Annotated in this window: 43 protein-coding genes and 2 pseudogenes (1 of these 45 cut by a window edge); 17 read left to right on the forward strand and 28 right to left on the reverse strand. The window is 71.3% G+C overall.

What is annotated here, in order from left to right:
• Nucleotides 1-370, forward strand: the end of a protein-coding gene (locus ACZ4WH_RS20025) for a LacI family DNA-binding transcriptional regulator (protein ID WP_468182168.1). The gene continues 644 nt to the left of window position 1, outside the view; the window shows 370 of its 1,014 coding nt (coding positions 645-1,014); the start codon falls outside the window, past its left edge; the stop codon is at nt 368-370.
• Nucleotides 371-409: 39 nt separating this feature from the next.
• On the opposite strand, the gene trxA is transcribed toward ACZ4WH_RS20025, so the two are convergent.
• A complete protein-coding gene (trxA, locus tag ACZ4WH_RS20030; protein ID WP_468182170.1) occupies nt 410-817 on the reverse strand; it encodes a thioredoxin in 408 nt (135 codons plus the stop codon).
• 140 nt (nt 818-957) lie between these two features.
• Here trxA and ACZ4WH_RS20035 point away from each other — a divergent pair, with 140 nt between their 5' ends.
• Complete coding sequence (locus ACZ4WH_RS20035) at nt 958-2,388, forward strand: dihydrolipoyl dehydrogenase family protein (protein ID WP_468182172.1); 1,431 nt, start codon at nt 958-960, stop codon at nt 2,386-2,388.
• Nucleotides 2,389-2,396: 8 nt separating this feature from the next.
• Here ACZ4WH_RS20035 and ACZ4WH_RS20040 read toward each other — a convergent pair whose 3' ends face one another.
• Nucleotides 2,397-3,041, reverse strand: a complete 645-nt coding sequence (locus tag ACZ4WH_RS20040; RefSeq protein ID WP_468182174.1) for a peptide deformylase — start codon at nt 3,039-3,041, stop codon at nt 2,397-2,399.
• Nucleotides 3,042-3,174: 133 nt separating this feature from the next.
• Between ACZ4WH_RS20040 and ACZ4WH_RS20045 the strand changes: the two are divergent.
• A pseudogene (locus tag ACZ4WH_RS20045) lies at nt 3,175-4,576 on the forward strand (PepSY-associated TM helix domain-containing protein).
• Nucleotides 4,577-4,624: 48 nt separating this feature from the next.
• On the forward strand, nt 4,625-5,023 hold the full coding sequence (locus ACZ4WH_RS20050; protein ID WP_468182176.1) for a BlaI/MecI/CopY family transcriptional regulator: 399 nt from the start codon (nt 4,625-4,627) through the stop codon (nt 5,021-5,023).
• Nucleotides 5,024-5,161: 138 nt separating this feature from the next.
• On the opposite strand, the gene ACZ4WH_RS20055 is transcribed toward ACZ4WH_RS20050, so the two are convergent.
• The 4 genes from ACZ4WH_RS20055 to ACZ4WH_RS20070 all read right to left on the reverse strand — a co-directional run bounded on the left by ACZ4WH_RS20055 (nt 5,162) and on the right by ACZ4WH_RS20070 (nt 7,564).
• The gene (locus ACZ4WH_RS20055; protein WP_468182178.1) at nt 5,162-5,611 is read right to left on the reverse strand and encodes a MarR family transcriptional regulator; all 450 of its coding nucleotides are present in this window, start codon (nt 5,609-5,611) and stop codon (nt 5,162-5,164) included.
• Nucleotides 5,608-6,096 (reverse strand): MarR family winged helix-turn-helix transcriptional regulator, encoded by a 489-nt coding sequence (locus tag ACZ4WH_RS20060; protein ID WP_468182180.1) that lies wholly within the window; start codon nt 6,094-6,096, stop codon nt 5,608-5,610. The genes ACZ4WH_RS20055 and ACZ4WH_RS20060 overlap by 4 nt, the downstream gene beginning before the upstream one ends.
• An 80-nt stretch (nt 6,097-6,176) precedes the next feature.
• The gene (locus ACZ4WH_RS20065) at nt 6,177-7,004 is read right to left on the reverse strand and encodes a cytochrome c oxidase assembly protein (protein WP_468182182.1); all 828 of its coding nucleotides are present in this window, start codon (nt 7,002-7,004) and stop codon (nt 6,177-6,179) included.
• Nucleotides 7,004-7,564 (reverse strand): DUF2243 domain-containing protein, encoded by a 561-nt coding sequence (locus tag ACZ4WH_RS20070; RefSeq protein ID WP_468182184.1) that lies wholly within the window; start codon nt 7,562-7,564, stop codon nt 7,004-7,006. The genes ACZ4WH_RS20065 and ACZ4WH_RS20070 overlap by 1 nt, the downstream gene beginning before the upstream one ends.
• A gap of 275 nt (nt 7,565-7,839) precedes the next feature.
• Here ACZ4WH_RS20070 and ACZ4WH_RS20075 point away from each other — a divergent pair, with 275 nt between their 5' ends.
• Nucleotides 7,840-8,697, forward strand: coding sequence for an MBL fold metallo-hydrolase (locus ACZ4WH_RS20075; protein ID WP_468182186.1), 858 nt, complete (start codon nt 7,840-7,842; stop codon nt 8,695-8,697).
• Between the two features lie 30 nt (nt 8,698-8,727).
• Here ACZ4WH_RS20075 and ACZ4WH_RS20080 read toward each other — a convergent pair whose 3' ends face one another.
• A complete protein-coding gene (locus tag ACZ4WH_RS20080) occupies nt 8,728-10,386 on the reverse strand; it encodes a catalase (RefSeq protein WP_468182188.1) in 1,659 nt (552 codons plus the stop codon).
• 252 nt (nt 10,387-10,638) lie between these two features.
• Here ACZ4WH_RS20080 and ACZ4WH_RS20085 point away from each other — a divergent pair, with 252 nt between their 5' ends.
• Nucleotides 10,639-11,373, forward strand: coding sequence for a chaplin (locus ACZ4WH_RS20085; RefSeq protein ID WP_468182190.1), 735 nt, complete (start codon nt 10,639-10,641; stop codon nt 11,371-11,373).
• A 681-nt stretch (nt 11,374-12,054) separates the two neighbouring features.
• Here ACZ4WH_RS20085 and ACZ4WH_RS20090 read toward each other — a convergent pair.
• Nucleotides 12,055-13,410 (reverse strand): hypothetical protein, encoded by a 1,356-nt coding sequence (locus tag ACZ4WH_RS20090; protein WP_468182192.1) that lies wholly within the window; start codon nt 13,408-13,410, stop codon nt 12,055-12,057.
• Nucleotides 13,411-13,523: 113 nt separating this feature from the next.
• Between ACZ4WH_RS20090 and ACZ4WH_RS20095 the strand changes: the two genes are divergently transcribed.
• The gene (locus ACZ4WH_RS20095) at nt 13,524-14,810 is read left to right on the forward strand and encodes a molybdopterin-dependent oxidoreductase (RefSeq protein ID WP_468182194.1); all 1,287 of its coding nucleotides are present in this window, start codon (nt 13,524-13,526) and stop codon (nt 14,808-14,810) included.
• Nucleotides 14,811-15,123: 313 nt separating this feature from the next.
• Here ACZ4WH_RS20095 and ACZ4WH_RS20100 read toward each other — a convergent pair whose 3' ends face one another.
• From ACZ4WH_RS20100 to ACZ4WH_RS20110, 3 genes are read right to left on the reverse strand one after another with little or no spacing between them, the layout of a single operon-like run.
• Entirely contained in the window at nt 15,124-15,918 is a 795-nt protein-coding gene (locus ACZ4WH_RS20100) for a class I SAM-dependent methyltransferase (RefSeq protein WP_468182196.1), read from the reverse strand.
• A complete protein-coding gene (locus ACZ4WH_RS20105) occupies nt 15,915-16,556 on the reverse strand; it encodes a TIGR04282 family arsenosugar biosynthesis glycosyltransferase (RefSeq protein WP_468182197.1) in 642 nt (213 codons plus the stop codon). The genes ACZ4WH_RS20100 and ACZ4WH_RS20105 overlap by 4 nt, the downstream gene beginning before the upstream one ends.
• Entirely contained in the window at nt 16,553-17,224 is a 672-nt protein-coding gene (locus tag ACZ4WH_RS20110) for a glycosyltransferase family 2 protein (protein WP_468182255.1), read from the reverse strand. The genes ACZ4WH_RS20105 and ACZ4WH_RS20110 overlap by 4 nt, the downstream gene beginning before the upstream one ends.
• A gap of 193 nt (nt 17,225-17,417) precedes the next feature.
• Between ACZ4WH_RS20110 and ACZ4WH_RS20115 the strand changes: the two genes are divergently transcribed.
• Both ACZ4WH_RS20115 and ACZ4WH_RS20120 read left to right on the forward strand, forming a co-directional pair.
• On the forward strand, nt 17,418-18,164 hold the full coding sequence (locus ACZ4WH_RS20115; RefSeq protein WP_468182199.1) for a response regulator transcription factor: 747 nt from the start codon (nt 17,418-17,420) through the stop codon (nt 18,162-18,164).
• A gap of 1 nt (nt 18,165) precedes the next feature.
• Nucleotides 18,166-19,275: a sensor histidine kinase gene (locus ACZ4WH_RS20120; protein ID WP_468182201.1), complete on the forward strand. Its 1,110-nt coding sequence runs from the start codon at nt 18,166-18,168 to the stop codon at nt 19,273-19,275.
• Between the two features lie 332 nt (nt 19,276-19,607).
• On the opposite strand, the gene ACZ4WH_RS20125 is transcribed toward ACZ4WH_RS20120, so the two are convergent.
• From ACZ4WH_RS20125 to ACZ4WH_RS20145, 5 genes are all read right to left on the reverse strand, one after another.
• A complete protein-coding gene (locus ACZ4WH_RS20125; protein ID WP_468182203.1) occupies nt 19,608-20,597 on the reverse strand; it encodes an NAD-dependent epimerase/dehydratase family protein in 990 nt (329 codons plus the stop codon).
• Between the two features lie 184 nt (nt 20,598-20,781).
• The gene (locus ACZ4WH_RS20130; RefSeq protein ID WP_468182205.1) at nt 20,782-22,179 is read right to left on the reverse strand and encodes a GH1 family beta-glucosidase; all 1,398 of its coding nucleotides are present in this window, start codon (nt 22,177-22,179) and stop codon (nt 20,782-20,784) included.
• A gap of 36 nt (nt 22,180-22,215) precedes the next feature.
• Entirely contained in the window at nt 22,216-23,043 is an 828-nt protein-coding gene (locus ACZ4WH_RS20135; RefSeq protein ID WP_468182207.1) for a carbohydrate ABC transporter permease, read from the reverse strand.
• Nucleotides 23,044-23,048: 5 nt separating this feature from the next.
• A complete protein-coding gene (locus ACZ4WH_RS20140; RefSeq protein ID WP_468182209.1) occupies nt 23,049-24,002 on the reverse strand; it encodes a carbohydrate ABC transporter permease in 954 nt (317 codons plus the stop codon).
• Between the two features lie 11 nt (nt 24,003-24,013).
• On the reverse strand, nt 24,014-25,288 hold the full coding sequence (locus ACZ4WH_RS20145) for an ABC transporter substrate-binding protein (protein WP_468182211.1): 1,275 nt from the start codon (nt 25,286-25,288) through the stop codon (nt 24,014-24,016).
• Nucleotides 25,289-25,569: 281 nt separating this feature from the next.
• On the opposite strand from ACZ4WH_RS20145, the gene yicI reads away from it, so the two are divergent.
• Nucleotides 25,570-27,840, forward strand: a complete 2,271-nt coding sequence (yicI, locus tag ACZ4WH_RS20150) for an alpha-xylosidase (RefSeq protein WP_468182213.1) — start codon at nt 25,570-25,572, stop codon at nt 27,838-27,840.
• Nucleotides 27,841-27,991: 151 nt separating this feature from the next.
• Here the strand turns inward: yicI and ACZ4WH_RS20155 are convergent, their stop codons facing one another.
• The 8 genes and pseudogenes from ACZ4WH_RS20155 to ACZ4WH_RS20190 form a co-directional block, all read right to left on the reverse strand.
• Complete coding sequence (locus ACZ4WH_RS20155) at nt 27,992-30,412, reverse strand: SpoIIE family protein phosphatase (protein ID WP_468182215.1); 2,421 nt, start codon at nt 30,410-30,412, stop codon at nt 27,992-27,994.
• Nucleotides 30,413-30,515: 103 nt separating this feature from the next.
• A pseudogene (locus tag ACZ4WH_RS20160) lies at nt 30,516-31,215 on the reverse strand (SDR family NAD(P)-dependent oxidoreductase).
• 237 nt (nt 31,216-31,452) lie between these two features.
• A complete protein-coding gene (locus tag ACZ4WH_RS20165; protein WP_468182217.1) occupies nt 31,453-33,663 on the reverse strand; it encodes a xanthine dehydrogenase family protein molybdopterin-binding subunit in 2,211 nt (736 codons plus the stop codon).
• Nucleotides 33,660-34,649 (reverse strand): FAD binding domain-containing protein, encoded by a 990-nt coding sequence (locus ACZ4WH_RS20170; protein ID WP_468182219.1) that lies wholly within the window; start codon nt 34,647-34,649, stop codon nt 33,660-33,662. Before ACZ4WH_RS20170 ends, ACZ4WH_RS20165 begins: the two co-directional genes overlap by 4 nt.
• Before the next feature lie 2 nt (nt 34,650-34,651).
• On the reverse strand, nt 34,652-35,119 hold the full coding sequence (locus tag ACZ4WH_RS20175; protein WP_468182221.1) for a (2Fe-2S)-binding protein: 468 nt from the start codon (nt 35,117-35,119) through the stop codon (nt 34,652-34,654).
• Nucleotides 35,120-35,332: 213 nt separating this feature from the next.
• Nucleotides 35,333-36,226, reverse strand: a complete 894-nt coding sequence (locus ACZ4WH_RS20180) for a helix-turn-helix domain-containing protein (protein WP_468182223.1) — start codon at nt 36,224-36,226, stop codon at nt 35,333-35,335.
• Nucleotides 36,227-36,270: 44 nt separating this feature from the next.
• Complete coding sequence (locus ACZ4WH_RS20185; protein WP_468182225.1) at nt 36,271-37,119, reverse strand: oxidoreductase; 849 nt, start codon at nt 37,117-37,119, stop codon at nt 36,271-36,273.
• Nucleotides 37,120-37,158: 39 nt separating this feature from the next.
• Entirely contained in the window at nt 37,159-38,826 is a 1,668-nt protein-coding gene (locus tag ACZ4WH_RS20190; protein ID WP_468182227.1) for an MFS transporter, read from the reverse strand.
• Nucleotides 38,827-39,120: 294 nt separating this feature from the next.
• Between ACZ4WH_RS20190 and ACZ4WH_RS20195 the strand changes: the two genes are divergently transcribed.
• Nucleotides 39,121-39,900, forward strand: a complete 780-nt coding sequence (locus ACZ4WH_RS20195) for an oxidoreductase (RefSeq protein ID WP_468182229.1) — start codon at nt 39,121-39,123, stop codon at nt 39,898-39,900.
• A 29-nt stretch (nt 39,901-39,929) separates the two neighbouring features.
• Here ACZ4WH_RS20195 and ACZ4WH_RS20200 read toward each other — a convergent pair whose 3' ends face one another.
• The gene (locus ACZ4WH_RS20200; protein ID WP_468182231.1) at nt 39,930-40,706 is read right to left on the reverse strand and encodes an MIP/aquaporin family protein; all 777 of its coding nucleotides are present in this window, start codon (nt 40,704-40,706) and stop codon (nt 39,930-39,932) included.
• A gap of 314 nt (nt 40,707-41,020) precedes the next feature.
• On the opposite strand from ACZ4WH_RS20200, the gene ACZ4WH_RS20205 reads away from it, so the two are divergent.
• On the forward strand, nt 41,021-41,770 hold the full coding sequence (locus tag ACZ4WH_RS20205) for an SDR family oxidoreductase (protein WP_468182233.1): 750 nt from the start codon (nt 41,021-41,023) through the stop codon (nt 41,768-41,770).
• 64 nt (nt 41,771-41,834) lie between these two features.
• Here the strand turns inward: ACZ4WH_RS20205 and ACZ4WH_RS20210 are convergent, their stop codons facing one another.
• Complete coding sequence (locus tag ACZ4WH_RS20210) at nt 41,835-43,577, reverse strand: MOSC domain-containing protein (protein WP_468182235.1); 1,743 nt, start codon at nt 43,575-43,577, stop codon at nt 41,835-41,837.
• Between the two features lie 110 nt (nt 43,578-43,687).
• Nucleotides 43,688-44,554 (reverse strand): alpha/beta fold hydrolase, encoded by an 867-nt coding sequence (locus tag ACZ4WH_RS20215; protein ID WP_468182237.1) that lies wholly within the window; start codon nt 44,552-44,554, stop codon nt 43,688-43,690.
• Nucleotides 44,555-45,476: 922 nt separating this feature from the next.
• On the opposite strand from ACZ4WH_RS20215, the gene ACZ4WH_RS20220 reads away from it, so the two are divergent.
• Together ACZ4WH_RS20220 and ACZ4WH_RS20225 are read left to right on the forward strand one after the other, a co-directional pair.
• Nucleotides 45,477-45,944, forward strand: coding sequence for a nuclear transport factor 2 family protein (locus tag ACZ4WH_RS20220; protein ID WP_468182239.1), 468 nt, complete (start codon nt 45,477-45,479; stop codon nt 45,942-45,944).
• Nucleotides 45,945-46,066: 122 nt separating this feature from the next.
• Nucleotides 46,067-46,654 (forward strand): TetR/AcrR family transcriptional regulator, encoded by a 588-nt coding sequence (locus ACZ4WH_RS20225; protein WP_468182241.1) that lies wholly within the window; start codon nt 46,067-46,069, stop codon nt 46,652-46,654.
• Nucleotides 46,655-47,545: 891 nt separating this feature from the next.
• On the opposite strand, the gene ACZ4WH_RS20230 is transcribed toward ACZ4WH_RS20225, so the two are convergent.
• Nucleotides 47,546-49,435: an ATP-binding cassette domain-containing protein gene (locus ACZ4WH_RS20230; protein WP_468182243.1), complete on the reverse strand. Its 1,890-nt coding sequence runs from the start codon at nt 49,433-49,435 to the stop codon at nt 47,546-47,548.
• A gap of 371 nt (nt 49,436-49,806) precedes the next feature.
• On the opposite strand from ACZ4WH_RS20230, the gene ACZ4WH_RS20235 reads away from it, so the two are divergent.
• From ACZ4WH_RS20235 to ACZ4WH_RS20245, 3 genes are all read left to right on the forward strand, one after another.
• Complete coding sequence (locus ACZ4WH_RS20235) at nt 49,807-49,992, forward strand: hypothetical protein (protein ID WP_468182245.1); 186 nt, start codon at nt 49,807-49,809, stop codon at nt 49,990-49,992.
• Between the two features lie 142 nt (nt 49,993-50,134).
• On the forward strand, nt 50,135-52,561 hold the full coding sequence (locus ACZ4WH_RS20240; protein ID WP_468182247.1) for a winged helix-turn-helix domain-containing protein: 2,427 nt from the start codon (nt 50,135-50,137) through the stop codon (nt 52,559-52,561).
• Nucleotides 52,562-52,691: 130 nt separating this feature from the next.
• Nucleotides 52,692-54,212: a 4-hydroxyphenylacetate 3-hydroxylase family protein gene (locus tag ACZ4WH_RS20245; protein ID WP_468182249.1), complete on the forward strand. Its 1,521-nt coding sequence runs from the start codon at nt 52,692-52,694 to the stop codon at nt 54,210-54,212.
• The last annotated feature ends 114 nt before the right edge of the window (nt 54,213-54,326 follow it).

A 54,326-nucleotide genomic window follows, 5' to 3' on the forward strand; every position in this document is an offset into this window, starting at 1 on the left:
GCGGGGCACGGACGCCACCGTGACGGAGCTGCCGCTCGCCTACACCGAGGAAGCCGCCGCCGAACTCGCCGCCCGCTGGTCCGAGTCCGGCCTGGACGCGGTGTTCGCCTACAACGACGAGTACGCGATGCTGCTCATGCGCGCCCTCCAGGACGAGGGCGTACGCATCCCCGAGGACGTCGCCGTGATGGGCGCCGACGACCTGATGCTGGGCCGGCTGCTGCGGCCCCGGCTCAGCACGGTCCACATCGAACTGCCCTCCGGGGAGGACCTCGCCGAACTGGTCGACCGTGCCGTGCGCGACCCCGGCGGCGAGCCCGAGGTGCACACCGTGCTGGGGGCCTCGGTGATCCGGCGCGAGTCCAGCTGACCCGGCCCCGCACGCGGTGTCACCGCGGCCCCGCACGCGTTACTGCTGTGCCTGCCCCTCCTGGGCCTGGCCCTGCTGCTCCTGCCCCTGCTGGGCGGCGATGTCCTTGCGGACCTCGTCCATGTCGAGCTTGCGGGCCTGCCCGATGAGGTCGGTGAGCATGGGCGCGGGCAGGGCGCCCGGCTGGGCGTAGACCGCGACCTGGTCGCGGACGATCATCAGCGTCGGGATCGACTGGATGTCGAAGGCGGCGGCCAGCTCCGGCTGCGCCTCGGTGTCCACCTTGGCGAAGACCAGGTCGGGGTTCTCCTCGGCGGCCTTCTCGTAGACGGGCGCGAACGACCGGCAGGGCCCGCACCAGGACGCCCAGAAGTCGATGAGAACGAACTCGTTCTCGCTGACCATCTGGTCGAAGTTCTCCTTGGTCAGCTCCACAGTGCTGCTCATGGCGTGATTCCCTCTTCCTGGTGTGGGGTGTGCCGACGGCGGAAACACGGCCGCCGGGCCGCCTATTCCACCCGTGCACGCCTGTGTTCCGCGCGCGTACCCATGTGGCCACGGCGCACACCACCCACCAGACTGACCCCATGACGGAAACGGAATCCATCGCGTACGACGTCGTGGTGATCGGGGGCGGGCCCGTGGGGGAGAACGTCGCCGACCGAGCCCGCGCGGCCGGCCTCACCACGGCGGTCGTGGAGAGCGAACTGCTCGGCGGCGAATGCTCCTACTGGGCGTGCATGCCCAGCAAGGCCCTGCTCAGGCCGGTCATCGCGCAGGCCGACGCCCGCCACCTGCCCGGCCTCGCCCAGGCGGTCCAGGGCCCGCTCGACGCCCCGGCCGTCCTGGCCCGCCGCGACTACTTCACCGCCGACTGGAAGGACGACGGCCAGGTCACCTGGCTGAAGGGCACCGGCGCCGACCTGTACCGCGGCCAGGGCCGGCTGGCCGGGCCCCGCAGGGTCACGGTCACCGGCCCCGACGGCACGGTCACCACCCTCACCGCCCGGCACGCCGTCGCCGTGTCCACCGGCACCCGGGCTCAGCTGCCCGACCTGCCCGGACTCGCCGAGGTCAAGCCGTGGACCAGCCGTGAGGCGACCAGCGCGCAGGCGGTCCCCGGCCGGCTGATCGTCGTCGGCGGCGGTGTCGTCGCCACCGAGATGGCCACCGCCTGGCAGGCGCTCGGCTCCCGGGTCACCCTGCTGGTGCGCGGCAAGGGCCTGCTGAACCGCATGGAGCCGTTCGCCGGGGAACTGGTCGCCGAGTCCCTCACCGAGGCCGGTGTCGACCTGCGCACCGGCACCTCCGTGGAGTCCGTCGGCCGCGAGAACGGCACGGTCGTGGCCGTCACCTCCGCCGGCGACCGGATCGAGGGCGACGAGATCCTCTTCGCCACCGGCCGCGTCCCGCACACCGACGACATCGGCCTGGAGACCATCGGCCTGGAACCCGGCTCCTGGCTGGACGTCGACGACAGCCTGCGGGTCACCGGCACCGACTGGCTGTACGCGGTCGGCGACGTCAACCGCCGCGCCCTCCTCACCCACCAGGGCAAGTACCAGGCCCGCATAGCCGGTGCCGCCATCGCCGCCCGGGCCACCGGCAGCACGGTCGCGGAGGAGCCCTGGGGCGCCCACGCCGCCACCGCCGACCACCACGCCGTGCCCCAGGTCGTCTTCACCGAGCCGGAGGCCGCCGCGGTCGGGCTTTCCCTCGTCGAGGCCGAACAGGCCGGCCACCGCGTCCGCGCCGTCGACGTGGAGTTCTCCTCCGTCGCGGGCGCCGGTCTCTACGGCGACGGTTACAAGGGCCGCGCCCGCATGGTCGTGGACCTGGAGGACGAGATCCTGCGCGGGGTCACCTTCGTCGGCCCCGGCGTCGGTGAACTCATCCACTCGGCCACCGTCGCGGTCGCGGGGCGTGTCCCGGTCAGCCGGCTGTGGCACGCGGTCCCGTCGTACCCGACGCTGAGCGAGGTGTGGCTGCGCCTGCTGGAGGCCTACCGGGACAACTGACCAGCGGACTACGGCAGTTCGAAGCCCAGGGCCTCGGCCGCCGCCTCCGGCGTCGGCTGGGCCCACAGGGCCGCCACCGCCTCGTTGGTGGACAGCGAGCGCGGCTCCGCGCGGTCCAGGTACAGCGTGCCGTCGAGGTGGTCCGTCTCGTGCTGGACGATCCGGGCCGGCCAGCCGGTGAACACCTCGTCCAGCGCGCGGCCGTGCTCGTCCGCGCCGCGCAGCCGCACCTCGGCGTGCCGGGCCACCACCGCCTGCCAGCCCGGCACGCTCAGGCAGCCCTCGAAGAACGCGGCCCTGGCGGTGCCGACGGGCTCGTACGAGGGGTTGACCAGGACCCGGAAGGGCTGCGGCACCCGGCCCCGGGCGACCGCCACCTCCTCGGGCACCGGCGCCGGGTCCTCGATGACCGCGATCCGTAGCGGCACACCGACCTGCGGGGCGGCGAGGCCCACACCGGGGGCCGCGTGCATGGTGACGCGCAGGGCCTCGACGAACCGGGCCAGCAGCGCGGGGCCGAGCTGACCGTCGTACGGCTCGGTGCCGCGCCGCAGCACCGGCTGTCCGGCCGCGACGATGGGCAAGGGGCCGCCGGCGGCGAGGAGTTCCTCGACCCGCTCGGCGAGCGGTGCGTGATCACGGGGAGGTGCCATCGCGTCAGGATGCCACGCCCGCCCGCCGCCCCCTGTGGCACAGCTCACCAACACCCCGGGGAACTCGGCTCTTTCGCGGTCCGACCACTGGACCGCCCTCGCTTTTCGCACCGAGCCCCGGAGAAGCCCACCGATGACCACCGCCCCCTCGACCACCCCGGCCGAGGCGTCCCTCCCCGCCACCCACGGCCGCTGGGCAGCCCTGCGCCCCCTCGTGCTGCGCCTGCACTTCTACGCCGGCGTGCTCGTCGCGCCCTTCCTGCTGATCGCCGCCGTCACCGGCCCTGCTGTACGCGGGCTCCTTCCAGGCCGAGAAACTCGTCTACGGCCATGAGCTGACCGTTCCGGTCGGCGAGCGCGAGCTGCCCGTCACCGGCCAGGTGGCCGCCGCCCGCATGGCCCACCCGGAGGGCAGCGTCGCGGCCGTCCGCCCCGCGCCCCAGGCCGGTGCCACCACCCGGGTGCTGCTCTCCGGCGTGCGGGGCGTCGAACCGGAGCACACCCTCGCCGTGTTCGTGGACCCGTACACCGGCACGGTCCGTGGCGCCCTCGAACAGTACGGCGCGACGGGAGCGCTGCCCCTGCGCACCTGGATCGACGAGTTGCACCGCGATCTGCACCTGGGGGAGACCGGCCGGCTCTACAGCGAGCTGGCCGCCAGCTGGCTGTGGGGGATCGCGGGCGGCGGCCTGGTGCTGTGGTTCGCCCGGCGCCGCGCCCTGCGCAGGGTGCGCGGGACCAGCGGCCGGCGCCGCACCCTGGGCCTGCACGGCACCGTCGGCGTCTGGACCGCGGCAGGGTTCCTGTTCCTGTCCGCGACCGGCCTGACCTGGTCGGCGTACGCCGGCGCGAACATCGACGAGCGGCGCACCTCGCTCGGCCAGGCCACCCCGTCCGTCTCGGCGACCGCGGCCGGCGGCGACCACGCGGGCCACGGCCCGGCGGCCGGCCCCGGCGGGACGGCCGGGCACGGCGTGGGCCTGGACCAGGTGCTCGCCGCGGCCCGCGCGAAGGGCCTCGGCGACCCCGTGGAGATCGTGCCGCCCGCGGACGCGGACAGCGCCTATGTCGTCGAGCAGATCCAGCGGAGCTGGCCCGAGAAGCAGGACTCCGTCGCCGTCGACCCGGCCACCGGCCAGGTCACCGACGAACTGCGGTTCGCCGACCACCCGGTGCTCGCCAAGCTCACCCGCTGGGGCATCGACCTGCACACCGGCGTCCTCATCGGGATCGTCAACCAGATCGCCCTCGCTCTGCTCGCGCTCGCCCTGATCCTGCTCGTCGTCTGGGGCTACCGCATGTGGTGGCAGCGCGGCCGGGGCGCCGCCTTCGGCCGCCCGGTCCCGTGCGGCGCCTGGGCGGAGGTGCCGCCGTACCTCCTCGTGCCCGCGCTCTCGGCCGTCGCCGTGCTCGGCTGGTTCGTGCCGCTGCTCGGCATCCCGCTGGCCTGCTTCCTCGCCGTCGACATCGTCCTGGGTGAGATCGCGCACCGGCGCGGGCGCCGCGGCTGCGGGAGTGTCAGTGGCGTGAAGTAGCGTGGAACGGCGGGTGAGCGAGCGAGGGATGACGGGGGAGGACCGGAGATGACGAGGGACGGCGGCCGGGCCCGGCGGCGCCGCCAGGGGGAACTGGAGGGCCAGGTCCTCGGCGCGCTGCGCGAGGCGGACGGACCGGTCACCGCGGCCTGGGTGCGGCAGCACCTCGGCGGCGACCTCGCCCACACCACCGTCGTCACCATCCTGACCCGGCTGCTCGCCAAGGACGTCGTCTCCCGCGAACGGTACGGCCGGTCCTTCCTGTGGAAGCCGACGGCCGACGTGGCCCGGCTGGCCGCGCTGCGCATGCGCCGCCTGCTCGACGGCGAACGGGACCGCGAGGCGGTCCTGACCAGCTTCGTCACCGCCCTGCCGCCCGGCGACGAAAAGGTCCTGCGGGCCCTGCTCGGCATCCCGGCCCCGGACGCCGGCGGCAGGCAGGACTGACCGCTCCTGGAGGTCTTCGTACAGGTGCCGTACCGCGCCGGGTGGCCGCGCTGCTGGGGTCGGCGATGTCGTCGGCGAACTCCGCGGTCGCCCTGTTCCTGATCCCGCAGGCGTCGACACCGCTGTGGCGGCAGGGGCCTACCGCTGTCGCGGCCCGGCCAGTTCGGCGTCGGCCCGCTCGGTGAGCAGGGTGAGCACACGGCCGGCCACCAACCGGTCCTCCTCGGAGATGCCCGCGTACAGCCGGGCGGAGACCGTCGCGGCCTCGGCGGAACTGGTGGCGTACACCGCTCGCCCCGCGTCCGTCAGGCGCACGGCCGAGGGCCCGTCGGGGGCGAGCAGGCCGGCGGCTGTCAGGTCCTCGATCGCGCGCTGGGCGTCCCGCTCGTCGACCTTCACCGTGCCGACGACGCCGTCCACCAGGGCGGTCCGCTGGACCGGTCCGTCCGCGAGGGTCGTGAGCCGGAGGGTGACGGACTGGAGGAAGGAGATGCCGTGGGGGGCGAGGACGCGCTCCAGGACGGCGCGCAGGGCGTAGTGGGTGAGGCCGATGACCCGGCTGTCGACGCGGGGTGCGGCGGTGGTCATGACTGCTCCGTCTCGTGATCGCTGGTGCCGAACGGGTCAAGCGGTGCGTCGAGCAGGGTCGTCAGATCCCGGGTGAACTCCTGGGCGCGCGGGCTGTCGGGCCCGCCGAGGGGCGCCAGCAGCTGGCGCAGCAGTCCCTGGACGACGTCGATCGCCCTCCGGGTGGTCTCGCGGCCCTGCTCGGTGAGCGCGAGCTGGACCGCCCGCGGGTCGGCCGGGTCCCGGCTGCGTTCGAGGAGGCCGGCCGACTCCAGGCCACGGGCCAGCTTGGAGACGTACAGCGCCTCCAGGCCGGTGTGGTCGGCCAGGCGGCGCTGGCTGGGACGCAGCCCGGAGCGCTGCATGCCGTACAGCGACGCCACCAGCGAGTACTGCGCGTGGGTCAGGCCGAGCGGTGCCACCGCACGGTCCACCGCGACCCGCCAATTCGTCGACAGCCGCCACACCAGGAAACCGGGCGTGGCTCCTTCGGACACCTTGCTCATGGCAAGTACAGTACATGGCTACTATGTCCATGGCTACTAAATTGCGGGGACACACCTCCGGGCCATGTCGACCGGCATGTCTACCGCGCCGGGCGCACCGCGCGCCTCGCGACCGCGCCGCGTTCGGGGCGCCAGGTGGTGACCAGGGCCGCCGCCAGCAGGAGTTCGGCGATGTCACCGCCGTAGTACATGATCTCGGCACCGCCCTGGACCTGGGGGACGGGAGCGTCGACGGCCACCCGGAAACCGCCGTACATCAGCTGCGCGACGCTCGCGTGCACGGCGATGGCGCAGCCCAGGCAGACCAGCCGGGTGCGCACACCGGGGCGGCCCGGCGCGGGGTCTGGCCCGGCGACGGCGTGCGCGAACAGGCAGCCCGCCAGCAGGAAGTGCGCGTGCAGCAGCCAGTGCCCGGCCGGGCGGGCCGTGGCCGCGTCGTAGAGCGGGGTGAAATACAGCAGTGCGAGGCTGCCGGTGGACAGCAGCAGGCCGGTCACCGGGTGGGCGAGCAGGCGGGCCGGGCCGCTGCGCAGTAACGCGGTGAGGCGGCGGGCGCGCGGTGCGGACAGGGTGCGCAGCGCGAGGGTCATCGGGGCGCCGAGCACCAGGGCGAGCGGCGCGTACATGCCGAGGAGCATGTGCTGGGCCATGTGGCCGCGGAAGTCACGGTGGGCGAAGGCGGCGACGGGCGGCAGCAGCGCCGCCGCCACCAGGAGGAGGCCCGCGCAGAAGCCGGACGTGCGCCAGGGGCTCCAGCCCCGTACGGGATTGCGGCGGCGCGCCCGGCGCGCGAGCAGCAGATAGCCGCCCGCGCACACCAGCAGGGCCAGGACCGGCAGCAGCTCCAGCGGGCCGCCGCCCTCCGCATGATGCGTGTGCGTGTGCGTGTGCGGGGCCTCGTGGCCCATCAGACGGCGTGTCCCGGCCGTCCGGCGCGGGGAACCGCCGGATCGAAGGGCCGTGCGCCCCGCCGCAGCAGCTGGCCGCCCGCCAGCAGCACCGCTCCGAGCACCAGGAAGCCGATGTCCCACCACACCTGGTACGGGCCGCCGTGGACGTGGTGGATGCCCAGGACGTGATGGTCGAGGACGCCCTCCACGAGGTTGAACAGGCCCCAGCCGGACAGCACCCAGCCCCACAGCACCCGTGAGGCCCACACCTGGCGCCGGCCGGTGGTCACGCGGGCGTACAGGACGGCGAGGCCGCCGAGGACGGCGAGCCAGCACACGGTGTGGAAGACGCCGTCCCACACGGTGTTCATCTCCAGCCCGGAGACCGTGTGGGGGTCGTAGTACTTCACACCGATGTGGTCGTGGTCGGTGCCGGTGAGCATGTGGTGCCACCGCAGGAGCTGGTGCAGCAGGATTCCGTCGACGAATCCGCCGAGCCCCACTCCCAGGAGAAGGCCGGGCAGTCGGAGACCGGGCGGCGCGGTCTCGGCTGTGGTCTCGCGCACGGTGGTCGTCATCGCTCCTCGTCTCGGTCGGTTCCGCGGTCGGTTCCTCGGTCGAGCGGGTACGGCAGCGGCTGCCCTACGACAGCTACCAGCTCCCCGGCTCCAGCGCTGCGGCACGCTCGGCCATCTGTGCGGAGGCGGGCCGTACGCCGACGGAACCGGCCGGCCGTAACAGGTCCTCTCATGCGGTCCGCCCGCCAGGGGTACCCGCCCGGCACGGCAGGAGCCCGGCACGCCGCGAGGGCGCGGGCGCCTGCGACGGCTCGGACGGAAGGGCGACGGAACCCATGCCCGGTACCACGGACGCACCCACCGACGACACGGTCGACCTGCACTTCCTCGGCAACGCGACCGTCCTGCTGCGCTACGGGCCGCTGACCCTGCTCACCGACCCGAACTTCCTGCACCTCGGCCAGTACGCCTACCTCGGCAACGGCCTGCTGAGCCGGCGCCTGACCGAGCCCGTGCTGGAACCGGAGGACCTGCCCCGCCTCGACGGGATCGTGCTGTCCCATCTGCACGGGGACCACTGGGACCGCCGGTCCCGACGGCACCTGGACCGCTCGGTTCCGGTGCTGAGCACACCGCACGCCGCACGCCGCCTGAAGGTCCTGCACGGACGCGAGCGGGTGGCCGGACTGCGCACCTGGCAGGGACTCACCCTCCGGCAGGGCCCGGTCCAGGCCACGGTCACGGCGCTGCCCGGACGGCACGCCGGACATCCGGTCCTGCGGGGCCTGCTGCCCCCGGTGATGGGCAGCATGATCGAGTTCGGCACGGCGGGCGGACCGCCGCGGCTGCGGCTGTACGTCTCCGGCGACACGCTGCCGTACGACGGCCTCGACGAGATCACCCGCCGCTTCCCGGCCGCCGACCTGGCCGTCCTGCACCTGGGCGGCACCACGCTCCCCGGCGGCTTCGTGGTCACCATGGACGGCCGGCAGGGCGCGGAACTGGCCCGGCGCCTCGGTCCCCGCGCCGTCCTGCCCGTGCACTACGAGGAGTACACGGTGATGCGCTCGCCCCTGTCCGCCTTCCTGACCGAGGCCGACCGGCTCGGCCTCGGCGACCGGATCGTGCACTGCCCGCGCGGGCGCCACGCCCGGCTCGCGGCCGAGCCGGGGGCGGCGCCCGTCGTGAGCTGACCGGCCTTCCGGGCCGTCAGCGGTGCGGGCTCAGCGGGTCACCTCATGGCGCGCGTCCGGGACGCAGTGCGTCATGGTGAGGCCCTCGACATCCCGCGGCGGGTTCTTGCCGAGGTTCGCCAGCCGCTCCTTATCCTCCTCGGTCAGATCCTGGCTGGCCAGCGGCTCCAGGTCCGCGACGTCCGCCGGCCGGATGCCGAGGCCCTCGCCGACCCGCAGCCCCAGGTCGTTCTCCACCAGCAGGAAGTGCCACACCATCCGCTCCTGGATGGGCCGGTCGCACCGGGAGAGCTGACCCACCAGGTTCCGTACCAGGTCGTCGCGCTCCCACTGCTCCATGAGCAGGTACCGCTGGCCCGCCTGGAGGTAGTCGTTGGTGCGGGGGAGGCGCTTGCGGGTGAGCCGGCCCCGGATCTCGGGCCCCTGCTCGTCGTGCGTCGGGTACTCCGCCTCGCGCAGGCCGCCCCGGATCGACGGCTCGTAGTTGACGCTCGGATTCTCCCCGCCGCCGTCGAGGTGATACGTCATCAGCCCGTCGCGCTGGTTGGTGCGCACCCGGGCGTTCTTCGCCTGGTTGACGGGCAGTTGGAGGTAGTTCGGGCCGACCCGGTAGCGCTGGGTGTCGCTGTAGGAGAAGGTGCGGCCGACGAGCATCTTGTCGTCGGAGAAGTCCAGGCCGTCGACGAGTACGCCCGTGCCGAAGGAGATCTGCTCGTTCTCCGCGAAGAAGTTCTCCGGCATCCGGTCCAGCACCATCCGGCCCACCGGCTTCGGCGGGAAGTCCTGCTCCGGCCAGGTCTTGGTGTCGTCCAGCGGATCGAAGTCGAGTTCGGGGTGCTCGTGGTCCTCCATGATCTGCACGAGCAGCTCCCACTCGGGGTACTCACCACGCTCGACGGCCTCGTACAGGTCCTTGGTGGCGTGCCCGAGGGAGCCGGCCTGGACGTTGGCGGCGTCCTCCTCGGTCATCGAGCGGACGCCCTGCCTGGGCATCCAGTGGTACTTGACGAGCGCGGTGTTGCCCTCGGCGTTCACCCACTTGTACGTGTTCACGCCGAAACCCTGCATGTGGCGGTAGTCGGCGGGGATACCGCGCGGGCTGAACAGGTTGACCAGCATGTGCATGGCCTCGGGCGTCTGCGACATGAAGTCGAAGATCCGGTTCGGCTTCTGCTCGAAGTCCACCGGGTCCGGCTTCAGGGCGTGGATGACGTCCGGGAACTTGATGGCGTCCCGGATGAAGAAGACGCCCAGGTTGTTGCCGACGAGGTCCCAGTTGCCGTCCTCCGTGTAGAACTTGACGGCGAAGCCACGGGGGTCGCGGGCCACCTCGGAGGAATCACGGCCGCCGATGACGGTGGAGAAGCGGACGGCGACGTCGGTGCGCTTGCCGCGCTCCTGGAACAGCTTGGCGCGCGTGTAGCGGCCGATCGGCTCGTCGCCCCAGGCGCCGTACGCCTCGAAGAAGCCGTACGCCGTCACGCCACGGGCGTGCACCACCCGTTCGGGGATGCGTTCCCGGTCGAAGTGGCTGATCTTCTCCAGGAACTGGTAGTTCTCCAGCGTCGCGGGCCCACGGGCGCCGACGGTGCGCTGGTTCTGGTTGTCGTAGACGGGGTGGCCCTGTCGGTTGGTCAGGATGCTCCGGTCGTCTCCGGAGGCAGGACCCGTGCGTGCTACGTCTGTCATGTCGAGGGCTCCTAGAAACGGGAGAGGCGATACGACAAGCGTCGCCACGACCACGGGCCGAGTACCCGAAGGCGCGCGGCCATGCCCCTGCCGAACCCCCGTACGGCTCTCCGGTGCGGCGGCCGGGCGAAGGCGCCCGCTGAGCCGCCGTATAGGGCAAAAGGCTGAAAAACCATAACTTGCATGTTTACGGCCGCGTTTCCTCCGGTGCGGGTGAGTGCCCGCAACCGTGTCTGGAAGGGCAGGGAACCGATGAAACGGGCTACCCGAAACAGTGTGATCGCCATCGCCGCCGCGTCCGGTGCGATGGCAGTCGCGGGGCCGGTGCACGCCGACTCCGCCGCGGACGGTTCCGCGGGCGGCTCGCCCGGGCTGATCTCCGGCAACGGCATCCAGTTGCCGGTGCACGTCCCGGTCAGCGTGTGCGGGAACACCGTGAACGTGGTGGGGCTGCTCAACCCCGCCATGGGCAACACCTGCGTCAACAAGGGCGGCGGGGACGCCGAGGGCAAGGAACGGCCCGCGGCGCCGAGCGGGGCGACGGCCCACGCCATCACGAAGGACTCGCCGGGCGTGATCTCCGGCAACGGCGTCCAGCTGCCGGTCGACCTGCCCGTGAACGTCAGCGGCAACAGCGTGAACGTGGTCGGCGTCGGCAATCCCGTCTTCGGCAACACGTCCGCGAACGTCTCGGGCGGCGACCACCCCGAGGAGCCCGGCCGGACCACCCCGCCCCCGAAGGAACCGCCCACGCGGGTCACTCCGCCGCCGGTGCGTTCCGAGCCGCCGCGGCCGCAGGAACCGCCCGTCACCCACCCGGCGCCGAAGCCGACCCCGACCGTCGTACGGCAGCAGCCGCCCGGCACCCTCGCGCACACCGGAACGGAGACCAGCTGGGCGGCGGCCGTGGCGAGCCTGGCCTCACTGATGGGCGGAACGCTCCTGTACCGAGGCCTCCGCACAAGGAAACCCAGCCGCAAGGGCTGACCCCCGACCCGACGAGCCACCCTGGCCGGATACGAGTCCCGGCCAGGGTCGACCACTGTTTGGCCGGTCGGGCTCGGGAGGGCCGGTCGGGCGGCTGCTGGCCGGGTGGCTCGGGATGGCCGGGGCGGGCATCCTCGGGGCAGGGGGCAGGGGGCAGGGGGCAGGGGGCAGGGGGCAGGGGGCAGGGGTCAGGGGTCAGGGGTCAGGGGTCAGGGGTCACGGGTCAGGGGGCAGGGGTCAGGGGTCCAGGGGTCACGGGTCAGGGGCCCAGAGGCCACGGGCCACGGGCCACGGGCGACGGGCCATGGGCCAGCCGGCGGGTCGGGCACGGCTGGGCGGGTCGGGAGCGCGCTCGGTCGCACATAGACCGAAGCAACTGTGGGGGGGCGCGGTCACGACGGGCCGTGGCTGCTTCGCGCGTGCGGTCGGGCACCTGGCGGGTGCTGGCTGCTTGGCCCCGCGTAGTCGGGCGCCCGGCGGGTGGCATCTGCTGGGCCTAGGCGGTTGGGCATCCCGTTGGCGGTATCTGCTGGGCCCCAGGCGGTTGGGCATCCCGTTGGCGGTGTCGGCTTGGCCTCGCGCGATCAGGCACCCCCCGAACCATGGCCGCCTCCCCCCGGCCGGCCGCCTCCCCCCGCCGGCTGCCTCGCCCCGTCGGTCGGCGCGCCGCCGCAGGCCGGCTCACCAGCCCGTGAACAGCAAGTGGTTCAGCAGGAGGGCGAGCGTCGCCTGGGCCGTGAGCCAGCCGCGTGGGCGGGGGAGGAGTGCGCCGGACGGGAGCAGCCACATCGCGAAGGGCAGCCAGATGCGTTCCGTCTCCGCCTTGCTCATGCCGGACAGGTCGGCGACCAGCAGAGCCAGCAGGGCCGCCGCCACGAGGAGGGCGAGCCGGGACTCCGCCGAGGGGGCCGTGCGGCGGCGGGCGAGGGACACGCCCGTCCGCCGTAGCCCCGCCACCGTGGCCGGGCCGGTGACCAGCACCGTGCAGGCCAGGTTGGCCCACACCCAGTAGCCGTAGGGGCGGGTGCCGCCGACGCCCTGGTAGTACCGCGTGACCAGCAGCCGGTACCCCTCCCACCAGTCGAACCCGGCGAGCGTGAACGCCGTCGGGACGACCGCCGCCCCGGCCAGGAAGAGGACCGCCAAGGCCGGCCGCCGCCGGACCCGGCGCCGTCCAGCCATCAGCACCGCCGCCCCGATCAGCGCGAAGAGCGTCAGGCCGTACGACAGGTAGCAGGTCAGGCCGTACAGCAGCCCGCCGGCCGCCGCCCAGGCCATGGACCGGCCGGTGACCGCCAGGGCCAGCAGGGCCACGGACCAGGCGGCGACCGCCGCGAAGTACCCGTCGGCCGAGGCGCCCACCCACACGGCGGCCGGGGCCAGGACGAGGAACGGCGCCGCCCGCCGGGCCAGGCGCTCGTCGGCCAGCGCCCGCACCGCCACCAGCACCGCCACGCACGCGGTCGCTCCGACGGTCACGCACCAGGCCCCGGCCCAGCCGCCGCCGCGCAGCCCGGCCCGGTCCAGGAGGACGAAGGTGAGGGTGGCCGCCGGGGGATGCCCGGCGATGTGCGCGGGCCAGGGCTCGGGGGAGCCGCTCACGATGTGGTGGGTGAAGTCGCGCAGCGCGGCCGGAAGGTCGTGGAAGCGGCCGATCACCGTCAGGTACTCGTAGCGGGTGGTGAGCCGACCGGCCACGCCCCGCTGCCAGCCGTCGACCAGCGCCAGCGACCACGTCCAGGCCAGCGCGGTGGCCCACGCCGCGAGGAGCAGGCCCCGCCACGGCAGCCGCGCGGCGACGGCGGGCCCGTGGGCCACCACGGCGACCGCCACCAGGACGGCGGCCGGGGTGCCCGGGCCCAGGTGCGGGTCCCAGTCGGCGAACAACGGCGGCCAGTGGACGAACAGGGTGCGCCGGGTGTCCTGGATGTGCCGGCCGACCAGCACGGCGACGAGGACGAGCAAGGCGGCGGCCGACGCGGCGCAGAGATCGGCGCGCAGGCCGGCGTACCGGTCACGGAGGGGAGCCTGGGTCACACCGGAACGCTAGGGCGGCGACCGGGGGAACGAGGGGACGAACGGCCTGACGTCAGCGTTTCGTCATGGGTCGCCGCCCCGGTCAGGAGGTGGTTCCGGCCTAACGTCAGAACATGCGAGACGACGACCCGAGGCTTCCCTCCTCACCCGGATTCTGGCGCAGCCCGCTGCGCGGCCCCTGGTTCACCTCGGTGCTCGGCATCGTGCTGCTGGTGGGCATCACGGTGCTGTTCGTGACGGGCCTGGTGTCCTACGCCGCCTACAACCCTGACCTCGCTCGGGTGAACGACCAGACGCCGGACAAGGGCATTTTGGGCTTCTTCCTCTTCGCCTGGCCGACGAACCCGTACTGGCTGTACCGGCTCACCCAGGGCCTGCACGTCACCCTCGGTGTCACGCTGATCCCGGTGCTGCTGGCCAAGCTGTGGTCGGTCGTGCCGAGGCTGTTCGCCCTGCCCCCGGCCCGCTCGTTCGCGCACGCCCTGGAGCGGATCTCCCTGCTCCTCCTCGTCGGCGGCGGGCTGTTCGAGTTCATCACCGGCGTCCTCAACGTCCAGCTCGCCTACGTCTTCCCCGGCTCCTTCTACCCGCTGCACTTCTACGGTGCCTGGGTGTTCTTCGCCGCGTTCGTGGCGCACGTGGCGCTGAAACTGCCGACAGCCGTACGAAGCCTTCGCCGACGGCGGGAAGCGCGAGGGGAGCCGGTGTCCCGCACGCCGGAGCCCGTGTCCCGCACGCCGGAGCCGGGGGAGTTGGTGTCCCCCCGCCCGCTGCCGCCGACCGTCTCCCGGCGCGGGGCGCTGTGGTTCGTCGGGGGTGCCTCGCTGCTGTTCCTCGTCACCACCGCCGGCCAGAGCATCGGGGGCGCGCTGCGGCGGACCGCCCTCCTCGCGCCGCACGGAGGAGCCGACCCCGGCAGCGGGCCGAACGGCTTCCAGATCAACAAGACGGCCGCCTACGCCGGGATCGACGCGAGGGAGACCGGCGAGGAGGCGTGGCGGCTCGTCGTCACCGGCCGCACCGGAACGGTCCGCCTCAGCCGCGCCCAGCTGCTCCGACTCCCGCTGCACAGCTCGGCGTTGCCCATCGCCTGCGTCGAGGGCTGGTCGACGGAGAACCAGTGGTGGCGCGGGGTGCGGCTGCGCGACCTCGCGGCGCTCGTCGGGTACGACGGCGACCCGCCGGACGTGTTCGTGGAGTCCCTCCAGCGGCACGGAGCCTTCCGCCGGGCCGCCCTGCGCGCCAACCAGGTGGCCGACCCGCGCTCCCTGCTCGCCCTGCACGTCAACGGCGAGGATCTGTCCCCCGACCACGGCTACCCGGCGCGGGTCATCGTGCCCGCCGCGCCCGGTGTGCTCAACACCAAGTGGGTGGCCCGGCTGACCTTCGGAGAGCTGTGATGCGCCCGCGCCCGACCCTCGGCAGCCCTTTCCAGATCCTGCTGCTGGCCTGTTCCTTCGCGCTCGCCGGCTATGCCGGCGTACGGCTGTTCGCCGGCGACTGGCGGGCCGTGGCGCTGTGGCTGGTGGGCGCGGCCCTGCTGCACGATCTCGTGCTGCTGCCGCTGTACGCGGTGGCGGACCGGGTGGTCGTCCGCGCTCTCGGTGCCGTCGGGAGCCGGGAGCGGACGATGTACGTCCGTGTCCCGGCCGCCCTGTCCGGGCTGCTGCTGCTCGTGTGGTTCCCGCTGATCACCGGCATGGTGGACCGGCGCTACCGGTCCGCCACCGGCCTGTCGACGGACGGCTTCCTCGCCCGCTGGCTGCTGATCAGCGCGGTGCTGTTCGCCGGCTCGGCGTCACTGCTGGCGCTGCGGGGGCTGCGGCTGCGCAGGGCGACGAAGCGGCGCCCGCCGGCCGTCCACTGACCGACGGTCCGCCAGCCCGCCGGACCCGCGTACCGCAGCAGGGCCGGGGTGCCGAGCCGCGCCCACGGAAAGGCGCCATCGCCGCCCGTCTCCACGCCGGTGCCGCCGACGACCTGCACCTCGGACCGTTCGTCGACGTCCACCGCGGCCGTCTCGGCGATCAGCAGACCGCCGGGGCGGAGCAGCCGGGCCACCCGGTCCAGCAGGGCGCGCGGGTCGCCGCCGATGCCGATGTTGCCGTCCATGAGCAGCACGGTGCCCCAGCGTCCCTCGCCGGGCAGCGGTTCGAACACCGAGCGCCGCAGCGCCTGCCCGCCGAGCCGCACGGCGTGGTCGACGGCGGCCTCGCTGACGTCGATGCCGAGGACGGTACGGCCCCGGGCGGCGAGTTCCGCCACCAGCCGCCCCGGCCCGCAGCCGACGTCGAGCACGGCACCCTCGCACCGGTCCAGCACCGCCTGGTCCACCGGGTCCGCCCGCGCGCACCACCGCTCCACCTCCAGCGGCAGCAGCCAGCCGTCGGTCCGGCGCAGAAACAGCGGCCCACGCCCGGCACGCAGGGCGACGTCGTAGGGATCGGCCCCGGCCCAGGAGACGGCCGGCGGGGTGCGCACCGCGCGGTTCCGGTTCCGGTTACTCATTGCCCGGCCCCGGCACCGGCCTCGGGTCCGGTATGCGGGGTGCATCGGGCCAGGCGGGCGGCGAACCGGCCGTGTGGGGCGCGGGCGGCGACCGCCGCCGCGTCGGCGGCCGTGTCCACGTCCCGCAGCCGGGGCAGCTCGCGCACCCGCAACCCGGCGGCCACCAGCCGCCGCCGCTGGACGGCACCCGTCCACGGCGTCGACATGGGCACGCCCCGCAGCAGAGCCGGGTCGGGCTCGGCCAGCCCCAGCGCCCAGAAGCCGCCGTCCTCCGCCGGGCCGAAGCACGCGTCGTACTCCGCGAAGTCCACGGTGAGCAGCTCCGGGGTCACCTGCGGGGTGTCCATGCCGATGAGCAGGGCGGGACCGGCGCACCGCGAGAAGGCGTCGGCCAGCCGCAGGTCCAGGCCGCCCGCGCACTGCGGTACGACGTCGAAGCCGGGCGGCAGCCAGGGGCCGGGGCTCCCGTCCAGCACCAGAACGCGCCGGGTGGCGGGGGTCGCCGCCACGGCGTGCAGGGTGTCGGCGAGCGAGGCCTCGGCGAGCGCCGCCGCCTCGGCGGGGCTGAACGGCGGGGTGAGCCGGGTCTTGACGCGCCCCGGCAGCGGTTCCTTGGCGATGACGAGCAGCGTGGTCACGGTGCGGTCCTCCCAGCGGCCGGCGGCTCGGCCAGCACACGGCTCATGTCCCGCACCGCCTGCCAGGTGCCGCGCCAGGTGCCCGTCACCTTGGAGGTGCCGGCGCGCGGCAGGTACGGCACGTCGTGCTCGGCGATCCGCCACCCCGCGTCGGCCGCGCGCACCACCATCTGGAGCGGATAGCCGCTGCGCCGGTCGCTGAGGCCGAGCGCCAGCAGCGGCTCCCGGCGGGCGGCGCGCAGCGGGCCGAGGTCGTGCAGCCGCAGCCCGGTGCGGCGGCGCAGCAGCCGTGCGAGTGCGAAGTTGCCGGCCCGGGCGTGCGCGGGCCAGGCACCCCGGGTCTTCGCCCGCCGTCGCCCCAGGACCAGGTCGGCCCGGCCGTCGAGGACTTCCCGCACGAAGGGCACGAGGTGCCCGGGGTCGAGGGAGGCGTCGCAGTCGCAGAAGCAGACGACGTCGGCGGTGGCGGCGGTCAGCCCGGCGTGGCAGGCGGCGCCGAAACCGCGCCGCGGCTCGTGCACGACGGTCGCGCCGAGAGCGCGGGCGATGTCCGCCGAGCCGTCGGTGGAGCCGTTGTCGACCACGAGGGCGCGCCAGCCCGCCGGGATGCGGCCGAGTACCCAGGGCAGGGCCTCCGCCTCGTCCAGGCAGGGCAGCACCACGTCCACGCTCGCCGCCGATGAGGGGGATGAGGGGGTCACGCCGTTCACCCTACGAATGCGAACCGGGCATATCGGGCCGACGCTGCTTACGAAACGCGGACGTCGGGGCCGGGACCGGGCCATGGGTGCGACAGCCACGACGGCCCGGTGCGAGGCTGGAGGCATGCAGCAGCCGCACGTGCCCGCGAGGCGCCCAGCCATGGACGGGACCGCACCCGACACCGCCGAACCGGCTCCCCGGTCCGCCCCCGGTGCCGCCCGGGTCCTGGTCGTCGACGACGACGCGACCGTCGCCGAGATCGTCGCCGGATACCTGGGCCGGGCCGGATACGTGGTCGACCGCGCCGCCGACGGCCCCACCGCCCTCACCCGCGCCGCCGCCCACTGGCCGGACCTGGTGGTGCTGGACCTGATGCTGCCCGGCATGGACGGCCTGGAGGTCTGCCGGCGGCTGCGCGCGCGGGCCGCCGTGCCCGTCGTCATGCTCACCGCCCGCGGTGACGAGGACGACCGCATCACGGGTCTGGAGGTCGGCGCCGACGACTACGTGACCAAGCCGTTCAGCCCCCGCGAACTGGTCCTGCGGGTGCAGTCGGTGCTCCGCCGCGCGCTGCCCGGCGCGGGCACCGGCCCGCTGGCCACGGCCGGTGTGACCGTCGACCCGGCCGCCCGCCGCGCCACCAAGAACGGCACCGAACTTGCCCTCACCCTGCGGGAGTTCGACCTCCTCGCCTTCTTCCTGCGGCACCCGGGACGGGCGTACAGCCGGGAGGACCTGATGCGCAAGGTGTGGGGCTGGGACTTCGGCGACCTGTCCACCGTGACGGTCCACATCCGCCGGCTGCGCGGCAAGGTCGAGGACGACCCCGCCCGGCCGCGCCTGATCCAGACCGTGTGGGGTGTCGGCTACCGCTTCGAGCCGAGCGGCGCGGAAGGGGAGGGCTGACGTGCGCGACACCTTTCTCATCGCCCTGCTCGCCTTCGCCGGGGCCGCCGTCACGGGCCTGGCCGGGGCCGCCGCGCTACGGCTGCTGCGGCGCCGCTCGCTCACCGTGTCCCTCACCGTGATCGCGGCGGTCGGCGTGGGCGGCGTGCTCGCCGGCACCCTCGCGGTCGCCTGGGCGATGTTCCTGTCCACCCACGACCTGACCGTGGTGACGACGGTCGTCGCCATGGCGGCCGTGGTCTCCCTGGCGACCGCGCTGATACTGGGCCGCTGGGTCGTCGCCCGCAGTCACGAACTCGCCATGGCGGCACGCTCGTTCGGCGAGGCCGGCGACTTCGCCGCCCCCGAGGGCCCGGCCACCGCCGAACTGGCGGAACTGAGCCGCGAGTTGGCGGCCACCAGCGCGAGACTCGCCGAATCCCGGGAACGGGAACGCCTGCTGGAGACCTCACGCCGGGAACTCGTCGCGTGGATCTCCCACGACCTGCGGACCCCGCTCGCCGGTCTGCGCGCCATGTCGGAGGCCCTGGAGGACGGCGTCGCCGACGACCCCGACCGCTATCTGAAGCAGATCCGCACCGAGGTCGAGCGCCTCAACGACATGGTCGGCGACCTCTTCGAACTCTCCCGCATCCACGCCGGAACGCTCCCGCTGAGCCCGTCCCGGATCTCCCTCTACGACCTCGTCGGCGACGCCCTCGCGGGAGCCGACCCGCTCGCCCGCGCCCACGGCGTACGGCTGGTCGGCGACCGGGTGGAGCCGGTCCCCGTCGAGGTCGACGCCAAGGAGATGAGCCGCGTCCTGGGCAACCTGCTGGTCAACGCCATCCGCCGGACGCCCGCCGACGGCACCGTCGCCGTCACCGCCGAGCGCTCGCCCGACGGCGTGGTGCTCTCCGTGACGGACGGCTGCGGCGGCATCCCGGAGGAGGATTTGCCGCGCGTGTTCGACACCGGCTGGCGCGGCAGCCACGCCCGGACCCCGCCGGCCGGCGCGGGCCTGGGCCTCGCCATCGTGCGCGGGATCGTGGAGGCCCACCAGGGCCGGGCCGCCGTACACAACATCCCCGGCGGCTGCCGCTTCGAGGTCACGCTTCCGGCGGCCCCCTAGGGCTGTCCGGAACGCCCCTCGTTCGGGCGGTTCAGCAGGGAAGGCGGTGGTCGGGGCGAGGCGCGCCCCGGTACCCCTGAGCCACGAAACCCCCCGCTCTCCTCCGCGCCTTTTCCGCCCTGGCCGCCCTCTGCCCAGTCCTCGCCGGCTCCGCGCACGCCAACACCGTCCACACGCCCACGGTGGAGGGGTCATCGGTGTGCTGAGCGCCTACCGGGGCACGGCGTCGTACGCGATCCGCCTCCCCGTCCACTCCAGCACGAGGCCGTTCCGTTCGGAGCACCAGGGACCATGCCGGCCGAGCATGATCCCGGCAGACGTTCCAGCCCCGGTCACTCCGAGGCCGCGAACTCCCGCATGCCGTCCTGGAAGCCGACCTCCGGCTTCCAGCCCAGTTCCGCCCGCAGCCGTGAGGAGTCGGCGGTGATGTGCCGTACGTCCCCGAGCCGGTACTCCCCGGTGACGACCGGCGCGGGGCCGCCGTGGGCGTCGGCCAGCGCGCGGGCCATCTCCCCGACGGTGTGCGGCTCGCCGCTGCCGGTGTTGTACGCGGTCAGCGCCCCCGGCGCGGACCCCGCCTCCAGCGCCACCACGTTGGCCGCGGCCACGTCCCGCACATGCACGAAGTCCCGGCGCTGCCGCCCGTCCTCGAACACGCGGGGCGCCTCGCCCCGGGCGAGCGCGGACCGGAAGAAGGAGGCGACGCCGGCGTAGGGGGTGTCGCGGGGCATCCGGGGCCCGTACACGTTGTGGTAGCGCAGCGACACGGCGGACCCGCCGGTCGACCGGGCCCAGGCGGCGGCCAGATGCTCCTGCGCGAGCTTGGTCGTGGCGTACACATTGCGCGGATCGGCCGGCGCCTCCTCGCCGACCAGCCCGGGGGTCAGCTCCGCGCCGCACACCGGACACCTCGGCTCGAACCGCCCCGCGTCCAGATCGGCGACGGCCCGCGGCCCCGGCCGCACGACCCCGTCGCGCGGGCACACGTACCGCCCCTCGCCGTACACGACCATCGACCCGGCCAGCACGAGGTGCCGTACCCCCGCCTCGGCCATGGCGGCGAGCAGGACGGCCGTGCCCAGGTCATTGCGGGAGACGTACTCCGCCGCGTCCGCGAACCCCACCCCGAGCCCGACCATCGCGGCCTGATGGCAGACGGCGTCCACGCCGGCCACGGCCCGCGCGACCGCCACGGGATCGCGCACGTCGGCGGCCGGGTCCGTACGCACGTCGAACACGACCGCCTCGTGCCCGCGCGCCGACAGCGCCTCGACGACATGAGACCCGATGAACCCGGCACCGCCGGTGACCAGTACGCGCATACGCCCACGCTAGGCCCGCCCCCGCACCGGACCGACGGGCCGCGCCCGCACGTCACCACTCCGTAAGGCGGGAGCGGAGCAGGGGGCCCGTCGAGGGTGCCGGGGAGCGTGCCCCGACCGGACCATGGCCGACCGTGGGTCCTCCCGACGGCGCGAGGACCAGCGCGTCCGCGCGGGAACCCGGTCAGTCCCGCTGTGCCGCGATCATCGCCCGGTACCAGTGGTAGCTGTCCTTCGGCGTGCGCTGCTGGGTGGCGTAGTCGACCCGGACGATGCCGAAGCGCTTGTCGTAGCCGAAGGCCCACTCGAAGTTGTCCAGCAGGGACCAGACGTAGTAGCCGCGGACGTCGACGCCGGCGTCCATCGCGGCGCGCAGCGCGGTGAGGTGGTCGCGCAGGTAGGCCACCCGGTCGGTGTCGTGCACCGCGCCGTCGGCGGAGAGCGTGTCGTCCTCCGCCGAGCCGTTCTCCGTGATGTGGACCGGCGGCAGCGCGTCGCCGTACCGCTGCTTGAGCTGGACCAGCAGGTCGGTGAAGGAACTGGGGACCACCGGCCAGTCCATCGCCGTGTGCCGTACGCCAGGCAGCCTGACCTCCGCGTAGCGGTTGTCCGTGGCCACCCGCCGCGCCGGGTCGGCCTCGCGGTACGGGGCGTCGGCGACCACGATCGGCCGGTAGTAGTTGACGCCGAGGAAGTCCAGCGGCTGGGAGATCAGCTCCAGGTCGCCGTCCCGCCGGAAGTCCGCCCCGGTGATCAGCTCGCCCCAGGTCTCCTCCTCGGTGGCCGGGTAGCGGCCCGCGAGGATCGGCTCGGTCCACACCAGGTTGTGCTGGGTGTCGGCGCGCACCACGGCCGCGAGGTCGGCGGGGGAGTCGCCGGCCGGCAGGTTGCGGTCGAGGTTGAGGGTGACGCCGACCTCGCGCACCCCGGCCGCCCGCAGCGCCTTCACCGCCAGGCCGTGGCCGACCAGCAGGTGGTGCGCGGCGGCCAGGGCGCCCCGGCCCTCCTGGGCGCCGGGCGCGTGCCGGCCGACGGAGTAGCCGAGGAAGGCGCTGCACCACGGCTCGTTGAGGGTGATCCAGCGCGGCACCCGGTCGCCCAGGTGCTCGGCGACGACGGCCGTGTACTCGGCGAACCGCTCCGCCGTCTCCCGCACCCGCCAGCCGCCCCGGTCCTCGAGCGCCTGCGGCAGGTCCCAGTGGTAGAGGGTCGCGGCCGGTTCGATGCCCGCCGCGAGCAGTTCGTCGACGAGCCGGGAGTAGAAGTCCAGGCCCTTGGGATTCACCGGGCCGGAGCCGTCCGGGACGATCCGCGGCCAGGCGATCGAGAAGCGGTACGAGTCCACGCCCAGGTCGCGCAGCAGCGCCACGTCCTCCGGGTAGCGGTGGTAGTGGTCGCAGGCCACGTCTCCGGTGTCGCCGTTCGCCGTCCGGCCCGGCGTGTGGCTGTAGGTGTCCCAGACCGACGGACCGCGGCCGTCCTCCCGCGCCGCGCCCTCGATCTGGTACGAGGCCGTCGCGGCGCCGAAGACGAAGCCGGGCGGGAAGCTGGGGAAACCGGTGGCGTCGGGGAAGTCAGTCATGTGAGGGGGCCGTCTCCAGGTGTGCGGTGGGGCGGGTCACTTGACGGAACCGCCGGTGATGCCGGCGGCGATGTACTTCTGGGCGAGCACGAGCAGGATCGCCGCGGGCACCGCGGACAGCACGGACGCGGCCATCACCGAGCCCCAGTCACCGACGTGCGCGCCGATGTACTGGTAGATACCCAGTGTGACCGGCTTGACGTCGTCGGTGGTGTTCAGCGTGAGCGCGAACATGAAGTCGCTCCACGAGAAGAGGAAGGCGAACAGCCCCGACGTGATCAGCGAGTTGCGGCTCATCGGCAGCACCACCCGCACGAACGTCCGCACCGGCCCGGCACCGTCCATCTGCGCCGCCTCGATCACCTCACCCGGGATCGACACCATGAAGGACCGCATCAGCACGATCGAGAACGGGATGCCGAGCGAGGCGTCGGCAAGCATCAGGCCGAAGTAGGAGTTGACCAGGCCGAGATCGACGTACGAGTTGTAGAGCGCGTTGGCGATGACGATGCCCGGCACCATCTGGGTGATCAGTGTGCCGAACACGATCGTCCGTGAGCCGCGCAGGCCGAACCGGGCCAGCCCGTAGGCCGCCGGGGCGGCGATCGCCAGGCAGATGACGACCGCGCCGAGCGAGACGGCCAGCGAGGTCAGCAGGTGACCGCCCTGGTCGTCGAGGGCCTTCGAGAAGCCGGACAGGTCCAGGCTGCCGGGCACCGGGTCGACCTGGAGCAGACCCGAGGCGGGCTGGAGGGCGGTGTTGAGCATCCAGTACAGCGGGAACAGCATCACGCACAGGATGAGCACACCGGCGATGGTGGAACCCCAGCGGCGCCCGGATGTCGTGGGCGTGCGAGCGACCATGGACGTCACTTCCCCTCGGTGCGGTTGGCCCGCAGGTAGAACACCGCGAACACCGCGGAGACAAGGATGAGTACGTTGCCGACGACCGCGCCCGCGCCGAAGTCCAGCCGTACGAAGGAGTTCTGGTAGGTCAGCGTGCCCAGGGTCTGGGTGGCGTCGGCCGGGCCGCCGTCGGTGAGCGCGAGGATCAGGTCGAGGATCTTCACCGTCGACATGAAGCCGAGCACGAGGACGACGGTGATCACCGGCTTCAGCTGCGGCAGGGTGATGGAGCGGAAGGTCCGCCAGGCCGAGGCGCCGTCCAGGGAGGCCGCCTCGTACAGCTCCTTGGGGATCTCCTGGAGACCGCCGTAGAGGATGACCATGTTGAACGGGATGCCGATCCAGATGTTGACCAGGATCACCGACAGCAGGGCCATGCCGGGACTGGTCAGCCACGGGGTGTGGCCGCCGAGGCCGAGCGTGTCCAGGAACGCGTTCAGCACGCCCGTGTCCTGGTCGAGGATGCGGCGCCACACGATGCCGGACACCACCATGGGCACCAGCCAGGGCAGCAGGATCAACGACCGCAGGACGCCGTTGAGCGGGAAGCGGCGGCTGAAGAACACCGCGAGCGCGAGCCCGATGCAGAACTGGCCGAGCAGCGAGCCGGCGGTGAAGACCAGGGTGTGCCAGAGCGCCTTGCCGAACAGCGGGTCCTGGAACACGTTCGACCAGTTGTCGGCGCCGTTGAAGGGCGACTCACCGGTGAAGAACGTCTTCGGCGTGAAGTGCTGGAAGCTCATCACGACGTTGCGGACGAGCGGGTAGCCGAAGAACAGCAGCATGAAGACGACCGCGGGGGCGACGAACCCCCACTGGGCCAGCCTGCGGCGGCGGCGCAGCCGGGCCGGGTCCGGCGCGGCGGCCGTCCTGGACGCCTTCTTCGGCGCCTGAGCGGTGACGATGGACGTGGTCATGGTGGCGTACCTCAGTTCCCGCTCGTGGCCCGCTGCTGGGCGCGCTTCAGGGCGGCCTCGCTGGACTGGCCGGTCAGGGCGGACTGGAAGGCGCTCTGGAGGGCGAGCGACACACTCGGCCAGCCGGCGCCGAGCTTGGCGGTCCGGGACCGGGCGGCGGCCACCTGGTCGGCGAGCGCGTCCAGTTCGGGCACCCGCTTGCGCCATACGGCGGCGGCCTTGGCGTTCGCCGGGACCATCCAGCTGTTGAGCGCGTAGGTCAGCTGTTCCTTCTGGCCGGCCAGACAGGCGACGATCTCGCCCGCCCGCTTCTCGCGCGCCTTGTCACCGGTGTTGGGCACGGTGAGCACGGCACCGCCCAGCGGGCCGACGGAGGGCGCGCCCGCCCGGGGGACCGGTATCCGGGCGATGCCCCAGTGCAGCGACTTCTTGGTGTTGAGCGTCTCGACCTGCCAGGGGCCGTTGATCATCATCGCCGCGTTGCCGGCCATGAACTGGTCGTTGACGTCCGCCTGCGTCCAGCTGACCGTCGACTTCGACAGCGAGCCGTCCGCCAGCAGGGCCTTCCAGTAGTCGAGCGCCCCGACGACCTGCGGGCTGTCCAGCGCGGTCTCGTCGCCGCCGTTGGACCACATGAACGGCGTGAACTGGAAGACGCCGTCCTCCGCGCCGCCCGCGCTGAGCGCCAGCCCGTACCGCTTGCCCTCGGTGAGCTTCTTCGCGGCCTTCCGCAGCTCGTCCCAGGTGGTGGGAATCCTCACGCCGGCCTGGTCGAGGATGTCCTTGTTGTAGAACAGCGCCAGCGTGTTCACCGACCGGGCCGCGCCGTAGTACGTCCCCTTGTACGAGCCGAAGTTGACGATGCCCTGGGGGATGTCCCGGGTGCTCAGACCAAGGGTCTTGAGGTCGACCAGGCCGCCCGCCTCGGCGAACGTCGGCATCTCCGAGGCGTCGAACTGGACGATGTCGGGCAGCGACTTCGAGGACGCCATGCGCAGCGCCTTCGTCATCACCTGCGCGGCCGGGACGCTCTGCTGCTCGATGGTGACGCCGAGCCGCTTGCCGCAGCGGGCCATCGCCTCGGCGTCCCAGCGGTGGTAGGTCTCGTCGGTCGAGGAGTTCATCACGGTGTAGACGTCGCTGTCGCGCTGCTGACCGCATCCGGTCAGGGCCGCCCCGGCGACCAGGACCGACACGGCGGTGAGCGGTGCCACGGCCCTGCGGGAGCGTCCCCGGCGCGCGGCGGCCGGGGACCTCTCGGGAATGCGATTGAAGCGCTTCGACATGCTGCGGCCCTTGCTGTCGTATGCCCGGCCTCATCGCCGGGGCTTTTGTTTGGCCTGATGACTAATACGTCACTCCCCGGGCGTCACGCTAGACCTGTACGCGTGTTCGTCCGAGCACGCAGCGAAGTGGCACGCGGTGACCCGATAGAGAATCCGCAGGTCAACGCGTTGATGCTTGCGTGAAGCACGCTTGACAACGATTTCTCCTGTGTACGATCAACTCGCCGGGCGACAGCCTCCGCAGTCCCCCGCCGACCAGCCCCGCTCCCCCGAGGAAGACCATGAAGTTCACCAACGGGTTCTGGCGCATCCGCGACGGTGTCCAGGTCGCGTACGCCACCGAGGCGCGTGACGTGCGCGTCGAATCGAAGCGCTTCACCGCCCATGCCGCCGTGCAGAAGGTGACGCGCAGAGGGGACACGCTCAACGCGCCGCTCCTCACCGTCGACTGCTTCTCACCCGCCGAGGGCGTCATCGGCGTGCGCGTCACCCATCACGCCGGGAAGCTGCGTCCGGGACCGGACTTCGCCCTCGCGGCCGAGCCCGGCGGTGCGGGCGAGGTCCGCCGGGACGGCACCCTCACCGAGCTGACCAGCGGCCCGCTGACCCTGCGCCTGGACCGGGCCGCCCCGTGGTCGCTGACCTTCCACGACGCGGACGGACGGGAGCTGACCCGGTCCGGCCGCAAGGGCACCGCCTTCGCCACCACCGACGACGGCGCGCACCACGTCCTCGCCCAGCTCGCGCTCGGCGTCGGCGAGCAGATCTACGGCCTCGGCGAGCGCTTCACGCCGTTCGTCAAGAACGGCCAGGTCGTCGACATCTGGCAGGCCGACGGCGGCACCAGCAGCGAGCAGGCCTACAAGAACATCCCCTTCTACCTGTCCTCGCGCGGCTACGGCGTCTTCGTCAACCACCCCGGCGCGGTCTCCTTCGAGGTCGGCTCCGAGTCCGTCGGGCAGGTGCAGTTCAGCGTCGAGGACCAGACGCTGGAGTACTACGTCGTCGCCGGCCCCACACCGAAGGACGTCCTCACCCGCTACACCGCCTTCACCGGCCGTCCGGCCCTGCCGCCCGCCTGGTCCTTCGGGCTGTGGCTGACCACGTCCTTCACCACGGACTACGACGAGCCGACGGTGATGTCGTTCGTGGACGGCATGGCCGAGCGGGGCATCCCGCTGTCCGTCTTCCACTTCGACTGCTTCTGGATGCGCGAGTACCAGTGGTGCGACTTCGAGTGGGACCCGGAGGTCTTCCCCGACCCCGAGGGGATGCTCGCCCGGCTGAGGGCCAAGGGCCTGAAGGTCAGCGCCTGGATCAACCCGTACATCGCGCAGAAGTCCCCGCTGTTCGATGAGGCCGCGGCGCTCGGGCACCTGGTGCGGCGGCCGAACGGTGACGTGTGGCAGTGGGACCTGTGGCAGGCCGGCATGGGGCTGGTCGACTTCACCAGCCCCGACGCCCGCGCCTGGTTCCAGTCCAAGCTGAAGCCCCTGCTGGACCAGGGCGTGGACTGCTTCAAGACGGACTTCGGCGAGCGTATCCCGACCGACGTCGTCTGGCACGACGGCTCCGACCCGGAGCGGATGCACAACTACTACACCCACCTGTACAACCAGACCGTGTTCGAACTCCTCGAGAAGGAGCGCGGACAGGGCGAGGCGGTGCTCTTCGCCCGCTCCGCGACGGCGGGCGGTCAGCAGTACCCCGTGCACTGGGGCGGCGACTGCTGGTCGTCCTTCGAGGCCATGGCCGAGTCGCTCCGGGGCGGCCTGTCCCTGTCGCTGAGCGGCTTCGGGTTCTGGAGCCACGACATCGGAGGCTTCGAGGGCACGCCGGACGCAGCCGTCTTCAAGCGCTGGCTGGCCTTCGGCCTGCTGTCCTCCCACAGCCGGCTGCACGGTTCGTCGTCCTACCGGGTGCCGTGGGAGTTCGGCGACGAGGCCGTCGACGTCGCCCGGCGGTTCACCCTGCTCAAGCACCGCCTGATGCCCTACCTGTACGGCGCCTCCGTCGAGGCCCACCGCACCGGCGTCCCGGTGATGCGGCCCATGGTCCTCGAATTCCCGCACGACCCGGCCTGCCGCCCGCTCGACCGCCAGTACATGCTGGGCGCCGACCTCCTGGTCGCCCCGGTGTTCAGCGAGGACGGCCAGGTGGAGGTCTACCTCCCCGAGGGCACCTGGACCCATCTCCTCACCGGCGAACAGGTCACCGGCCCGGTGTGGCGCACCGAACGGCACGGCTACGACAGCCTTCCGCTCTACGTCCGCGAGGGCGCCGTCCTGCCGCTGACCACCGACGACAAGCGCCCCGACGGCGACTGGCTGGACGACCTGGTCCTGCTGGTCCATCCCGCGGACTCGGCGACGTACACCCGTGAGGTCGGCGTCCCCGACCTGACGGGTGCGCCGGCCGCGGTGTTCCGCGTCCGCCGTGACGGCGACCTGCTGCGGGTCACCGTGGACGGTACCGACCGCCCCTTCACCGTGCGCGTCGCCGGCGGGGCGAGCGCCGAGGGCACGGGCGAGGTGACGGTCCCGCTGCGCTGACCGAGGAGCGCCGGAGCGCCACGGGGGTCCACGGCGGCGGTGACCGGAGATCCGGCACACCGCCGCGTGGACCGGGTGTCAGTGGTCCCCCTCTTGGAGATCTCGTTGGACCATGAATCGGCACCCGCGCGCAGGCGGGCGGGTGACCAGCTCACTCCATGCGCTCGGGGATGGTCTGCTCGACCCAGACGGTCTTGCCGTCCTCGGTGTAGCGGGTGCCCCACCGTTCGGAGCACCGGGCGACGAGCAGCAGCCCACGGCCGCCCTCGTCGGTGGTGCGGGCGTGCCGCAACCGTGGTGAGGTGCTGCTGCCGTCGGAGACCTCGCAGGTCAGTACATGGCCGCGGATGAGGCGCAGCCGCACAGGAGGCCTGGCGTAGCGGATGGCGTTGGTGACGAGTTCGCTGGCTATCAGCTCGGTGGTGAACGCCGCTTCGTCCATGTCCCACGCCGTGAGCTGCCGCGCGACGAGCGACCGGGCCCTGGAGACCACGGACGGATCGCTCGGCAGGTCCCACGACACGACCCGGTCCGGCCCCAGCGTGTTCGTGCGGGCGATCTGGACGGCGGCGTCCTCCCGGAGGGGGTGCGGGATCAGTGCTTCGGTCACCCGGCTGCATGCCTGGCGCGCGGAGCCGGAGAACCCGGCGAGGAGGCCGGCCAGGCGCTCGCGGCCACGGTCTTCGGGGTGCTGCTGGAAGAGGCCCGGCGTGTACAGGGCGAGCAGCGAACCCTCGGGAAGGTCGATGTCGACTTTCTCGAACGGCTCACCGGCGCGGGCCAGGGCGGCGCCGACCGGCGGCTCCAGGGTCGCCACCGTGCCGTCGGGGCGCACGATCACGGGCCCGGGGTGGTCCGCGCTGGAGACGGCGCAGCGTCGTGACACGGGGTCGTAGATCAGGTAAAGGCACGTCGCGCCGGCCTCGTTTCCGCCCGCGGACCTCAGCGTGTCCCGAGCCGGCCCTGGTCGGCGGTCCCCGGCCCCGTGCCCGTTGCCGCCGTTGAGCCGGCGCACCAGGTCGTCGAGCCGGGCGAGCAGTTCATCCGGCTCCAGGTCCAGGTCGGACAGGGTGTGCACCGCGGCGCGGAGCCGTCCCGCGGCCGCGGCGGTCTCCACGCCGTGGCCGGGCACACGGCCCGCGACGAGGGCCACCCGGGCGCCGGAGAGCGGTATCGCGTCGACCCAGTCGCCGCCGGAGCCCGCGTGCACGTACTCGTGCGCCACATCGAGAGCCTGGTCAGGGGGGAGTCCGCCCGGACGCAGGGCGTGTCGCAGGGCGGTCAGGGAATGACGCTCCCGCAGGTAGCGGCGGGCGTTGTCGAGGCACGCCGCCGTGCGCAACGCGAGTTCTCCGGCCAGGGTCAGATCATCACGTTCGAAAGCCCTGCGCTCTCCCCAGCGGCAGAACGTGGCGAGCCCGAGGGCTCGGTGCTGCGAGAGCAGCGGTACGAGCATCAGCGAGTGGACCTCGTCCCCGGGCGCCCGCAGGCTGCGCAGCGCGCGCTGTCCGAGGGAACTCCGCGGATCGACCATGCGCGGCTCAAGATCGGCGAGGGCCTCGGCAGCGGCCACCGGCGGCAGGGCGCCGTCCTGATCGCAGGCCGTCCAGGGCTCCGCGTCGTCCCGGGACCGGCAAGCCGCCCGGCGCAGCACGGTCTCGCCTCGTACGGGACCGGGTTCCAGGTCCTCTCCCGCCAGTACCGCCTCCACCACCTCCACGGCCATGCCGTCGGCCAGCTCCGGCACGGACACCTCCGCAAGGCCCCGAACGGTGTCGAGCACATCGAGGGCGGAACCGATCCGCGTGCCGGCCCGCGCGAGCACCTTCAGCCGCTCCTGCGCCAGGTGGCGGTCGGTGACGTCGACGGTCGCGTCGGCTACGCCCAGGAGCCGGCCCTGGTCGTCCTGAAGGGGGAAGACGGAAGCCGAGTAGACATGTTCGTGCTCGGGATCTCCTGGCGGACGCATGTGCTTCTCGACGCCGATGACCGGCTGCCCCGTGGCGAGCACCTTTTCCATCACGCGCTCCACCGATTCCGTGGGCATACCGGGCCACACTTCCGTGGGACGTCTGCCGACGGCTTCCGCGACGGAGGAGCCCTGCATGCCTTCGGCCGCGGGGTTGAACCGGACGATCCGCAGATCGGGATCGAGGAGGTACAGACCCGCGGGGGACACGGTGAAGAGTGTCTCCAGGAGGGCTCGGTCGAGTGCGGCGGTCGGGCTCGCCCGTTCCACCGGGGTGAGGGTCACCACCCACCCGCTCCCCGCCTCGCCCTCGCGCTCGGGGCGGACGGTCAGCCGGCAGGGCAGGAAGGCGCCGTCCCGGCACCGCAGTGGTACGGCGATGTCGCCGATGGCCGCTTGCGAGGGCGCGGTCGGGCCGGCACCGGTGAGCAGGTCGATCACCGGGCGGCCCACCATGGCACGAGCCGGGTGGCCCAGCAGCCCTTCGGCCGCCGGACTCCACTCGACGACCGTGCCCCGCCGGTCCATGACCATGTGGGCCTGGTTCTCCGCCGTGACGCCGTCGTCGGGGCCACTGCGGTCGGTGGCATCAGATGCACCCATGGTCATCAGCTCTCACTTGCCTCAGAGCTCGGTACGCCCCTCAGTGTCCTCCAGGACGGGCGTCCGCGACATCCGAGCCGCCCGGCGGTCAAGGAAGTGACTCTCACGCGATCTGTTCCCCTTCGGGGTGGTCGGTGGACTCGGACAGCTCGCTCCAAGCGGCCGTCTCGGCGTCGAAGGCGGAGCGGGCCTCGGCGACCAGCCGGAGCGCGTCGCTGCCGAGGATGAGGTGGGTCGGCGGGTTGTCGTCCTCGACGACCGTGAGCAGGGCACGGCCGGCCTGGGCGGGATCGCCGAGCTGCTGACCACCCATGTCGAGGCGGCGCTCGCGGATCGGGGCGAAGACCGGTTGGTAGTCGGCGATGGCGCTCTCGACCCGGTCCATGCAGACCGCCCATGGAGGTCACGAACAGGATGTGACCGGCACGGCGCTCGCGCATCCGGGGCAGGACGGCCCGGGTGACCGCAACAGCCCCGAAGACGTTGACGTCGAGCTGGTGGCGGAAGGTGCTGAGCGGGGTCTCCTCCAAGATGCCCTCGACACCGTAACCGGCGTTGTTGACGAGCACGTCTATGGGACCTGTCTCGTCCTCGACCGCCGCCACAGTCGGCGCGACGGCGTCGGTGTCGGTGACGTCGAGCACGCGGGCGTGGGCGCGGTCCGGGGCGAGCTGTTCGAAGGCGGCGATCCGGTCCGGGTCGCGGACGGTGCCGACGACGGTGTGGCCGGCCTCCAGGGCGGCGGTGGCGAAGGCGCGGCCGAGGCCGCCGCTCACGCCGGTGACGAGGAACGTGCGGAGCATGTGTCTCTCCGTTCGCGTCGATGTCGCGGGCGCGCGCCGGTCGGGGTTCCGGTCGGCAGCACCAGCCGGCGCACCCGTCCGCCGGGAGCGTGTGGCCGACAACGCGGCGGCGCGGACCTCGGGGCCGGATCACCGGCAGGCGGACCGAGCAGACAGCTGTGCCGGACTCGTCCATGGCACGCCGCACATCACGGCCTCGCTCGGTCCATGGGCACAGCACTCTCCGCGGAGCGGGGCTCAGAGCATGAGTTGGTCGATGGTGAACGGAAGGGAGCGCAGGCGGCGTCCGGTGGCGTGGAAGACGGCGTTGCCGATGGCCGCCGCCAGACCGACCAGGCCGACCTCGCCGACTCCCTTTGTCCCGACCGCTGTTGCCCGGTCGGGGCCGCCGACGAACAGCACCTCCATGTCGGGGATGTCGGCGTTCACCGGCATCAGGTAGTCGCCGAACGTGGCGTTGGCGATGCGTCCGGTGTCCCGGTCGGTGGCGGTCTCCTCGAACATGGCCTGGCTGATGCCGCCCACTGTGCCGCCGACGATCTGACTGGTGGCCGTCTTCTCGTTGAGGATGCGGCCGCCGTCGATGACGGAGACCACGCGTGCCACGCGCAGCAGGCCCAGGTCCCGGTCGACGCGCACTTCGACGAACTTGGCCCCGAAGGCGCCCGCCATGGCCATCCCCAGTTCCTCGCTGGCGGGTGGCGTGCTTCTGCCGTCGGCGCTGAGTTCCTCCAGGCCGTGACGGGCCAGGATGTCGACGTACGACTCTCCCTGCTCGGGATCACCGACGCGGTGAACGCGGCCGCCGGTGACGGTCACCTCGTCCACGGCCGCTCCCCGCAGGGGCGAGGCGGCGTCGTCGCGGACCACCTCCAGGAATTCCCGCACCAGGCGCCGGCAGGCGGCGTGGACCGCGTTGCCGAGGGCGCCGGTGAGCCCGGACCCGCCGGCCTGGGGCGCGTAGGGCATGTCGGAGTCACCGAGGTCGAAACGCACCCGGGTGACGTCCAGGCCCAGGAGTTCGGCGGCCAGTTGGGTCATGACCGTGTAGGTGCCGGTCCCGATGTCGGTGGCGGCGCTGCGCACATAGGCCGAGCCGTCACGGCGCACGGTGGCACGGGCCTGGCACGGCACCTGGTAGAAGGGATAGGAGACGCCGGCCATGCCGTAGCCGACGAGCCAGCGGCCGTCACGCATGGAGCCCGGCTCCGGCGTCCGCCGTGACCAGCCGAACCGGTCGGCGCCCTCCAGGCAGCACTCCCGCAGCGCCTTGCTCGACCAGGGAAGGTCGAGGAGCGGGTGCCGTTCCGCGTAGTTGCGCAGACGGAACTGAAGGGGGTCCATGCCCAGGGCGTGGGCGACCTCGTCGATCGCGGACTCCAGAGCGAAGTTGCCCTGTCCCTCGGCCGGCGCGCGCATGGAGCCCGGGCAGGGGATGTTCAGGCGCGCCTGCCGGTCGCGGGTCAGGACGTTGGGGCAGGCGTAGGCGACGGCCGAACCGAAGGAGACGGGTTCGTAGTCGTCGTCCTCCATCGCGACCGACGAGATGCCGTGATGCTCGATGGCGACGAGCTGTCCGTCACGGGTGGCACCGATCCTGATCTGCTGGACGCTGTCGGGCCGGTGCCCCACGGAGGTGAACATCTCGGGCCGGGTCAGCACCAGCTTGACCGGCCGGTTGACCTCGCGGGCCGCCAGCACGGTGAGGATCACGTGCGGCCACACCCGCAGTCCGGCGCCGAAGCCGCCCCCGACGAAGGGGGCCAGGACTCTGATCCCGCTCTCCGGGATCTGGAAGACCGTGGCGAGCGAGGTGCGCACGTTGTGGGGCCACTGCGTGGAGTCGTGCACCGTGAGCGCGTCGCCGTGCCAGGACGCGACGGTCGTCATCAGGCCGAGGGGGTTGTTGGTGTTGTCGGGGGTGGTGTAGGTCCCCTCGACGACCACGTCGGACGCGGCGAATCCGGCGTTCACGTCTCCGCGTTCGGTGTCCAGTCCCCAGGGGTTCTCGACGATCTCGGCCCGGGGGTCCTCGACGTCGAGCAGGGCCTCGGTCGCCTCGTACTCGACGCGCACCAGCCGGGCGGCGTACCGGGCCTGCTCCGCGCTCTCCGCCACCACGACCGCGATGTGCTGACCGTAGTGCAGCACGCGGTCGTCCTGCATCGGAGCGGGTGGTGATCCGCCCAGCAGCGTCATCGGCCCGCGCTTCAGCTTCGGCGCGTTCAGATGCGTGATGACGGTCAGCACACCCGGTGCCGCCAGGGCATCGGCCACGTCGATGCCGCGGACGCGCCCCGCGGCGATGGTGCTGCCGACCAAGGCGGCGTGCGCCATGCCGGGGAAGGAGAAGTCGTTGGGGTACCGGGCCTCTCCGGCCACCTTCAGGGGGGCGTCCACGCGGTCGATGCCCGCGCCGACGATCCTGCCGGCTTCGAGAGTCGTCATGACAGCGCTCCTGCGACGGTCTCCAGAGTGCGGACGAGCGTGCGCTTGGCCAGCTCCACCTTGAACGCGGTGCCGGGCAGCGGCCTGGCCTCCCGGAGGGCCGCCTCCGCCGCGTCGCGGAAGGAGTCGGAGCCGGCGCGTGCCCCCCGCAGGATCTCCTCGGCGTCCCAGGCACGCCAGGGGACCGTGCCCACCCCGCCCAGCGCCACCCGGGCCTCCCGAACGAGGCCGTCCTCGATCACGAGAGCGACGCCGGCCGAGACGAGAGCGAACTCGTAGGACACCCGGTCACGGACCTTGAGGTAGTGGGAGCGAGCCCGTTCGGGAAGCAGCGGGATCTCGACAGCGGTGATCAGTTCACCGTGCCGCAGTACGTTCTCGATGTGGGGCGTGTCGCCCGGCGGCAGGTAGAACCGGGTGAGGGGGATCGACCGTGATCCGTCCGCGCCCTGGACATGGACGAGCGCGTCGAGCGCTGTCAGCGGTACCGCGACGTCCGAGGCGTGCAGGGCGATGCAGTGGTCGCTGGTGCCGAGGATGGCGTGCATCCGCTGGATTCCCGTGATGGCGGCGCACCCTGAGCCCGGGGTGCGCTTGTTGCAGGCGGCGACGGTGGGGTCTCTGAAGTAGCGGCACCGGGCCCGCTGGAGCAGGTTGCCGCCGACGGTGGCCATGTTGCGCAGCTGTGTCGAGGCGCCCAGCAGAAGGGCTTCGCGTACGAAGGGCAGCCGCTCGCCCACGACGGGATCGGCGGCCAGCTCCTCCATCGTCGTGAGCGCGCCGACCCGGATCGCCGAGGCGGTGTGCGTGATGCCGCCGAGGGGGAGACGGGTGATGTCGACGAGCCGGTCGGGGTGGAGAACCCCGTCCTTCATGAGATCCAGTTGCGTGGTTCCGCCGGCGAGGAACGAGGCGTGCGGATCGGCGGTGACCACGGCCACGGCCTGGTCGGCGTCGGTGGCCCGGGCGTACTCGAAGGGGTGCATGATCAGCCTTCCGCCATCACTTCGCGAATCGCCGCGCGAATGTTCGGATAGGCGCCGCAGCGGCAGATGTTGCCGCTCATGAACTCGCGGATGTCGTCGTCCGAGTTCGCGCGTCCCTCGGCGATGAGGCAGATCGCGGACATGATCTGCCCCGGTGTGCAGTAGCCGCACTGGAAGGCGTCATGCCGGGCGAAGGCCGCCTGCATGGGGTGCAACTCGCCGTCGACCGACAGGGCTTCCACGGTGGTGATCTCGCGTCCCTCGTACTGGGCGGCCAGCGCCAGACACGACACGACGCGCCTGCCGTCGACCATGACCGTGCAGGCCCCGCACGCGCCCTGGTCGCACCCCTTCTTCGCGCCGGTGAGGCCGATGTGATCACGCAGCGCGTCGAGCAGCGTGACCCGCGTGTCGAGGCGGAGCCGGTGGAGTGTGCCGTTGACGTTCAGGGTGACGTCGACCTGCTTCATGGTGCCTCAATTCTGGTCTTCCCGGTGGGTTTGTTGCCGGAAGGGACATTCCGTTGAGGGGAAGACGTGGCCGCACACCTGCGGGAGGTTGTCGCTGGTGTGAAACTAGTCCGGGTCGGTAGGTTTGTAAACTTGAGGATGAATGTCCCTTTTGTATCGGAATTGATGACCGGGGGAGTCATTGATGACCGGGGGAGTCGGCTCCCCCGGTCATCAACGCGGCGACTGCTCGTCCTTGGACCGGCCGGCCGGGTCCGTCGGCCTTGCGGGGAGTTCGGTGGCGGCCCAGCCGGCCAGGAAGGTCAGGGCCTGCGCGCTCGGCGAGTGCGGCTCCGCGGTGTAGACGAGCAGACTCTGGTCCGTGGACCCCCGCACATCGAGCACCTGGAAGTCCAGGCTCAGCTCCCCGGCGACGGGGTGGACGAACTCCTTGCGGCCCTGACGCTGGCCCCGCACCCTGTGGTCGGACCACCATCGGCGGAAGTCGGGGTCCTTCAGGGAGAGTTCCCCTACGAGCCGGGCGAGTTCGGGATCGTCCGGGTAGCGGGCGGCGTCCATGCGGAGATAGGCCACGCACTCCTGAGCGACTCTCTCCCAGTTCGCGTACAACCCGCGGACCTCGGGGTCGAGAAAGGTGAGCCACATGTGGTTGCGCCGCTTGGCCGGCAGCCTGGAGTAATCGGTGAACAGCGCCGCGCTCAGGCTGTTCCACGCCAGGATGTCCATGCGACGGCCGAGCACGAGCGCCGGGACGTTCACCATGCTGTCCAGCAGGACCTGGGTCGCCCGCGGCACCTGCTGGTTCCTCGGTGCGGTCGGCTTCGCCCCACCGGAGACGCCGGCTTCGGCCGCACACCTCAACAGGTACTCCTCCTCGTCGGGGCGCAGCTCAAGTGCCCTGGCCAGGGCCGAGAGGATGGCGGGCGAGGCCGACTTCGCACGGCCTTGTTCCAGCCTCACGATGTAGTCCACGCTGACGCCTGCCAGCGAGGCGAGTTCCTCGCGCCGCAGTCCCGGCACCCGGCGGTGCCCGGAGGTGGGCAGCCCCACTTGCTCCGCACTGACCCGGGCACGGCATGCGCGCAGGTATGCGCCGAGTTCTGTCACGGCGGCCTCCTTCTCGTACGAGCCGTGCCGGGTCGTGCGACCGGTCAGCCGGCGACCTTCGCGTCGTCATGGTCGGTGGACAGGGCCAGCTCCCGCCAGGTGTCGGTCTCCTCGCGAAGCTGAGCGATCTTGTCGTCCATGGCCGCCACGCAGTCGCTGCCGAGCTGAGCGCGCAGCGGCGGCTGGGCGGCGTCGGCGAGCACGAGGATGGCCGTGGCGCCCTTGACGGGGTCACCGGGCTGGGCGTGGTTGAGCCCGGGCACTGCCTGGCGCACGGCGCCGGCGGTGTCGGCGTAGTCGGAGATGACCTGGCCCTCCGTGAGCAGGCTGGTGGCGTCGAGGAAGTCGGTACGGAAATATCCCGGCTCGACGATCGTGACCTGGATACCCAGCGGTGCCAGTTCGGCGCGCATCGCCTCGGAGAGGCCTTCCACGGCGAACTTGGTGGAGCAGTAGACGCCGAAGCCCGCCGCGCTCTGGAAGCCCCCGACGGAACTCAGGTTGAGAACGCGGCCCGACCTCTGCCGGCGCATGACCGGCAGTACGGCGCGGGTGACGTTGGCCAGACCGAAGACATTGGTGTCGTAGACCGAGCGGATCGCGGCATCGGAGGTTTCCTCCACCGCGCCCAGCACGCCGCGTCCGGCGTTGTTGACCAGGACGTCGATCGTGCCGAACCGCTCGACGGCCGCCTCCACGGCTTCGCGGGCCTGTACCTCGTCGGTGACGTCCAGGGTGACGGCGAGCAGGCTGTCACCGTATCCGGGGAGGGCGTCCCGGACGTCCTGGGGCCTACGGGCCGTCGCCACGACCTTGTCGCCCCGCTCGAGTGCCTGACGTGCGATCTCCAGGCCGAAACCGCGGGACGCGCCCGTGATGAACCAAGTGGTCATGCCACTGCCTTTCATTCGTTCGATGGTAGAAAAAACAGATCAGACGGAGCGAATCGTCGAGTGGGACCCGGGCCGGCCCCGACGGGCGGCGAGGACGCCCGCCGGCACGGCGAGCAGGGCCACCAGCAGCCCGAACCACGAGAAGGCGGCGGCGACGCCGATCCGGGAAGCGGCGGCGCCCAGGGCGACCACCGGCACACTCACCGCCAGGTAGGCCAGGGCGAAGAACCCCGGCAGGAGCTCGGGGTGGCCCCCGGCGATCATTGCCGCCGTCACGGTGCTGGTGGACCCCATGAAGGACAGCCCGAAGCCCGCGCCGGTGATCGCCGCGCCGAGGAAGAACAGCACGGCGTGAACCGTGTCGAACCCGATCACGGACACCCCGACCCCGGCCACCAGCAGCGCGCACCCCGTCACCGACGCCGCCCGGTCACCAAGCCTCCGCAGCAGCATCGGAGCGATGCCGCCGCAGCCCTGCACCACAAGGATGACCAGCGAGGACAGCGCCCTGTCGGTGGTGTGCAGCAGGTCGGCGACCAGGTCGACGCCCAGTGCCAGATACAGGCCCACGACCGCCCAGCCGGCCGTCACCACAGGGGCGACCCGAAGCAGGGTCCCGCGTGGCTCCGCACCCAGCCGCAGCACCCGGGGGCGCCAGGGCCCGAGCCGGTACGGCACGGTCTGCCAGGCGGGAATCGACCGCACCAGGAGGAGCCCGCCGATGGACAGGACGGTCAGCACGACGAACGGCGTGACCAGCGGCGCGGGAGCGAACTGCACGGCGAGGCCGGAGAAGACCGCGCCCAGCGCGATGCCTGTCGAGGTCGCCGCGCTGTTGGCAGCCGACGCGGCCTGGTGACTGTGGTCCCGGTGAAGGTCGGCCAGTGCCGACCCCGCGCTGCTGGTGAGCAAGCCGACCGCGACGCCCTGGACCAGGCGGGCCAGACACAGAGCCCAGGCCCCGGTGGCCACGAGGAACACGAGGAAGCTGACGACGACGGTGGCCAGTGCCGCCACGATCGTCCGTTGCGTCCCCAGGCGCTCGGCCAGGCCCCCGGCGAGGAGGAGGGTCAGGATCGCGCCGAGGGCGTAGCAGGCGTACACGACCGTCGAGGTGGTCGTACCGAAGTGCCATCGCTGCTGGTAGAGCCCGTACAGCGGAGACGGCGCGCTGCTGGCGGCCATGACGACGAACACAACGCCGACCACGGTGCGAAAGTGCCGGGGACGGTACGTCCGGCCGTGGTCAGCGGTGCGGTGCCGGGGCCTCCGGGAGGGGAGGACGGCCGGCTCGGCGGCGGCGTTCATGAGGCTTGCCCTCTCCGTGGGACGCGCGGTTCGCCGCCACACGGGCAGGTGTGTGGCGGGGCGGCCTTCCTGTGCGAAGGCGCCTTGCGGAATCCATCGTCGCGACGGAGAGCCCTGGCATACAGGGAGATCTTTTCCTGGGCACGGTTCCCTAGGAAAGCCGGTACCAGGCACGCGGTGGTGGAGTGAGGCGAAGGCCAGATGGTCGCCGATGGCGATGGCGATGGCGATGGCGATGGCGATGGCGACGGCGATGGCGACGGCTACGGCGAGCAGGCGGACCAGGCGCCGTGCGCGTCCTTGGTCATCGTGCCGTGCAGGGCGGTCACGGCGAGGATCGGGAGAGGGCGTTTCAGGCAATCTGCGCTCTGCCCTCCGAGGGAGGAGAGGGCCTCTCATGTGCTGTCTCGAACAGCTGGCGTGATGTGCTGTGTACCAGGACCGCGACCGCCGCAGTCCAGCAGCTGTCGCTGCCGCAACGCTTGGCAGGGGACAGGGGAACTGATGGAGAAGCAGCTGATCGTCGGCCGGCAAGGGCCGGGGTAGGCAAGAGCCTCCTGCCGGCCGCAGCCGCTGAGCGGGCCGGGGCTGGGCCACCAGGCAGCTCGCCACCAGCGCCGCGGACCCCTGGCCGGCGCTGGACCCGTCCGGAAGCACCGGTGCACATCGGCACCCGTAGAACCAGGAGCACGAATGAACACCCCACTGCAAGGCCGCACCGCCGTGGTGACCGGTGCCAGCAAGGGCATCGGACTGGCTGTCGTCACAGCTCTCGCGCAGGCCGGGGCGACGGTCATCGCCGGATCCCGCACCACGACACCCCAACTGGACGCGCTGGTGAAGGAGGGCACGGTCACCTGGGTTCCCGTCGACCTCAGCAAACCGCAGGACGCAGAGCGGCTCATCCACGAGGCCAGGGGGCGCGTCGACGTCCTGGTCAACAACGTCGGCGCCGCACCTGCCCGGACCGGCGGATTCCTGTCCGTGACCGATGCCGACTGGCAGCACATCCTCGATATGAACCTGCTCAGCGCGGTACGGGTCACCCGAGCGGCCCTGCCGCCCATGCTGGAGGCCGGGCAGGGCTCGATCGTCACGGTCGCTTCCGTCAACGCCACCCTGCCCGACCCGATGGTGATCGACTACAGCGCCGGAAAGGCCGCACTCGTCGCCTTCTCCAAGGCTCTGTCGAAAGAAGTCGGGCCCAAGGGCATCCGCGTCAACACCGTCAGCCCCGGACCGGTGCAGACCGACCTGTGGCTGGCCCAGGACGGCGTCGCGGCCACCGTCTCCGCCGCCGCGGACATCACCCCCGACGACGTGGTCGCGCAGGTGGCCGGCTCCACCGCCACCGGACGGTTCTCCACGCCCGAGGAAGTCGCCGACCTGGTCCTGTTCCTCGCCGGCGACCAGGCACGCAACATCACCGGCAGCGACATGATCATCGATGGTGGATTCGTCCCCACCTGGTAATCCGTTGCAAGAAGGACACAGCGATCTCTTCAAGTCCCACGAAACTGCGTTTCCCTATAGAGACAGTCTTTGAGGTGACATACGTAAGATCTGTCATGAATTAGTTTCGCACATGGGATGGTGCGCCGCCTCATTTGATGCGTTGTCGCCGCGCCGAGAGAACCGCACACAGGGGCCAGCAGATACACCCACAGATCATCCCACGTGTTGCCGATTGCGGCGGGAGCGAGGCTCCGTGCGGGATTCAATCCAGCTCCCGAGATGGGCGCTGCCAGGAAAACCAATACGATCCCCAAAACACCCGCTGCCGCAGCAGTGAAGGGCATCAGGCGAGGTGTCTCAAGAAGGGACAATATGAGAGATATGAGCAGAAAGGTCGCCACCGCCTCGACTGCCAGGGCCGCCCACACTCCCTCAGGTCCAGGAACCGTAACCGTCAGGCGCGAGTTCGTGGCTCGATGCCGCCAGGCAAGCGCAACGATCGCCGCCCCGGTCACCGCTCCCGCAACCTGGGCAACTATGTAGGCAATGGCACTCTTTGGGCTTATTTTCCCTAGTTGCAAGAAGGCCACAGTGACAGCCGGGTTGATATGCCCCCCGCTGATGCGACCCAACGGGGAGTAGACGATGAGAGTGCCGCAGAAAGAGAAGATCACAGCTGTCAGGAGTCGACGCAGATCCCCGCTCGGAATGAGTGACATCATGGGAGAACCCTGCGAGAAATCCATAACTATCGCGCTTAGGCCAAAGAGCAGCAGGAGCGCGGTCCCGGCAAACTCGGAGACGACCTCGCGCCATCCGACCACACTACCTCCCCTCCTGTGCCCCCGTAGGCGAACCGCTTACATCCTCTGAGTGCGTGCAAGCCGTAGGCGCGCTGAGTGGAGCAATCAGGTGAGATTCATGGGCGGCCTGCGGCGGGATCCCTGGCGCGCGGTCGCGAGACGCCGTGCCAGGGCTGGGTGCGAGGGCGGCTTCGGAGCCGCCCCGGGCGACTTCGTTCGCGTCACACTTCTTGACCGCACGGTCCGTAACCCGGTTCTTTACCGTATAGTCCAAAACTGAGCCCGTGACACTCGGTTCGGGACTCATCCCTGTAGCAACAGTAGGAGCCTTGATCATGGGACAGCTTGCCGGCAAGACAGCCATCGTCACTGGCGGTAACAGCGGGATCGGGCTGGCAACCGCCAAACGATTCGCACATGAGGGCGCACACGTGTTCATCACCGGCCGGCGCCAGGACGCCCTTGACGCCGCGCTGGCCGAGATCGGCCCGGGCGCCACCGCCGTCCGGAGCGACGTATCCAACCTTGGCGACATCGACCGTCTGTACGCGGCTGTCGCCGAACAGGGTCGCCGGATCGACGTGCTGTTCGCCAACGCGGGCGGCGGCGAGTTCGCCACTCTTGAGCAGGTCACCGAGGAGCACTTCGACTCGACCTTCGGCATCAACGTGAAGGGAATGCTCTTCACCGTCCAGAAGGCGCTCCCGCTGCTCAACGATGGGGCCTCGGTGATTCTCACCGGGTCGACCGCCGCCACCTCGGGTACCGAAGCCTTTGGCGTCTACGCCGCGTCCAAGGCCGCTATCCGCTCCTTCTCCCGTACCTGGGCCAATGAGCTCAGGAGTCGAAAGATCCGAGTGAACACCCTCGTCCCCGGTCCCATCGACACCCCTGGCATCTCCGGCCTGGCTGCCGACGCGGAGGGGGCCGCCAAGATGCAGGCATCCTTCGCGAGTCAGATCCCCCTGGGCCGGATGGGCCGTCCCGACGAGGCCGCTGCCGCCGCGCTCTTCCTCGCCGGCGACCAGAGCAGCTTCATCACCGGAGCCGAGCTCTTCGTCGACGGTGGCCTCAACCAGATCTGACCGCCGCTTCGACCATTCCCTGTGACCTACCGATGAAAGTCATCCAGACCGCGATTCGGCTGCGCTACAGGTCCAGGACAACGTCGTCGGTGGGCTTGGAGCAGCAGATCAGGATGTCGCCCTCGGCCGGCGGCTCGACGGGGTCGGGGGAATAGTCGACGGTTCCCGACATCAGGGCGAGTTCGCAGGTGTGGCACACGCCGGTGCGGCACGACCACTGGACCGGGACATCGCAGGCTTCGGCAAGTTCGAGCAGGGACTCCCGGGCGTCGTTCCAGGGGACGTGAAGACCGCTGCGGGCGAAGGAGACCTCGGGTCCGCTGCCGGCGGGGCCCGGGGGCTGGTGGGGCGCTGGTGTGACCGTGGACCCCTTGATCCCAGGGGTGAGAGACTGCGCGGCGCCGAAGAGCTCTGTGTGGATCCGGTCGGCCTCCAGCCCGGAATCGATGAGCGCGGCGGTGACGTCGCGCATGAAGTCCGCGGGTCCGCACAGGTAGGCGTCGGCGTCGGTGGGCAGGCCGAGTCCGCGAACGCGGTCGGCCGACAGGCGGCTCGCCTCCGCGTAGTCGACGCCCTGGCGGTCGGCCGCGGCCGGTCTGCTGTAGTAGACGGTCGACCGGGCGTTGGGGAGTGCGGCGATCAGGGCGCGGCTCTCCTGGGCGAAGGGATGCTCGGTGCCGTTCCTCGCTCCGTGCAGCCACCACACCTGGCGGGCGGAGCGGTCGTGAGCGAGGCTGTGCAGCATGGCCAGCACGGGTGTCACGCCGATCCCCGCCGACATGAGCAGCACCGGATTGTCGCCCTGGGTCAAGCAGAAGGTGCCGCGGGGCGCGGCGGCCTCCAAACGGTCCCCGACGCGGATGTGGGCCCGCAGCTCGTTGCTGGCGGCACCGTGCGGTTCGACTTTGACGCTGATGCGGTAGGCGCCCGCGCCCGGCCGGCCGGACAGCGAGTAGCTGCGGATCAGCGGCGGCACGTCGCCCTCGGGCTGGACCCTCACGGTGAGGAACTGGCCAGGCAGCGCGGTCGGCAACTCGGAGCCGTCAGCGGCTGCCACGTGCAGGGAGAACACACTGCGGCTCTCGGACTGGACGCGCTCGACGGTCAGCGGCCGGAAGCCCGGCCAGGCAGGCGGCGGAGCGGTAGCAGCTGTACTGAGTCCCGCGCTGCCCGAGGAACCGCGGTCCTCGCCGTTGGACTGGTCCAGAAGGGTCCGCATGGAGCCCTGCCACCCGGGACTGAGCGCGGGTATCCGCAGGGCCCGCTCTACCTGCTCGCGCGTGTGCTCGGGCAGGTAGAGCACCCGGTCGATCTCCTCGACGGTCATCGCCTCGGGCCCGGTGGCGACCTTGACGATCTCCTGGCCGGCCTCGACCTCGCCCTCCTCGATCACCCGGAGGTAGAAGCCGGGGCGGTGCTGGGCCACGAGCAGTGCCGCCATGCGCGGCTCTCCCATCCGCAGGCCCACCCGATAGCAGGTCACCCGGGGCTGGGTGACCTCGAAGAGGGCGTCGCCGATGCGGTAGCGGTCCCCGATGCAGACCTCGTCGTCGGGCAGGGCGTCGACGGTGAAGTTCTCACCGAACTGACCGGGAGTCAGGTCATCGCGCCCCAGCTGTTTGGCCCAGAAGCGGTACGAGTCGAGCTGGTACACCAGCACCGCCCGCTGCTCACCGCCGTGCCCGCCCAGATCACCCTGTCCGTCCCCGTCGATGTTCAGCCGTCGTACCATGCGCGGCCCGGAAACCGTGTGCTTGTAGACGCCGGTGTAAACGGTCCTGCCGTGCCAGGGAACGTCTTTCGGCATCCCGACATTCACTGCTGCCAACGTGGCCACCACGCCACCTCTCCTGTGGCGGCTTCCTCTGCGGCTGTGGCAGGGAAGCGAGTTGCATCGGGTGCTGCCGCCCGTTTCCCTCACGTAAGGACGCGCCCGAGGAAACCGTGGACATACCCGCTGATGGCGTCCAGATGTGTCTCCAGGGCGAAGTGTCCGGCAGGCAACAGGCGGACTTCCGCTTCCGGAAGGTCACGGGAGAACGCACGTGCGCCGTCCGGCCCGAAGATCTCGTCCCCTTGGCCCCATACCGCGAGCAGGGGAACCTGGCTGGTGCGGAAGTACTCCTGCAATTGCGGGTATCCGTCGATGTTGGTCGGATAGTCGCGGAACAGTGCCAGCTGGACCTCGTCGTTGCCGGGCCGCTCCAACAGGAACTGGTCGAGGGTCCAGCTGTCCGGGCTGACCAGGCTGTTGTCGGTGGAACCGTTCTCGTACTGCCAACGAGTCGTTTCACGGCTGAACTTGGCCCGTGCGCCCGGTTCTGTGTCAGGGCCGGGATGGGTGGCGTAGGCGAAGAGGTCGTCCCAGAAGGGACGGGCGAAGCCCTCCATGTAGGCGTTGCCGCTCTGCGAGATGATCGCACTGACGTCGAACGAGGGGTCCAGCGCGAGCCGCCAGCCGATCGGCGCCCCATAGTCGTGCACGTAGACGGAGAAGCGCCTGATATCCAGATGGTCCAGCAGCCCGGCGGTGACACCGGCGAGGTTGTCGAAGGTGTAGTCGAATTCGTTGACCTTGGGCATGGCCGAGTGGCCGTAGCTCACGTGGTCGGGGGCGATCACGTGATAGCGGTCGGCCAATGCGGGGACAAGATGGCGGAACATGTGCGAGCTGCTCGGGAATCCGTGGAGGAGCAGGACGACCGGTGCGTCCCCGGGGCCGGCCTCACGATAGAAGACTTCCTGGCCCTTGATGGTCACCGTCTCGTGTCGCGTGGGGGGCACGTCGACCTCCGAGCGCCGATCGGCGCGGGGTGTGCGTCAAATCCGCCCGCGTACCAGCCGTACAGATGCGACAAAGAGCAGGGCGGTCGTCGCGGAGACTTGGGAACGTTTCCCTCGGCGGCGTGGTGTCTCGCGACAGATGGCGCCGGGTGCCACATGCATGACGCTAAACCCTACCCACTGGGAGGGCAACGCAGCAGATCGAATGGGACACCTCGCATGTCACGAAGCAGGAATCGCGGACGCCAACGCACTGGCACGGGGGAACATCGGAGAGTCACCGTGAATTTCGCTTACGTATGCGTGGCCGGGTGCAACGGCAAGCGGAATGTTTGGAGGGGCACCCGGAACGAGGATTCCAGAATGCGTCGGTGGGTTTATGTCCTTCCGTCGCATGGGCGCGGCGTCGCGGCATCCGCTCCGGAGCTGGCTCGTGATCACCGCGCTGTCGGCATCGTGAACGGAGTCCTGGGTCGTTGCGCCCATGCGGCCTCCGATTTCTGGCGTGCGGCGGTCGCCAGCGCCGCGAGTCGCGTGAAGGTGCCGGATGCGCTCCGCCGGTGGAGACCCTGACGCCGTTGCCGAATTGTTCGCGAAGGAGATCGACTGGTACGTGCCCGGACCCCCCGGCTGCCATGGACGGGCCGGCGCACGACGCCCGCCGAGGTTGCCGACTACCTCCGCACGCTGGGTGAGAACATCGTGCCGGAGGAAAACGTCGACAACGTCGAAGCTCAAGATGGACGCCACTGTGATTCTCCGGTGAGCCCTCCTGGCGCCAGGAGCGCGATGGCGCTGCGCGCCGGCCCGTCGAGTGGACCCGGAAACGTTGCGATCACGACCCAGCCGATGTCGGATGAGGGCGTCCACGGCCGGTCGCAACGGCGGCCGAGGGCCCGCACCGTTCAATCCAGGAGGCACCATGCCCTCGAACCCTCCGGCACCTCCCTTCACCGAACAGACCGCCATCGAGAAGGTCCGGCTCGCTGAGGACGCCTGGAACACCCGCGATCCCCGGAGGGTCGCCCTCGCCTACACGCCCGACAGCCGGTGGCGCAATCGTGCGGAGTTCGTCACCGGGCGCGAGGAGATCATCGACTTCCTCACCCGGAAGTGGACCAGAGAGCAGGAGTACCGGCTCATCAAGGAGCTCTGGGCATTCCACGGCAACCGCATCGCCGTGCGCTTCGCCTACGAGTGCCACGACGACTCGGGGAACTGGTTCCGCTCCTACGGAAACGAGAACTGGGAGTTCAACGACGAGGGGCTGATGCGCGTACGGCTGGCATGCATCAACGACCTGCCCATCCAGGAGTCGGACCGCAAGTACCACTGGCCGTTGGGACGTCGCCCGGACGATCATCCCGGGCTGAGCGATCTGGGCTTCTAGTACGCCACCGGCGTCTCTTCATTCGTGTGCTTGTCACGCTGGCTGCTTTCTCGGTACAGACGGCGCTCCAGGACGTCGAGCCAATATGGACCGAAAGGTCAAAAAGCGGTAGCATGAGCGCTATGGCGCGTCCCCGAAACTTCGATGAGAACCAGGTTCTGGAGTCCGTGCGCGAGCAGTTCTGGAACCGCGGCTACGGGGCCACGTCGCTGCAAGACCTGATGACCGCCACAGGCCTGGGCAAAGGAAGCCTGTACGGCGCGTTCGGTGACAAGCGCCAGCTCTTCCTGCACGTACTGGACAGCTATCGCGACGAGCAGCTCACCAGCGTCCGGCAGATCCTCACCGGACCGGGCCCGGCCCTGGAGCGCCTGACCCACCTCCTGGAAGGCGCGGCCAACGGCTTCGCGGGAGACGCGCAGCGACGCGGCTGTTTCATGGTCAACAGCACGTCCGAGCTGCACAGTCAGGATCCCGAGGTGGTCTCCCGGGCCCGAGCAACCTATCAGGCTGTTGAAGACCTCCTGATCGTCTGCGTCAAGGAGGCGCAGCATGAAGGAGACGTGGATCCCGGGGCCGACCCGCAAGAACTCGGACGTCTGCTCCTCGCGGTCCTCCAGGGCATCGAGTTCCTCGCCAAGACGAACATGGACGGCTCGGCCCTTCTACAGATCGGCCGCGCCGCGCTCTCCCAGCTGCCTCGACCCTGACCCGGCGGTTCGGCCCGCTCTCCGCCACACCGCTGCGCTACGCCTCGGACATCCGGAATGACCGGGTGCAATCGGATACGGCGGCCTGCCCACCCTCTTGCCGAAATCCTCGTCAATGCTTGGCGGCGACGGTCCCGGAAGCGGATCGTTCCGCCCGACGGTGCCGACGTGCGGTTTCCCACGAGGCGGCGGCAGGACGGCCAAACTGTTGCCGCAGGCGGTATGGCAGCGGTCGAAGCTTGGGGTGTGCCGCGGGGTGCTGTGGCCGCGGTCGGGGTCCCACAACGCGTAGAACGGATCGTGGTTGCAGGTCAACAGCGCGTCGGGGTCTTAGGCTTCCGCGCGGTGACGGGCACATCCAGCGGGCGCCGTCGGCGAAGTCCAGCCCGTGCAGCAGGTCGGGCTCGCGGTGCATCAGGTTGTCGATGGCGCCACGGAGATTCCCAGGACGCCGGCCACGTGGCGCGGGCCGGCAACGGGCAGCTGTCCAACAGCGCTGCGGCCGCCCGCCGCTGACCAGACTCGCGCAGCCGGTCGTATCCCTCCGGTGTGGTGGCGGCCAAGGCGTTGGCGTTCAGCCGTCGCCGCTGCCGGCAAGCCGCGAGGATGTCCGGTGCCAGGTGGGTGACCGGCCGCAGCGCCGGCTCCCGGACCCGGGAGGCGGGCCGGTCGTGCGAGGCATCGCGTACGGTCGCGATGGGCCCGATGCGCTGCTTCGCCCGGCGCTGCACTTCGGCGGGCGGCGGGTTCCTCTTCCGCACGCCGTTCACCGGGTGCGAGTCGCACGCGGGGAAGCCCCGGCCGTCGGCTGCGGTGGGGGAAAGAGTCACGGCTCCTCCTGGCAGTGCCCGTCCCGCTGAGCGACCGCCGGGACGGGTGCGGAGAGAACGGTCAGCGGTCCTGAGAGAGTTCGAGGAGCTCGGCGAAGGTACCGCCGGCGTGGACGAGGTCGTCGTACCGGCCCTGTTCGGTGATCCGGCCATGCTCCATCACGACGATGTGATCGGCGATCTTCGTGTTTTCCAGGCGGTGGGTGACCACGATGGTGATGCGGTCGGCGGCAATAGCCTTGATCTGTTCGAAGATTCGGTGCTCGCCGCGTGGGTCCATCTGGGAGGTGGGCTCGTCGAGGATGAGCAGCTCGGGCCGCCGGTACAGGGCCCTGGAGCACGCGACGCGCTGCCACTGCCCCCCGGAGAGCTCCGACCCGCCGAAGACATCCCGGGACAGCAGCGTGTCCAGGCCGGCGGGGAGGTCTTCGACAGCCTCACGCAGGCCGACCGCGTCGATGGCTTCCCACACGGGGGTGTCATTGTGGGTACGGGGCTGGCCGAGGGTGACGTTCTCGCGGACCCGCAGCGGCCACTGGGCGAAGATCTGCGGCACCAGACCGGTGCAGCGCCAGACAGTCGCGGGGTCGACCTCGGCGAGGTCGGTACCGTTCCAGGTGACCTTCCCCTTGTCGGGTAGGTAGATACCGGTCAGCAGCCGGGTGAGCGTGGACTTCCCTGAGCCGTTCGCTCCGACGATCGCGAGGATCCGGCCTCGCTCCAGGGTGAGGGAGACACCGTCCACGGCGGGCTTGTCCTTGCCCGGGTACTGGTAGACGACATCCTGGAGCCGGATCACCTCGACCGGCGCTGCGATCTCGCGGGGGCCGCGCTCGGGGGCACGGGCGGCTGCGTCGTCCAGGAAGGACTGCATGTCGCTCAGATACAGGCTGGTGTGGAACACCGCGGCCCCGTTGATGACCACCTGCGAGAGGGCGGCGAGCGTGGTCTGGATGGCGATGACAGCCGTGGCCGCGACCGCGAGTGCGATCCGGCCAGTCACGGCCAGCCACCCGAGGGCTCCCCAGGCCGCGACGAGGAACACGCCGCCGGCCAGCGAGGAGAGCAGAGCGATCCGCAGGGTCCGCGGCGCGGCGGCCAGGGTTCGCCGGTCACATCGCTCGGACAGGGCCCGGTACCAGAACACCAGGTAGTCGGTCATGGAGTTGGCGCGGACTTCGTCGCCGTACTTCGACGTGGTCGCCCACCATCGCATCATGCCGCGCACGTTGCGGTCGGCGACGTTGGCGTAGTGGATTTCGTAGTCGACCCGGGCGGTCAGGACCGCGCCGACACCCGCCGGCAACACGGCGAGCAGGAGCAGCGGCACCATCACCGGGTTCAGCACCGACAGCACGCCGCCGGCAGTGACCATGCGGATCAGCGCGGACAGGAACCGCTGGGCGTCGGTGACCATCACCTGGGTGCGGATCACACCCATCTCGGCCGCTTCGTGCCGGTCCGAGAAGCCCTCCTCCGCGTATGCTGCCGCCTCCACCCGGCAGACCGCCTCAACCAGGGCCGTGTCCGTCTCCGTGGTCAGCCGAGGGGTGATCCGCCGCTCGGCGTACGACGCCACTGCCCCCGCGCCGCGGGTTAGCGCGGCGGCGAGGGCCACCACCAGCAGCGCCGGCAGGGCCCCGCGCAGCCGTGCGGCGGCGGACTCGTCCCCGAGAACCGGCGCCATGGCGCGGGCGGTGGCGGCCAGCAGCACGGCGGCCGAGACACCGGTGATCATCTGGCAACCGAGGAGCAACTGCACGGCCCGCCGGTCCGTCTGCCACGACAGCCGGGCGATCCGGGCCAGTACGGCCGGGATCTGCGCGCACATCCGCCGGAAGGAGACCTCGGCGAGCGGATTGACGGAGTATTGCCCGCTGTAGGTGATCTCCGCGGGCGGTGGCGGAGGCGGCGCGGTGGCCTGTTGTTCGTTCGTGGCGGCCGAGGTCAACGTGATCCCCCTTGACGGTCGTTCAGCGTGGTCGTGAGGCTCAACGACCCACCCGAGGTTTCGAACACATGTATTTCGGTCGGTGTCGAAACCCCGAGACAGAGCGCGCAGCGGAGTGTGGACAATGCACCGACCCGCCCCCTGCAACGAGTCCGGGACGCACGTGGGTTGGCCGAAACGCCGACGATGCGGTAAGTCCGCTGCCTCGCGGCGTCGCAAGCCGACCAGAGGCTGAAGCGGGACGGCTATCCAGTGGTGGCAGCCGCGGCCAATTCGCTGCGCGGACTGAGCGGCGACACCGCCCACGGCGCCGACAACGTCAAGGCGCTCGTGTACATCGCCGCGTTCGCCCCGGACAAGGGGAGAGCGCCATGGAGCTGGCGAGCAAGTTCCCGGGCGGCGCGCTCGGCGAGGCCCTGCGGCCCGTTCCGGTCTTCCTGCCGGACGGCTCCGAGGGGACGAACCTCTACATCGACCAGGACAGGTCCACCACCAGTTCGCCGCAGACGTCCCGCAGCACACCGCCGACCTCATGGCCGTCGCCCAGCGCCCGGTGACCAGCGCCGCTCTGGAGGAGAGCGCCCCCTGAGCCCGCCTGGAAGACCATGCTGACCCGGACATCGCATGAACAGGCGATGCCCGGGCCGGCCGGTCAGGGCATCACCAGGGGGGCGCGGTCCGGACGGGCGGAGCCATCGCTTGAACACGTCAAACCAGGGCGTGAAAAGTCTGCGGGACGAGAACAGCGATCAATCGCGCGATGTGGCCGTTGACCCGCCAGGGAGGGCCGACAAGAATTCAGGAGCATGCGAAGCCGGCCGGCACCAGAAACAATCGACCACTGCAATCCCGGAGCGGGGCAGGACCATGACGCCCCTTGTGCCTGAATTCAAATTCCGGCCGCAGCCGCAGCCCAGCCTGTGGATGTCACGACCCCGCCTCCTGCGGAGGCTGGATGCCATCTCCGCACCGATCGTGGTTGTCTCGGCACCGGCCGGGTCGGGCAAGACGTCGCTGCTGGGGGAATGGTCGCAGGAGGCTCGGGCCCGGGGCGAGTGCGCATGGCTCAACCTCGACGCCCGGGACAACGCGCCGGAGCGTCTGTGGGACGGCATCGCACGGGCGCTGAGCGAGACCCGTCCCACTGTGCCCGGGGTTTCCGCGGTCCCTACCGGAACTTCCACCGGTGCAGAAAGCCCACCGCTCGAAGCACCTGTCCGCGGACTTCCGTGGGATGTCGCCGACGGGCTTTCCACCTTGATTATCGACGGCCTCGAGTTCCTCACGGACGGGGAGGCTCTGCGGACCCTTGCCGACTTTGTCACCTGGCTTCCCCAGGGATTCCGTGTCGTGATCGCGACCCGGCGAGTGGCGGGCGGCCCGATCCCGGCGCTGCGCGCCCGGGGAAGCATCGCCGAATTCGGTCCCGACGACCTGCGCTTCACGCCGGAAGAGGCGGAGGAGTTTCTCAGGGGCACGGGAGCGGGCAACGCGTCCGCCCTGCCGGCCGGGCGGCTCGCGGAGGTCTACGCCGTCACCGAAGGCTGGGCGGCAGGCCTGGGCCTGGCGGCGCACATGATCGCCCGGCAGCGAGAGGTTCCCGGGGAGCCGGAGGACTTCACCCGTGTGGAACGGGCCATCTCGGACTATCTCCGAGCCGAGGTCCTCGACCGCCTGACCACGCGGCAACGGGACTTCCTCGCGGATGTCAGCGTGCTCGACGAACTTTCTCCCGGACCGTGCTGGGCAGTGACCGGCGACGCCCGAGCCGGTGCCCGGCTACAGCAGCTCGCTCAGGCGGTTCAGTTCCTGGTGCCCCTCGGGCCCGGGCGCGAGACCCATCGCCTGCATCCCGCCCTGCGCTCCGTCCTGGCCAAGACCGTGGACGCCGAACGGCCGAGTGGGTCGGTGCACCGGCACCAGGCCGCCGCACGATGGTTCGAGCAACACGGGGAGACATCGCTCGCGGTCCGGCACGCGGTTCTCGGCGCGGACCTCACGACGGCGACTGCGGCGGTACTGCGGGCGTGGGAGGGCGCGGTGGCCGCCGGGCGCCATGCGGATGTGGCGCCCTGGCTGGAGCAACTGCCCAAGGAGCTGGTCGCGGCGGATCCCAGGCTGTGCGTCGTCGGTGCGATGACCGCGCTCGCCGGGGGAGACGTGGAGTCGGCCCGCTGCTGGCTCGATCTGGCCGATGTGGGCCGGCCGGGTACTGTCACGTTCGGCGAGGCCACCGATGCGATGGACACGACGGCCATCGTGCGCTCGGCGGTGTCCTGCTCGCGGGGGGAGATCCTGACGGCCGCTCGGCTCACCGAGTCCGCCGCTGCCCAGTTGCGTGGACCCGGTCCTCTGACGAGCTGGCGGGCGCTGGGATGCGTCACCCGTGGTCTGGCCCTGATGTGGCACGGGGACTACGAGCAGTCGCAGGGCTGGCTCGGTGAAGGGGCGCGCAGCGCCCGGGCGTCGGGCCATGCGCTGGTGTTGGTCCGGGCGCTCGCGGCCCAGGCCGCATGCGCCGGCCTCTCGGGACGGTTGGGACGCGCCGGGACCCTTGGTGAGCAGGCCCTCGAGACGGCCGAGGCAACAGGTCTGAGCGGCCACTTCGTGAGCGCGTTGGCTCATGTCAGCCGCGGGGGTCTGTCGCTCCGTTCCCACGCCCTGGACGAGGCGGACCGATCGCTGGCCCATGCTGAACAGGCCCTTGCCGGCACCGCGTGCCCGGGCGGCGAACCGCACGCCCGCGCTCTGTGCCACCTGCTTCGATCGCGACTGGAAGACCGGCGCGGGGACCGCGGTGCGGCACGAGCGGCGTTGCGGAGCGCCGTGGTCACCGCTACGGGGTGCGAGTCACCGGGGGTTCTCAGCAGCCTCCTGCCGGCCACATCGGACGCGGCGGGCGCCGGGGGCACAGCGTCGGAGATGCCCCGGGAACAGGAACTGTCGGCCGCCGAACGCCGCGTCCTGCGAGCGCTGTGCGGTCCGCTGACCCTGCGTGAGATCGCCGCGGAGCTGTACCTCTCCCACAACACCGTGAAGACCCAGGTGAAGGCGATCTTCCGCAAGCTGGACGCGCACAGCCGTCCCGGCGCGGTGGCACGGGCCCGTGAACGAGGGCTCCTGTAGCCGCGAAGCACGGTCCGGGGCCCGGTGGCCGCCGCGTATCACCCGGGTGATTGGCCGACGGGGCGCGCCGGTCACCCCATCAGCATCCACCATCAGGTCGTTCCCTTCCCGACGAGGCGAGGAGCCTGACGTGCTGCGAACCGGCAAGGACTACCTGGCAGCCCTCAACGACGGCCGCAAGGTGTGGGTGGGCGACGAGCTCATCGACAATGTGGCCACCCATCCGAAGACGCGGGCGTACGCGCAGCGCATCGCGGAGTTCTACGACCTGCACCACCGGCCCGACCTGGCGGACGTCATGACGTTCGTGGACGACGAGGGCCGGCGCCGGTCGATGATGTGGTTCCAGCACCGGTCCAAGGAAGACCTGCGGCGCAAGCGCCGTTACATCGAGACGGTGCTGCGGGAGCTCGGCGGCGGCTCCACACCCCGTACTCCGGACGTCAACAACTACGTCCTGATCACCTATGTCGACGACCCCGAGCCCTGGAGCAGCCAGTCCGTCGGCACGGACGGCCGGGACCTGACCGAGGGCATCGCCGACTTCTGGGACCTCGTTCGGGACGGAGACCTGAACACCACTCCCGCCTTCGTCGACCCGCAGACGGACCGGTCCCGGGAATCGGCACAGGCCGAGTCGCCGGCCCTTCGCGTCGTCGCCACGTCGGAGGAGGGCATCACGGTGCGGGGCGTGAAGGCCATCAGCACCGGAGCGGCCTTCGGCGACTGGATCCACATCGGTGTGTTCTTCCGGCCGGGAATCCAGCCGGAGCAGGTGATCTTCGGGGCCGTCCCCACGAACGCCCCGGGTGTGACGGTCATCTGCCGTGAGAGCAACGTCAGGGACGGCGAGGAGCAGGAGCATCCCCTCGCATCACAGGGGGACGAGCTCGACGCCGTCCTGTTGTTCGAGGACGTGTTCATTCCCTGGAACCGTGTGTTCCACATCGGCAACCCGAAGCACGCCTCGCTGTACCCGCAGCGCGTCTTCGACTGGCTGCACTACCAGGCGCTGGTCCGGCAGATGGTGCGGGCCGAGCTGATGCTGGGGCTCGCACTGCTGATAACGGAGCACATCGGCACGTACCAGCTGCCGCCCGTCCAGACCCGACTGGCGAAGTTCGCCGAGTTCCACCAGACCCTCAAGGCCCATGTCGTCGCCTCCGAGGACGAGGGCTTCACGACTCCAGGCGGCCTCTACAAGCCGAACGTCCTGATGTTCGACTTCGGCCGTGCCTTCTACCTGGAGAACGTCGGCCACATGGTGAACGAGATCATCGACCTGGCAGGCCGTGCGTCGCTGATCTTCCCCACGGAGGGACAGTGGCAGCGTCCTGAACTCAGGCCGTGGTTGCAGGCGCTACAGACGGGCCCGGTCGGGCGGCCGCATGACCGGATGAAGATCAGCCGGGTGATCCGGGACCTGTTCCTCTCCGACTGGGGCAACCGGATCGCCGTGTTCGAGAACTTCAACGGCACTCCGCTGCTGGCCATTCGGACGCTGACCATGAAGCGGGCCGAGTTGTCCCCGACCGGGCCGATCGCCGACCTGGCGCGCCGGGTGTGCGGGATAGAGCTCCCCCAGGAGGACACGCAGGACACCGAGTACATGGCGCAGGCCGACTACGCCCGCCGTCAGGACGCGTCCTGACCGGAGCGGAGAGCCCGGGGGGGGGGGGGGGGGGGGGGGGGGGGGGGGGGAGGGGGGGGGGGGTGGGGGGGGGGGGGGGTGGGGGGGGGGGGGGGGGGAGGGTACCCCCCCCGT

This window comes from Streptomyces sp. NPDC029138 (assembly GCF_055564375.1).

Excerpts from the sequence above, each read along its gene's own strand:
- trxA (WP_468182170.1), bottom strand. The coding sequence starts at position 817 with ATGAGCAGCACTGTGGAGCTGACCAAGGAGAACTTCGACCAGATGGTC.
- ACZ4WH_RS20035 (WP_468182172.1), top strand. The coding sequence starts at position 958 with ATGACGGAAACGGAATCCATCGCGTACGACGTCGTGGTGATCGGGGGC.
- ACZ4WH_RS20040 (WP_468182174.1), bottom strand. The coding sequence starts at position 3,041 with ATGGCACCTCCCCGTGATCACGCACCGCTCGCCGAGCGGGTCGAGGAA.
- ACZ4WH_RS20050 (WP_468182176.1), top strand. The coding sequence starts at position 4,625 with ATGACGAGGGACGGCGGCCGGGCCCGGCGGCGCCGCCAGGGGGAACTG.
- ACZ4WH_RS20055 (WP_468182178.1), bottom strand. The coding sequence starts at position 5,611 with ATGACCACCGCCGCACCCCGCGTCGACAGCCGGGTCATCGGCCTCACC.
- ACZ4WH_RS20060 (WP_468182180.1), bottom strand. The coding sequence starts at position 6,096 with ATGAGCAAGGTGTCCGAAGGAGCCACGCCCGGTTTCCTGGTGTGGCGG.
- ACZ4WH_RS20065 (WP_468182182.1), bottom strand. The coding sequence starts at position 7,004 with ATGGGCCACGAGGCCCCGCACACGCACACGCACACGCATCATGCGGAG.
- ACZ4WH_RS20070 (WP_468182184.1), bottom strand. The coding sequence starts at position 7,564 with ATGACGACCACCGTGCGCGAGACCACAGCCGAGACCGCGCCGCCCGGT.
- ACZ4WH_RS20075 (WP_468182186.1), top strand. The coding sequence starts at position 7,840 with ATGCCCGGTACCACGGACGCACCCACCGACGACACGGTCGACCTGCAC.
- ACZ4WH_RS20080 (WP_468182188.1), bottom strand. The coding sequence starts at position 10,386 with ATGACAGACGTAGCACGCACGGGTCCTGCCTCCGGAGACGACCGGAGC.
- ACZ4WH_RS20085 (WP_468182190.1), top strand. The coding sequence starts at position 10,639 with ATGAAACGGGCTACCCGAAACAGTGTGATCGCCATCGCCGCCGCGTCC.
- ACZ4WH_RS20095 (WP_468182194.1), top strand. The coding sequence starts at position 13,524 with ATGCGAGACGACGACCCGAGGCTTCCCTCCTCACCCGGATTCTGGCGC.
- ACZ4WH_RS20100 (WP_468182196.1), bottom strand. The coding sequence starts at position 15,918 with ATGAGTAACCGGAACCGGAACCGCGCGGTGCGCACCCCGCCGGCCGTC.
- ACZ4WH_RS20115 (WP_468182199.1), top strand. The coding sequence starts at position 17,418 with ATGGACGGGACCGCACCCGACACCGCCGAACCGGCTCCCCGGTCCGCC.
- ACZ4WH_RS20125 (WP_468182203.1), bottom strand. The coding sequence starts at position 20,597 with ATGCGCGTACTGGTCACCGGCGGTGCCGGGTTCATCGGGTCTCATGTC.
- ACZ4WH_RS20130 (WP_468182205.1), bottom strand. The coding sequence starts at position 22,179 with ATGACTGACTTCCCCGACGCCACCGGTTTCCCCAGCTTCCCGCCCGGC.
- ACZ4WH_RS20135 (WP_468182207.1), bottom strand. The coding sequence starts at position 23,043 with ATGGTCGCTCGCACGCCCACGACATCCGGGCGCCGCTGGGGTTCCACC.
- ACZ4WH_RS20140 (WP_468182209.1), bottom strand. The coding sequence starts at position 24,002 with ATGACCACGTCCATCGTCACCGCTCAGGCGCCGAAGAAGGCGTCCAGG.
- ACZ4WH_RS20145 (WP_468182211.1), bottom strand. The coding sequence starts at position 25,288 with ATGTCGAAGCGCTTCAATCGCATTCCCGAGAGGTCCCCGGCCGCCGCG.
- yicI (WP_468182213.1), top strand. The coding sequence starts at position 25,570 with ATGAAGTTCACCAACGGGTTCTGGCGCATCCGCGACGGTGTCCAGGTC.
- ACZ4WH_RS20155 (WP_468182215.1), bottom strand. The coding sequence starts at position 30,412 with ATGGGTGCATCTGATGCCACCGACCGCAGTGGCCCCGACGACGGCGTC.
- ACZ4WH_RS20165 (WP_468182217.1), bottom strand. The coding sequence starts at position 33,663 with ATGACGACTCTCGAAGCCGGCAGGATCGTCGGCGCGGGCATCGACCGC.
- ACZ4WH_RS20170 (WP_468182219.1), bottom strand. The coding sequence starts at position 34,649 with ATGCACCCCTTCGAGTACGCCCGGGCCACCGACGCCGACCAGGCCGTG.
- ACZ4WH_RS20175 (WP_468182221.1), bottom strand. The coding sequence starts at position 35,119 with ATGAAGCAGGTCGACGTCACCCTGAACGTCAACGGCACACTCCACCGG.
- ACZ4WH_RS20185 (WP_468182225.1), bottom strand. The coding sequence starts at position 37,119 with ATGACCACTTGGTTCATCACGGGCGCGTCCCGCGGTTTCGGCCTGGAG.
- ACZ4WH_RS20190 (WP_468182227.1), bottom strand. The coding sequence starts at position 38,826 with ATGAGAGGCCCTCTCCTCCCTCGGAGGGCAGAGCGCAGATTGCCTGAA.
- ACZ4WH_RS20195 (WP_468182229.1), top strand. The coding sequence starts at position 39,121 with ATGAACACCCCACTGCAAGGCCGCACCGCCGTGGTGACCGGTGCCAGC.
- ACZ4WH_RS20205 (WP_468182233.1), top strand. The coding sequence starts at position 41,021 with ATGGGACAGCTTGCCGGCAAGACAGCCATCGTCACTGGCGGTAACAGC.
- ACZ4WH_RS20210 (WP_468182235.1), bottom strand. The coding sequence starts at position 43,577 with ATGCCGAAAGACGTTCCCTGGCACGGCAGGACCGTTTACACCGGCGTC.
- ACZ4WH_RS20220 (WP_468182239.1), top strand. The coding sequence starts at position 45,477 with ATGCCCTCGAACCCTCCGGCACCTCCCTTCACCGAACAGACCGCCATC.
- ACZ4WH_RS20225 (WP_468182241.1), top strand. The coding sequence starts at position 46,067 with ATGGCGCGTCCCCGAAACTTCGATGAGAACCAGGTTCTGGAGTCCGTG.
- ACZ4WH_RS20235 (WP_468182245.1), top strand. The coding sequence starts at position 49,807 with ATGGAGCTGGCGAGCAAGTTCCCGGGCGGCGCGCTCGGCGAGGCCCTG.